Raw genomic sequence first — 57,671 nt, 5'->3', positions numbered from 1 at the left:
CGCCGGCGCCACGCTCGGCTCCCTGCGGTCCCTGCGCTCCCGGCTGGCCTCTGTCGGGGGGACGCTGGTGGTGCGGTCCCAACCCGGCCGCGGCACCGCCGTCACCGGCACGGTGCCGATCTGATGCCCGGCCACCGCCGGGGCGTCCGATGCGGGGACGAGCTTCTCCGGCAGCCAGATCTCGACGATGCCGGCCCCCTCGGCACTGGTCTCGTGGCGCAGCCCGCCGCCCAGCGCCACCAGCCGTCGCGCGTCCTCGGCCAGCCCCGCCCACACCCGGTCCGGCGGGCCCGGGGTGGGATCACTCAGCCGGACGACGAGCCGGCCCTCGGCGCGCGCGAACGACAGCACGAGATCATCTGGCCGGCCCGACGTGCTGTCGGGTGCTGCCACCACGGTGAGCGCCGCCGCGGCCGCATGGTAGATCCCGGCCTCGACCTCCCATCCGACGCGGCGGCCGAGGTCACCGACGATCCGCACCCGCCTCGGCAGCTGGCCGGCGAGGTCGGCCAGCGCCGCCACCGGCCCCTGGGCGCGCAGGGTCCGCGGCGCCACCGCCCGCACGACCAGCCGGAAGTCGTCGACGAGCTGGTCGAGCGCGGATCTCATCCGGCGCAACGCCGTGAGCGCGCCAGCGGGCGATGGGCCCGCGGGCGATGGGCCGGCCGAGACGTCCTGCGGCGGTACCGGGACGAGGTCGCCGCCGTGGGTGGCCGCCACGAGCTCCTGCCAGCGCAGCCGTACCTCGGTGAGCTCGTCGGCCGGCCCGGCGAGGATCGCCGCCGCGAGCCGGCGGCGCTCCGCATCCACCACCCGGGCGAGCTCACCGCCCAGGAACGCGAGCCTGGCCTCGAGCCGCTCGGCCCTGGCGACCTCGGACCGCACCGCCTGTTCCAGCCTCAGCTCGCGCAGCACCAGGACGAGGCAGTCCCCGGTGGCGGACAGCAGCGCGTGGCCGACGGCGGCAGGGTCGCCGCCGCTGCGGGGGTCGCCGCCATGCAGAGTGACGGCCGCGAGCGTCTCGGTACCGTCGGCGAGCTGGAGGAGCAGCCGGCTGCCCGGCACCGCGGCAGGGTCGGGCGCCACCGTCCCCTCCCGCGGGCCGGTGACGTTCCACCCGGTCGGCCCGCCCTGGCAGTGCAGGAGGCAGAACCAGCCGCCGCCGTCGACTCCATCACCTCCATCACCTCCATCGCCTCCGGCCTGTGTGGCGGCAGGCGGCGAGCAGGCGGCGAACGGCGAGCGGCGCGGCACCCACAGCGCCAGCTCGCCGGTGCCCGCCGCACAGCCCAGGTTCGCGAGCAGGGGCCGCAGTCTCCGGGCCGGTGGGGTGCCGGGCGGCAGCGGCGAGACCTCCTCGGCGAGCACGCGCCACGGTTCTCGGGTGCGCCGCACGCCGGGGCGCTGCCCGGTCACGGGGCGCCGCCCGTCTCGTCAACAGTCATGGTGTGCCGACACCGAGATAGGTCAGTACGGCGAGGACGCGTCGATGATGCGCGGTGGAATCCTGCGGCAGGCCCAGTTTCAGGAAGATGTTCGCGATGTGCTTTTCCACTGCTTTACCGGACAGAACGAGCGCGGCAGCGATTCCGGTGTTGGAACGGCCTTCTGCCATGAGGCGCAGAACGTCCAGTTCCCGTTCGGTCAGGGCGGCGAGCGGGCGGGCGCGCGGGGTCTGCCGGTCAACCAGCTGCCGGGCCAGGACGGGCTCAAGCACCAGCTCACCGGCGGCGATCCTGGTGATCGTGTCGGTCAGCACCTGCACGCCGGCGATGCGGTCCTTCAGCCGGTACCCGACGCGCTCGGTGCCCACCGTCAGCAGGCGGGTCAAATAGTGGCTCTCGGCGTAGTGGGAAAGCAGGAGCAGCCCGACCTCGGGGTACGACTGCCTGATCCGGCGGGCGGTGGTCAGCCCGCCCTCGCTTCCCGGCGGCATCCGGATGTCGAGGATCGCCACGTCGACCGGCTCCACCGCGAGCAGCGCCAGCAGGCCGTCACCGTCCACGGCGCAGCCGACCACCTCGTGGCCAGCGGTGGTCAGCAGCAGCACGAGGCCCTCGCGGAAGAGGGCGGCGTCCTCCGCGACAGCTACCCGCACGGACCGTGGGGGGCCGGGCCGACGAGACGCATCCGGCCGGCGGCCGTCACCGCGAGCGCCGTACCCGGCGCGGCGGGAGGACCGGCCGCGGCGGCCGTAGCCGCCGCATCGCCGTTCGCGGCATCGTTCGCGGCGTCGTCCGCACCGCGGGGGACGTCCAGCACCGGGAGACGGATGTGCTGAGGTGCCGGCACCGCCCACCGGACGCGCTGCGCCTCGGCCGACCCGGTGCCCGGCGGCAGGACCACCCGCAGCCGGCGGCGGGCCGGGCCGGGGAGCGCGTCGGCAAGACGGCCGAGGGCGGCGAGCACCCCGTCCGGCAACCCGCCGGGCGCGTGATCGACGGCGAGATCGAGACGGGCGGGATGGAAGGGCGCGGCGTCCAGCCCGGTGTCCGGCGGCTCCCCTTCGCGGCGGAGCACGAACCCGGCGGGCACCAGGTGGACGAACCAGCCGTCCGCCACCCGGTAGTCGCCGGCACCGAGCGCGGCGAAACCCGGCGCAGGCTCGGACCACCGGGTCACGGTGGGGCCGGTACCCGGCACATGCAGGCAGTGCCGGACGAGCGGGCGCCACGTCGACTCGGCCGTCCCGTCGAACGCGACCACGTGAGCGGCACCCGGACCGGGCAGCAGCAGCCCGTGCTGGGCGAGCACCGGCCGGCCGATCAGGTCCGCGACCTGGCCGGGCAGGCCCGCCGTGCCGGCCGGCGCGTCCGTCGGCTCACAGCCGTAGAGCGCGACGACCACGTCGTCCTGGTGGGCGACGGGCAGCGCGAGCAGCAGCGCGGCGACGGCGGAGGCGGACGGCAGCGGGCCGCCGGACGCTCCGGCGATCACCGTCACCGCGCCGTCCGGGTCGGGCAGCGCGGCGAAGGCGGGGTCCGCCGGGTCAGCGGGACCGCTTCCCGCCGGCCTCATCCACCAGCCGGCCGGGACCGCCGTGATGTCGGGCTGCGCCGCGGCTGTGGGCCTGGTCACGGTTGGCTCGCCGTCAATGCGACACCCGGCCGGCGACCCGGCGAGGACGGGACGTGTCTGGTGTGAGAACACGCGGACCTCGTTGCGTTTTCATCCGGAAACCGCACGAGAACGCACCCGTCTTTGCACTCTGTTTGCCACACGTTAACCCGTCTCCAAAGAGCCGCCGAATAGCATCAGACCGTGTCAATCGGAACAATATAAGATTTTCGGGACCGACTGGCGACGGACAAGGAGACGCGTGATGCCCGCCCTGGGACACGGCAGAGGTCTTCGACGCCGAGGCCTTCAGGGGCAAGGCCTTCAGGGGCGCGGTCTTCGGCGCTGGCAGCTGGCGGCGCTGTTCGCGTGCACGCTCGTCGGCGCGTCGGTTCTGGTCGGCACGATCGCGGCCCACAGCGCACAGTCCTACTACTCCTGGGACGGCCCGCCGCGGCTTGTCTCCCAGACCTCACAGACCTCGCCGAACGGGCCCGGGCGCGGCTCGACACCGCCGGACTCCTGGCCGGACGGCATCGTCATCGCGCCGCTGACTCCGGGACCCGCCGGCTCCGCGGCCGAGGGACAGCTCCCGCCAGCCCCGGGCGACTCGATCGCCGGCGGCGCCTTCGGCAATGAGTCGACCGAGCGGACAGACACCGCCGCAGCGCCCGTGATACCCGGCGCACCCGGCGGATCCTCGGGGTCCGGCGGGTCGGGCGCCCTGCCCCGAGGCACCACCGGTGCTCCGGCTGGCGGCGGGGCACGGCCGGCCAGCGCCGCGCCGCGCGCCGCGAACACACCCGCGCCGGCACCGGCCACGGTTTCCGCGCCCCGGGCCGCGCCGGCTCCCGCCCCCACACCGGCCCCCGCGCAGACACGGGCCCCGGCAGCCGCGCCCGCGCCGAGCCGCTTCACCTTCGTCAACCAGTCCGACGGCCGGTGCCTGGGCAGCGACGCGCAGTACAACGCGTTCTCGCACAGCTGCAGCAACGGCCCCGACCAGCAGTGGACCCTGTACCTGGGCACCACCACCTGGGTGATCAACAGGGCCACCGGGATGTGCCTGGACAGCAACAACGCCGGCCATGTGTACGTCATGCCCTGTTCGAGCAGCCGGGCCTACCAGAACTGGCGCCTCGTCGATCTCGGCGGTGGCCTGTTCAGCTTCGTGAACCAGCCGACCGGCCGGTGCCTGGGAGCCGACGCGGGCTACCCCTACACCCGCGCCTACGTGTCCGTCACCCAGATGAAGTGGAAGCGGATCGGCTGACGCCGTCAGGCAGCGCCTCCCGAGCCCACGCCAGGAGCCCGGGCGCGAGCAGCGGCCACCGCGCGAACAGGCCCTCCTTCGCCGCCTCGGGGGTGTGCCGGTCCGCCCATTCCGTGTCCGGCCACGGCGGCTCGCGCAGCACCGCGTTCGGCAGCAGCGCGGCGAGCGTCTCGGACGTCTCGCGCCGGTGGTGGATGTCGCTCACCCCGCTGCGCAGCACCAGCGCGGGCACGGTCAGCCCACGTGCCACGGCATCCGGCAGCCCTGGGACGAGCTCGCCCTCCCGCGGGCAGTACACGGCCATCCAGCGCTCCATGGTGGCCAGGAACTCGTCCCGGTCCTGCGCGAGGATGCGCTCGCGGTTGGCCGGGTTGCGTTCGATCGGCTCCCGCCACTCGGGCAGCTCCGCCACCGCGGCCATGCCGTGCTTCCAGGCCGCCTGGAACGACCCGCTGGCGTAGTGGACGCCGATGCTCATCATCCCGTAGACCCCGCCGCTGACCCACCAGACGGCCAGGCCGGCCGCGACCTGCGGGTGCCGGGCGGCGGTGAGCAGCGAGACCCGGGAGCCGCCCGACCCGCCGGCGATGACCGCGGGGGCCATGCCCAGGTGTTCGAGCAGGCCGGCGAGGGCGTCGGCCTGCAGCTCCGACTCCGACTCGCCGTCGAAGGACACATCCGACGCGCCGGTGTTCGGTCGGTCCCAGATGAGTACCTGCTCACCCTCCTCCGCCAGCGCCAGCGCGAGTTCACGTATGCCGGCCGCGTCCTTGCTGTACCTGCCACCTGGTGTGATCACCCAGGGCCGGCCCCGCGCGCCAATGACCTCATAGGAGATCGACAGCCCGTTCACCGTTGCAGTCGCCATACATCGCACGCTAGCATCAAAATCCTCGCCAAAGAACGACTGACCACCACGCACCGACACCGCGGGAGCGGCCCGCAAATCCGTCCGCTCCAGGCCGTTCGACCGGTCCGCTGGCACCCCGACCGACGGGCCAGCAGGGGATCAACCGGCTCAGTCGGATTCGCCGAGTTCCCGGATCCGGCGCCGTAGAATGGCCAGGGAAACGCCGGTGGATGTTCTTTCCTTTACCAGAAAAGATCCGAAGATCTCCGCTGAAGCGAAGCGTCACACCCCGGTCCGAGTCGCATAGAATGCACTGTCTCCGCTTTCCGGAAACCACCGACAAAGGCGTGGGCGAAGGATGAGGTGCGGAACTCCGCAGCTCGGGCTGCCCGGCGCCACCCTGGGCCAGAGCTGCCGCACGTCTGGACACAAAGTATGTGCTCACTTATATACTGGTGTTCAGTTCGGACCGAAGACCTCCAGGCGGGAGCACGACGGCGTGAGGACGATCGGACACTGGATCGACGGCAGGGCCGTCAACGAGCCCGGCCGCACGGGGCCCGTCCACGACCCGGCACGCGGCGAGCAGACAGCACAGGTCTCGCTCGCCTCCGCGGCCGTGGTCGACAGCGCGGTCAAGGCCGCGGTGACGGCGGCCGGCACCTGGTCGCAGTCATCGCTGAGCCGGCGCGCCACGCTGCTGTTCGGCCTGCGCGAGCTGCTGCACACCCATCGCGACGACCTCGCCGCCGCCGTCAGCCGTGAGCACGGCAAGGTCCACGAGGACGCCCTCGGCGAGGTCGCGCGGGGCCTGGAGTGCGTCGAGTTCGCCTGCGGCATCCCACAGCTGCTGAAGGGGTCGCACAGCGCCGAGGTCTCCCGGGGGGTGGATGTCCACACCGTGCTGCGCCCGGTGGGGGTCGTCGCCGGCATCACCCCGTTCAACTTCCCGGTGATGGTGCCGCTGTGGATGATGGCGAACGCCATCGCCTGCGGCAACACGTTCGTGCTCAAGCCGTCGGAGAAGGACCCGTCCGCCTCGCTGCTGCTGGCCGAGCTGGTGCACCGGGCCGGCTTCCCCGACGGCGTGGTCAACGTGGTCCAGGGCGATGCCGAGGCGGTCAACACGCTGCTGACGCACCCGGACATCTCCGCCGTCTCCTTCGTCGGCAGCACTCCGGTGGCCCGGCACGTGTACGAGACCGGTACCGCCGCGGGCAAGCGGGTCCAGGCGCTCGGCGGCGCGAAGAACCACATGGTCGTCCTCCCCGACGCCGACGTCGAGGCGGCTGCCGACGCCGCGATCTCGGCCGGGTACGGGTCGGCCGGCGAGCGCTGCATGGCGATCTCGGTCGTGGTGGCCGTCGGCCCCGTCGCGGATCCGCTGGTCGACGCCATCGCCGCCCGCATCCCGGGCATCGTCGTCGGCCCCGCCGCCGAGGCGTCCTCGATGATGGGACCGCTGATCAGCGGCGCGCACCGCGACCGGGTCCGTTCCTATGTCGAGCGGGCCACCGAGGACGGGGCCCGGGTCGTCGTCGACGGCTCCGCCGCACCCGCCGGCGTGGACCCGGCCGGGTTCTTCCTCGGCTGTTCGCTGGTCGACGGCGTCCGGCCGGGCATGGCAGTCTACGACGACGAGATCTTCGGGCCGGTACTGTCGGTGGTGCGGGTCGACACCTACGCCGAGGCGGTCGCGTTGATCAACGCCAATCCGTACGGCAACGGAGTCGCCCTGTTCACCCGGGACGGTGGCGCCGCCCGGCGGTTCGGCGGCGACGTCGAGGTCGGCATGGTCGGCATCAACGTGCCGATCCCGGTGCCGGTCGCCTGGCATTCCTTCGGCGGCTGGAAGGCCTCGCTGTTCGGGGATGCGCCGATCTACGGCCCGGAGGGGATCCGCTTCTACACCCGGCCGCAGGTCGTCACGACCCGCTGGCCCGATGCGACGCCGAGCGCCATCAACCTCGGTTTCCCCACCAACGGCTGACCTTTCCGCTCCGCGCACCGCCTGCGAAGGCGGTGCGCGGGCGTCGGGCGTCGGGCGTCGGGCGTCGGGCGATCTGACACTGCTGGCTGCCTTTCGGCGCGGACCCAGGTGTCGCGTTCGCGCGACTAAAGGGCTTCTTGTGTCCCCCTCCGGAAACCTCTTGCCGTAGCCGTGAACGGTGCTTCGCAAGCCGTCTTCGACAGGAGACACAAGAAGCTCTTTAGTCGTCGCAGTCGACACTCACCGCCTCAGGCGGATTCGAGGAAATCGCTGGTCAGCGAGCTTTCGACGTCCTGAGACCTGGGTGTGCGACGGTGAGCCCTCGCGTGGCGAACCACCACCCCGGCCGGCGTCCGGCGGATGGTCCGCCCGGACCGAGGGCGTTCCCGGGCCGACGGTCGTGCCGGTCACCCGCCCACCGACGCGCAGCAGGGACCCGCAATCTGACAGGATCGTCAGTCACTCGATGGACCTGAAGGTGCACCAGGGCACTGGCGGACTGCCCGGTCCGCGGGCACGTCACCGGCCGTTCGCGGATGGCCGGCGGAGGTCCGCCGGCCGGCCCGCGCCGTGCGGGCCGGCGACGTCCTGGGTCATCACGCGCCGCGGCGATGCCAGAGCGGCTCAGAGCAGCTCAGAGCAGCTCGATGATGGTCGCGTTGGCCTGGCCGCCACCCTCGCACATGGTCTGCAGGCCGTACCGGATCCCGTTGTCACGCATGTGGTGCACCAGGGTGGTCATCAGCCGGGCGCCGGAGCCGCCGAGCGGGTGGCCGAGCGCGATCGCGCCGCCGTTCGGGTTCATCGCCTTCGGGTCCGCGCCGATGTCGGCGAGCCAGGCCAGCGGTACCGAGGCGAACGCCTCGTTGACCTCGAACACACCGATGTCGTCGATCCGCAGGCCGGCCTTCGCCAGCGCCTTCTGCGTGGCCGGGATCGGCGCGGTCAGCATGATCACCGGGTCGGTGCCGGCGAGCACCGCGGTGTGTACCCGCGCGATCGGGGTGAGGCCCAGCTCGGCGGCCTTCTCGCTGGTTGTCATCAGCAGCGCGGCGGAGCCGTCGGAGATCTGCGAGGAGTTCGCCGCGGTGATCACGCCGCCCTCGTCGACCGGCTTGAACACCGTCCTGAGCCCGCCGAGACCCTCCACGGTGCCGCCGCGGCGCACGCCCTCGTCCCGGGTGACCGCCGTGCCGTCGGGCAGGGTGACCGGCTCGATCTGCGCGTCGAAGCGGCCCTCGTCCTGCGCGATCGCGGCCTTCTCGTGCGAGGTCAGCGCGAACTCGTCGAGCTGCGCGCGGGACAGGCCCCACCGCTGCGCAATCATCTCCGCGCCGACGCCCTGGTTTGGGAACACGCCGTTGTAGCGGGCGAGGTAACGCTCCCCGAACGGGACCTTGTCCAGCAGGGAGGAGCCCATCGGCACCCGGGACATCGACTCGACGCCACCGGCGATCACGACGTCGTAGTGCCCGGCGATCAGCCCGGCGGCGGCGAAGTGCACCGCCTGCTGGGAGGACCCGCACTGCCGGTCGACGGTCACGCCGGCGACGGTCTCCGGGAAGCCGGCGCCGAGCGCGGCGTTGCGCGCGATGTCGAACGTCTGCTCACCGACCTGCCCGACGCACCCCCACACCACGTCGTCGACCAGGGCCGGATCAACCCCGGCGCGCTGGACGACGGTGCTCAGCACATGGGCCGACAGGTCGGTCGGATGCACTCCCGACAGGCCGCCGTTACGCTTGCCGACCGGTGTCCGGACGGCCTCCACGATCACTGCATCACGCATGCCAGGTACTCCTCCGCCGCTACGGGCCTCGCTCCTTCGCGGCGGCGGCACGCCCTGGCCGCCGTCACGTCACCACGCAGTGTGGTCATCACGCGCTGGTGGTCATCACGCGCTGTGGGGGACAGAGCATCCGGCCGCATCCATACAAAGTAAACGTACACTTTCTTGCGGTGCGGGACCACCGGTTCACCGGCGCCGCGCGTGGCGGCTACCCGGGCGGTGCGGCGAGCAGGAGCTCCTCCCGGACGGCGAGGAACTCCGACGGGCCGAACAGATCCCCGCCAGCGTCCGGCGGGTTCTCCCGGAACCAGGCGACCCGCTCGGCGAGGCCGTCCTGGTCGGTGAAGTAGACCTCGTTGACGGCGTCGTACGGCCACTCCTCGCCCGCCGGGCGCGGGAACGGGTGGTTCTGCACATAGGCGCTGCCACGCACCCGCTCCGGGATGACGACCGGCGCCGTCGCCGCGGCGACGGGCACCTGGCCGGCATGCGCCGCCCACAGGTGGGAGAACGCGGCGGGAGTGAGCCCCGCGGCCCGCCGGGCGAGCGCCAGGTGCTTGAACCTGGTGCCGCCGCCGCGCCAGCGCGCGGCGAGCCAGTCCGCGCCGCGCGGGACCCGCTCGCGGGCGACCAGGGTCAGGGTTGCCCCGGGGGCGGTCACCTCGTCGACCAGGGACCTCGCCGCCAGGCCCGCGGGGCTGTCCAGCCAGGCCTGATGGGCCGCGAACCTGGCGGCGTCCGCGAACCACTCGATGCCGACGAGGTCGTGCCGCGGGGAGCCGAACCGGGGATCGTCCAGCGCGGTGCACACCACGGCCCGCAGCGGGCGCGCCGCGGCCGGCGCCCGAGTGACAGCGGCAGCGGCCTGCCGCCAGGCGCTCGCCACCGCTTCGGCGGGCGCGACGCCCTCGCGGCGGGTGGCGAACCGGATCCTCTTGATCACCGCCGCCGGTCCCCCGCCGCCGCCTCGGGCGACGCGGGCCGGGTGAGGTCTGTGACCTGCTCCCGCCAGCGGGCCACGGCGGCCTCCTTGATCGGCCCGTAGCCCTTGATGGACGTCGCCGACGCCGCGAGGCGCACCAGGTCCTCATACGGCCGGCCGTCCCAGCCGTCGGCGCCACCGTCGCCGCGGCCGACAGCCCCGGTGACCAGGTGTTCGTACTCCGTGATGACGGCACGTTCGGTGCGCCGGTCCGGGTCCCAGCCGAACAGGTCGAACGGGGTTCCCCGCAGGCCCCGCATCGCCCGCAGCACGTGGAACGCCGCGGCGTACGGACGGCCCATCGGCAGCTTCTTCGACAGGCCGAGACGCCGCAGGGCGGGCGGGTGCAGGTGGTAGGTCAGGGTGTACGGCCCGTCGATGCCCAGGCCGCGCGCGATCTGGTCGTTGTCGGCCAGCAGGTGCAGCCGGGCGACCTCGTACTCGTCCTTGTAGGTGAGGAGCCGGAACCAGGACTCGGCGACCGCCCGGGTGAAGGCCCACCCGCGAGCCGCCGCGTCGTGACCCGCCGCCGCGTCGTGACCGGCGGCCGTCGCCACCAGGCCCAGGTAGCGCTCGGCGCGCGCGGCGTTCTGGTAGTCGACCGCCTGGGCGGCGCGGCGCACGATCAGGGCGCGGAGCTCGTCCGGCAGTTCGCTGGGCAGGGTGCGGGCGGCGACGAGACTGCTGGCCAGGGTGAGCGCCGCCGGCGACGGGTCTGTGAGGCCGGTCGACGTGCCGGCCGCGCTGCCGGCCGCACCGGCAGAGCCAGCCGAACCGGTCCCGCCCGTCTCGCCGGTCGTGCTGGGCTGGTCAGCGGGGGCCAGCGCGGCCTCGACCGCGGCCGGGTCGTGGGCGGCCCAGCGGCCCCAGTCGAACGCCGCCCGGTTGTCGGCGGCGGCCCGGCCCTGGCGGCGCATGGCCACCTCGACATCGGTGAGGGAGACCGGCAGCCCGCCCAGCTGGAAGGCCGCGCCGAGCAGGACGATGTTGGCGAGCAGGTGGTTGGCGAAGACGACCTCGGCGATCCGCTTCGTGTCGAGGAAGGCGGCCCGGTCCTCGCCGACCCGCTCGGCGATCACCTGCCGCAGCAGCGCCGGGTCGGGTGCGGTGAGGTCGCTCTGCAGCATCGCCGCGGTCGGAGTGACGTCGACGTCCACGACGGCGAGGGTGCGCCCGGGGCTCGTCCGGTCGAGATGTCTGGGTGCCGCGGCCTGCAGGATGTCACCGGAGAGGTACAGGTCGGCGCCGCCGGAGCCGACCGTCGACGAGCCCAGCGCGGTACGGTCCGCCGCGAGCTGGAGGTGGGAGACGACCGCGCCCGCCTTCTGGGAGAGGCCGGTCTGGTCCACCCCACTGACGACGAAGCCGGCCGACTCGGCCGCGGCGGCGATGATCCGGTTCGCCGTGATCACACCGGTGCCGCCGACGCCGGTGAAGTAGATGCCGAACCGGCCCTCGACCGTCACCGCGGGCGGCGCGGGCAGGGTGCCCGCCGGGATGACCGGCCGGCCCGCAGTGGCTCCCCCGCCCTTCGCCCGTGCGCCGTCCTTCGCCCGTGCCGCGGCGCGTCGCCGCGCCCGGCGGCTCGGCGTGCGCGGCGTGACGGTCACGAACGACGGGCAGTCGCCCTCCAGGCAGGTGTAGTCCCGGTTGCAGGAGAGGTCGTCGATCTGGCGCTTCTCGCCGAACTCGGTCTGCCGCGGCAGCACGGACAGGCAGTTGCTCCTGGTGCCGCAGTCGCCGCACCCCTCGCAGACCGCCTCGTTGATGACCACCCGCCGCGGCGGTTCCGGGAGCAGGCCCTTCCGCCGCAGGCGGCGTGCCTCGGCGGCACACCGCTGGTCGTAGATGACCACGGTCACGCCGGGCACCGCCCGCAGTTCCTCCTGCACTCGCGGCAGCTCGTCGCGCCCGAGGACCCGGGTGCCCGGCGCCCAGCGCGCCCGGCGGCCGTAGTGCTTCGGGTCCTCGGCACAGACCACGACCCGTCGGACGCCCTCGGCCTCCAGCGCCCTGGTCATCGCCGGGACGTCCATCAGGCCGACGACGTCCTGGCCGCCCGTCATGGCGACCGCGGCGTTGTAGAGGATCTTGAAGGTGACGTTGACACCGGCGGCGACGCTGGCCCGGATCGCGAGGATGCCCGAGTGGCTCAGGGTCCCGTCACCCAGGTTCTGGATGAGGTGCGGCTCGTCGACGAACGGTGACAGCCCGATCCACGGCACGCCCTCGGCGCCCATCGGGGTCGGGGGCATGGTCTTCAGGTCCGCGTGGCGGGCCTCGAAGTACATGATCCCGTGGCAGCCGACGCCGCCGCCGACCAGTGCGCCGTCCGGGGCGACGGTGGAGCGGTTGTGCGGGCAGCCGCTGCAGAAGCCCGGCGGCCGGGCCGGGATGTCCAGCAGCGGCAGGAGCCGCAGCGCCGGCCGCGGTGCCGGCCGCGGTGCCACCGGGCCGCCGACCGGCCCCGCCCGGTCGGCGAGGTCGGGCAGGACCCGGGTGAGGATCGTGGCGACGGCGGCCGCGTCCAGCTCGCCGGAGGAGGACGACAGCCTGCGCCCGTCCCGGTCCCGCTTGCCGGCGACGCGGACGTCCACCCCTGCCTCGTGCAGGATGGCGCGCAGCTGCGTCTCGACGAACGGCCGCTTCTCCTCGACCACCACGATCGTGTCGACGGACCGGGCGAACTCGAGGGCCGTCTCGGCCACCAGCGGGTAGGTCATCCCGAGCCGGAGCACCCGCACACCGGCGCGGGCGAGCCCGTCCACCGTGAGGCCGAGGTCGGCGAAGGCCTGGACGACGTCGAAGTACGTCCTGCCGGCGCACACGACGCCGAGGCGCGCGCCGGGGCCGGCGCCGACGACGCGGTCGAGCCCGTTGTGGCGGGCGTAGGCCTGCGCGGCGAGCAGGCGGTGGTCGGCGACGAGTTCCTCCTGGCCGGGGACGGCATGCGCACCGACCCGGGCGAGCGGCACGTGCCGCCAGGGCGCTCCGGCGACGACCGCGTCGGCGGCGGCGGGGTCGCTCGGGGTATGCCGGTCGACGTCCGCGTCGACGGTGCCGATACCGTCGGCGACAGCGGTGACGATCTTCAGCCCGACCCAGGAGCCGCTGTACCGCGACATCCGGAAGGCGTGTACCCCCAGGTCGAGAATGTCCTGCTGGTCGCCGGGGTAGAGCACGGGCACACAGGCGTCCTCGAACGTGTACTGGCTGTCGCAGGCGAGCGTCGACGACTTGGCGGACGGGTCGTCCCCGCAGAACAGGACGGCCCCGCCGTGCGGGCCGGTGCCCATCGCGTTCGCGTGCCGCAGGACGTCGCCGCAGCGGTCCAGGCCCGGCGTCTTGCCGTACCAGGCGCCGACGACGCCGTCGACCTCGGCGAGGCTCTCGGCGGAGCCCATCTGGCTGCCCCAGACGGTGGCGGCGGCGAGCTCCTCGTTGAGGCCGGGGCGGTGCAGGACCCGGTGGCTGGTGAGCAGGTCGGTGAACCGCTCCAGGGTCAGGTCGAAGGTGCCCAGGGGCGAGCCCGGGTAGCCGGAGACCATGGTCGCCGTGGTCAGGCCCTCCCGGGCGTCGAGCTGTGCCCGTACGACGAGCAGGCGGGCCAGCGCCTCGACCCCGGACAGCAGGCTTCCGGCCGACGCCCCCCTTCCCTCGCCACTGCCCTCACCGCTGCCGTCACCGGCGGGTCGTTGTTCCGCCGGCGCGATCAGCTCCGCGCCTGCGGGTACACCCGCGCTCACGGATACACCTCGGCGTTGACGTAGGCGAACGCCCCGTCCTTGAGGACCGCGCGGCGGCGGGCCGGATCCTGGAGCACCGTGATGTCCTCGGTCGGGTCGCCGTCGACGACCAGCAGGTCGGCGAGGTAGCCCGCCTGGATCTGGCCGACATCCAGGCCGACGAGCGGGCCCATCGACCGGCTCGCGGCGAGGATCGCCTCGGTCGGCGTCATGCCCACCAGCTCGACGTAGCGCGCGAGCTCGGCGGCGTAGGTGCCGTGACGGGTCCACTGGTGGCCGAAGTCGCCGCCGGCAACGATGCGGATCCCGGCCTCGCGGAGCCGCCGCAGGCCCTCGACCTGCGAGGCGAACTCCTGCCGGTACCCGGAGGCGTCGATCTTCTCGGGGGTCACGCCCCACGGCTCGGCGTGGCCGCTGACCATCGCGTACAGGTAGTGCAGGCCCGGGCACACCCACACGTCGTCGCGGCGTGCCTCCAGCGCGCGGACCGCCTCCTCGTCGAGGAAGCAGGCGTGGTGGATGAGCCGGACGCCGGTGCGGGCCGCCATCGCCACAGCCGCCGACCCGCGGGCGTGCACCGTGATGAAGGCGCCGTGGCGGTCCGCCTCGTCGACGGCGGCGGTGAGCATCTCGTCGTTCATGTACACGTCGTCGGACGGGAACTCGGGCACGATGCCGTCGCCGGAGATGAACAGCTTCAGCGCGCGCACCCCGGAGTCGCACTGCCGCGCGACGATCTCGCGTAACTCGCGGGCGTCGGCGGCGACGTCCGACATCCCGCTGCCGTCGCTGATCGCGCCCGGTGAGGTGACCAGCAGGCCGCTGGCCACGATCCGCGGGCCGGGGATCAGGCCGGCGTCGATCGCGTCGCGGGCCAGCACGTCGTCGAGGGGCTGCAGGACGCCGGCCCCGACGACGAGGGTGTAGCCGCTCTCGACGAAGGTCCGGGCGACCGCGGCGACGTCCAGCGCGTGCCTGGCGGGTGCCTCGGCGGCCACACCGGAGTGGTCGAAGACGAAGTCCAGCGGCCAGCTGATGTGCGTGTGCGCGTCACCGAGCCCCGGCAGGACGGTGGCACCGTGGACGTCGACGACCCGCGTCGAGGACGTGTCGAGGTCGAGCCGCCCCCGGCTGACCCGGGCGATCCGGTTCCCGTCGACGAGGATGTCGCCGTCGACGGGCCGCTCGCCGGGATCACCGTTACAGGCGAGCACACGCGCGTTTCTGATCAGTGTGCGCTGGGACATCTCTTCGCACTCCTCCCCGAGGGAACCGGTCAGCCCGCCAGAGCCGCGACGGCGTTAGACGATCACGGTGCGGATGCCGTCGGCGCTGCCGAGCAGCGAGATGCCCTCGTTGACCTCGTCGAGGCTGATCCGCCGGGACACCATCGAGCTCAGGTCCAGCTGACCGGTCTCGGCCAGCCGGATGAAGCGGGGGAAGTCGCGCAGCACCTGGGCGCCGCCGACCGGCGAGCCGACCAGCTTCCGGCCGGAGAACACGGCCGCGATCGCCGGCAGGGTCACGGTGGCGCCGGTCGCCGGCATGCCGACCAGGGTCACCGTCCCCTCCGCCCGGGTCATGTCGAACGCCTGGCGCATCAGCGCGGGCTGGCCGACGACCTCGAAGGCGAAGTCGGCGCCGCGGCCCGCGGTGAGGGCCCGGACCTGTTCCACCGGGTCGCCCGCGGCCGGGTCGACGGTGTGCGTCGCGCCGATCTTCAGCGTCGACCCGCGCCGTGCCTCGGACAGGTCGATGGCGATGATCGTGGCGGCACCGGCGATCCGCGCCCCCTGGACGGCGGCCTGGCCGACACCCCCGCAGCCGATCACCACGACGGAGGACCCGGGGGTCACGCCCGCCGTGTTCAGCGCCGCCCCGACCCCGGTGGTCACCCCGCAGCCGATCAGGGCCAGCTGCTCGTCCGGCAGGTCGGTCTCCACCGCCACCACGGTGGACTCGTCCACGACCATGGCCTCGGCGAACGACCCGCAGCCGCAGACGGCCCGCGCGGTCCGGCCGTCCGCGAGGTGGTAGCGCACCGCCGCCTGCACCGCGGGCCCGCGCTCGCAGTGGTTGGACATCCCGTTCAGGCACCACCAGCAGCCGCCGCACGCCGGCGACACGGACGCGAGCACCCGCTGGCCGACCCGCACCCGCCGGACCTCGGCACCGACCTCCTCGACGACGCCGCACGCCTCATGGCCCGGCACGATCGGCAGCGTCAGCGCGGACAGCCCGTTGATGACGTTCAGGTCGGAGTGGCAGATCCCGCTCGCCGCGACCCGCACCAGGACGTCCCGCGGCCCCACCGCCGGAACGGGCAGATCCTCCAGGACCAGCGGCTCGGAGGCCTCGTACGCCACGGCGACCTTCATCGGTGCTCTCCCCCGCCTGTCATGTCCCCGCCTGCCGTGCCCTGGCCTGCCGTGCTCTGGCCTGCCGTGCTCTGGCTCCCGGCCGCCGCGTCCGCGAGGGTCGCGAGCAGCAGCCGGGTGTCCTGCTGGAACACCCTGATCTCGACGATCGCGCCGTCGGCGACGGCGAACAGCTCGACCACGTCGACGGTGGCCGAGCGGCCGGTCGCCTTCGCGGTCCAGGTCTGGGTCGTCACCTGCACGGCGTTCCCGCCGTCGCCGAAGACGCGCGGGTCGGTGATCGTGCGGTCCCAGTGCCGCGCGAAGGCGACGCCCATCGCCGCCATGCCGTCATGGCCCTCGTACCAGCCGCCGTGCGGCAGCGAGGCCGGCTGCTGGACCCGGATCGCCGGGTGCATCAGGGCGCGCGCCCCGTCCTCGTCGCCCGCCTGGAAGCGGCGGGCCATCTCCTCGACCAGCCGCGGCGCCTCCGCGGTCACCGGGCGCCCTGAGCGGCCTGCCCGGCCTGCGGGGCCTGCCCGGCCCGGGCCGCGCGGGCGGCCTCGAGAACCTCGGTGAAACCGTGGTGCAGGTGCTGGGGTGCCGGTTCGTTGCGGCCGAACATGACCGTGTCGAGCATTCCCAGCCGAACCCCGGGCTCGGAACGAGCGGCGACCCAGAAGTCCTCCCCGTCGACGACCGTCTCGCAGATCCACGGTGCCATGTCGACGGCTTTGGACCGCTCCTCGTCACTCAGCCCCGGCCGCAGATAGGCCGTGTGCACGACCTCCGAGGTCGCCGCGTCGATCGGCACGATCTGCCACAGCTCGATGTGCCGGGTGTCGAAGGTGAGACTGGTGTTGGGGAACAGCGCGTACTGGTAGCTGAAGTGCTGCGCGACGTCAGCCCACTCGGATTCCGGGCGGTCCTTCAGTTCCACGATGGAGCGCAGGGCCGAGGCGTTGCGCAGGTGCCGGCCGAAGGCGTCGAAGGTGAGAACCCCGCCGACGGCGTAGGTGGACAGCGTCTTCTTGTGCAGGTAGTTGAAGTGGTAGTTCTCGCGGAAGGTGTCAAGCGTGACCTTCCAGTTCGCGGCGACCCGGTGAACGTGCGGCTCGCCGTGGGGTAACCAGCCGGCGAAGTCCAGCAGGGAGAGCTCGCCGGCCAGCTCCGGGCCGAGATACTCGTCGATGTCGATCGGCGGCCCCGGCCGCAGCCGGCCGACCACCAGCCCGTAGCCCTCGGTGACCTCGAGCTGGATCAGGCCCTTGTCGTTCTTGTCCATTCCCTCGAAGCCGGCGGGGAACGGGTAGCGCACCAGGCCGCCGCACAGGTCGTAGGTCCAGGCGTGGAACGGGCAGGTGAAGCGGATGGCCTCTCCGGCGCCGTCCGCGAGCCGGACACCGCGGTGCCGGCAGGCGTTGACCATCGCGTGCACCCGGCCGTCGTCGTCCCGGGTCAGCAGCAGCGGCGTGCCGCAGATCTCGATGGTGCGGTAGGTGCCCGGCTCGGGCAGGGCGCCGGAAAGACAGAGCACCATCGGCTGGTCGTAGAAGAGCGCCTGCATCTCCTCGTCGTGGTGCGCCGCGGAGTAGATGTCGGTCGGCAGTTCGAGAACGCCGTCCGCCAGATCCGTCGTGCGGTGCTCGATGTGGTCGAGCAGTCGGCGCGCCAGGCTGTGTTCCAACGCTTCCCGGTCCATGTGTCGCTTTCCTCCCGCCGTTGTCGCCTGCTCACCGTCGTCACGTTCGCCACCGTCGCCACGCCCGCGGCCGCCGGGGCACCGCGGACGGGACGGCAGGTCTTCGCGACACGTCCGAGCCGCTTCGGCCGGAGCTGCCTCGCGCCCGGGGCCGGGGGCTGGGTCAGGGGGAGCTGAGTCAGGAGGAGCTGATGGTGGCCGGGTCCGCGGGCGTGAAGTTGTAGACGCGTGCCGCGTTGCCGACTGTGATCTTGTACTGGACGTCCTCCGGCAGATGGCCCAGCCACTTGTTGGCCATCCGGACGGTGTCCGGCCAGGTCGAGTCCGAGTGCGGGTAGTCGCACTCGAGCATCACGTTGTCCTCACCGATGATGTCCAGGAGCCGGACACCGGCCTGATCCTCGATGAAGGTGCCGTAGACATGGTCACGGAACAGCGCGCGGATGTCGGTGTCGAGGTCGAAGGACGCCGCGCCCTTCTCCTCGCCGCGATCGTGGGCGGCGTTCATGTCGATGTCAAACCGTGACGCCCAGAACCGCTGCTTGTCGACCACCTGCTCGGCGCGCTCCAGGAAGTACGGGATCCAGCCGATCGAGCCCTCGGACAGGGCGATCCTCAGGTTCGGGTACTTCGGGAAGATGCCGCTGAACAGCCAGTCCAGCAGGGTGCCGGCCTGGTTCGCGGCGGCCGAGTACGCCATGAACGCGAGCGTCGGCATGTCCGGCGACGTCCGGATGAGGTTGGACGACGACCCCACGTGCATCGAGATCACGTAGCCGGTGTCGTTGCAGGCCTGGAACACCGGGTCCCAGTAGCCGTTGTGGATCGAGGGCAGCCCCAGCTTCGTCGGGTTCTCCGAGAAGGCGATCGACTTCCCGCCGAGACCCGCAGTCCGCTCGATCTCGGCGGCCGCGGCCACCGGGTCCCACAGCGGAATGATCATCATCGGGATGAACCGGCCCGGGTAGGCCGCGCCGAACTCCTCCAGGATGAAGTCGTTCCAGGCCTGCACGCAGAGCAGGCCCAGTTCCTTGTCCCGGGCCTCGTGGAAGACCTGCCCGCAGTACCGCGGGAACGACGGGAACAGGATCGAGGACAGCACGTTGCCCTGGTTCATGTCCGCCACCCGGGCCGCCGGGTCGTAACAACCGAGCCGCATCTCCTCATAGGTGATCGGCTCCGGGGAGAACTCCTCGCGGGTCTTGCCGGCCACGGCGTTCAGGCCGGTGGTGACGATCTGCCTGTCCTCGTAGACCCAGAACTCCGAGCTCCCGTCGCGGACAATGCGCGGACCGGTGTCCCGCCACTGCGCGGGCAACCGCTCCCACCACAGCCGAGCCGGCTCGATGAGATGGTCGTCGACCGACACGAACCAGTTGAACGACACACCGACCTCCAACAGTGCGTGGGCTTCGGACGGCGCCTCGCGCGCCCCGACCCACACAATAAAGCGAACGCTCACATATTAACGGGCATGTCCGGTGATCGCCAGTGCCGCCGAAGCGCCGCCGGCCGCCATCCGGCCACCGGGTTGTCCGCGCACCCGCGCACGGCGTTACCCGGTCACCACACACCCGGCCCGCTCGTCGGTCAGCTGGTCGTGGTCGATGAGCACCGCGCCGTTGACGAGGGTGTAGTCGTAGCCGCGCGCCCGCTGGACGTACCGGTTCGCACCCAGCGGGAAGTCGGCCAGCATCCGCGGCGTGTCCAGGTCGAGGCGCTCGAGGTCGATGACATTGACGTCGGCGAACATGCCCGGTGCGAGCAGGCCGCGGTCGGCGATCCCGAACAGCTCGGCGCCCTCCCGGGTCAGCTTGCGCACCGCCAGGCCGATGTCGAGCAGGCCCCGCTCCCGGACCCAGTGCCGCAGCAGGTAGGTGGGCTGGCCGGCGTCCATCGTGAGGGCGACGTGCGCTCCGGCGTCGCCGACCCCGACGACCACGTCCGCGTTGGTCAGCATGGCGGCGACCGCGTCGAGGTCCTGGTTGAGCACGGGGTAGTAGAGGAGCCCCTGGCCGGCGGTCTCGACCGTGTAGTCGAGGAAGGCGGCGGCCGGGCTGACACCGCGGCGGGCGGCCTCGGCCGCGAGGCTGTTGTCCGCCCCCACCTCGTAGCCGGCCGAGCCGGGCGGCAGCAGGTACAGCTTGGCCGGGTCCTTCGGCGCGAGCGGGCCGGAGAGGTTGGTGGGCGCGGCGGCCTCCTCCACCAGGCGGTCGCGCAGCGCCGGGTCGGCGAGCGCCGCCAGGCGATCCGGCCACGGCCTCGCCATCAGCTCGGCCCAGGACGGCACGCTGTCGTACGGGGTCCGGCCCATCAGCCCGTAGAGGATGCCGCTGCCGCGGGCAGCTGTCTGCGGGCGCAGATCGGCGCCGCGGGCGCGGGCCCCGGCCACCTGCTCCATGACCCAGGCCCACAGGTCCGGGCGGCGGTCGCTCTGCATGATCGCGAAGGTGAGCGGCCGGCCCGAGGCCCGGCTGACCTCCTCCATCCAGGCGAGCTCGGCGACCGAGTTCTGCCGGGTGGGACCGTCACGCTCCCCGATCCGGGCCACGACCTCGATCGTGCCCCGGCCACGGTCGGCGAGGGCGCCGGCGATCGCGGCGAGCTCGGGAGTGCCGGCGAACGTGCCCGGCACCGGCCGGCCGTCCGGGACGGTGTGCATGAGACTGCGGGACGTGGAGAAGCCGAGCGCGCCCGCGTCGATCGCCTCACCCACGACCTGGGCCATCCGGGCGATGTCGTCGTCGGTCGCGGGGGCCTCGTCCAGGCTGCGCTCCCCCATGACGTAGTACCGCAGCGCGCAGTGCCCGATCATGCCGCCGACGTTCACCCCGAGCCGCAGGCCGGTCAGCGCGCGCAGGTAGTCGCCGTAGGACTCCCAGCCCCAGTCCAGCCCGTCCATGATGGTCGCGGTCGGGATGTCCTCGACCGACTCCATCATCTCGGCGAGATAGAGGTGCGCGTCCGGGCGGACGGGCGCGAAGGTCACCCCGCAGTTGCCGAGCACCACCGTCGTCACACCGTGCCAGCAGGACGGGCTCGCCACCGGGTCCCAGAACAGCTGGGCGTCGAGGTGGGTGTGAATGTCGACGAAGCCGGGAGTGACCAGCCTTCCGGTGGCGTCGAGCTCGCGGCGCCCCCGCTCCGGGACCGCTCCGACGGCGGTGACGCGGTCGCCGTCGATGGCGACGTCCGCGCGGCGTGGCGGTGCGCCGGTCCCGTCGGCGACCTCTCCGCCGCGGATCACGATGTCATGCATGGGGTACCCGCACCTCCGACCGGGAGGCCGCCCACGGCCCGGACGTCGTCAGATCGGCAACTCGCTCCTCGGCGGAGGCGCCGGCCGACGGTGCCGGGCGGGCCCGTCCTCGGGACGGGGCGCACACGTCGGCAGCGAGTTCACCCAGGATCGGGTCCCGCGAGGACCAGCAGGTACGAGGAACTCCGCTGGAAGCTGAAGCGTGGCTGGCAGCTGAAGCACACCAGTAAATGAGCACTCATTTTCAGAAAATCCTAGGATGACCGCTCGAACCCTGTCAAGGTCACGCGCCACGGCCCGCACAGCACGCGGGTCTCCGCGAGCGGCGCCCGGCCGCACCCGCGTTCTGCGCCGCCCGGCCGCGTCCCGCCGCGCAGGCGGACTGGCCAGCGCCGACAACGCCGCTGGCGGACCGGCGCGAGGGCGGTACGAAGGCGCACATCACAGCGCGGGAGGACCCTCAAGATCTGCAACGTAAGATAGCGTACGTTCATTCACCGAGGGGCGGGCTCGGAGACGCAGGGAGGACCGATGGCAGAGAAAACCACCGAATCGTCGGGTACGGACGGTCCCCCGCGGCCACGGCGCCTCACCGCCGAAGCCCGCAAGAGCTCCATCCTCAAGGCAGCTCGCGCCGCGTTTGTCGAGACCGGTGACATGAATGGCACGACAATCAAGCAGATTGCCGAGCGCGGCGGGATCAGCGAAGGGGTGATCTACCGCCACTTCGAGGGCAAGGACCAGCTCTTCTACGAGGCCGTCTTCGAGCCGCTGCGGGAGGCGATCGACGAGCTGGTCGCCGCCTCCCAGGTCGTCGACCTCGAGGAGCCCCTCACCCCCGAGCGCCAGCTGCAGACGATGAACGGCCTCTACCGCCAGCTCATCTCGACCCTGGCGGAGATTCTCCCGTTGCTGGGGCTCGTGCTCTTCGGCGACCCGAAAGTCGCCCGGAAGTTCTACCGAAAGCACTTCACGGTCGCCATGGACCGGCTCGCCGAGGCCTGGCGGGAGGTCGAGGACCGCTATGGATTCGAGTTCGAGTCGCCGGACGTCTCGGCCCGCGCCGTCATGGGAACAGCGCTGATCATGGCCCTCGAAAGCCAGCACAATGACCTTTTCAACCGGGACCGGGCCGTCGCGCTGGTCAGCGAGGGCACCATCAAGGGTTTCTTCCCCACCCTGGAACCGACCCGCCGCCGCCGCTGACACCACCGCCGGCACCGCGGGAGGCGGCGCCGTGGTCAACGCCGGCCCACCCGCGGTAGCCCTCACTCCGGGATGGCGCGGAGGTACCTGGCCATCGCCAGCGGGGTCACGGAGAGGACACCGGAGTCGACCGGGAGGGTGACACCGGTGATCCAGCGGGCGTCGTCGCTGGCGAGGAAGGCGACCGCCGCGCCGACGTCCCAGCCGGTTCCCGGGGTCCCCAGCAGGCCGGCCTCCTCCCGCAGTCGGTTGACGTAGTCGGTGGTCTGCCCGGGAATCGACATGACCATCGGGGTCGTGATGTGGCCCGGGGCGATGGCGTTGACCCGGATGCCCTGCCGGCCGTGGGCGTAGGCCATCTCGACGGTCATCGCGAGCATTCCGCCCTTGGCGGCCGAGTAGGCGATGGTGCCGTCGCCGCGCAGCGCCGAGATCGACGCGATGTTGACGATCGAGCCGGCACCCTGGGCCGCCATCACCGGCACGGTGTACTTGCAGGCCAGGAAGACCGTCCGCAGGTTGATGTCGAGCGCCCTGTCCCAGGCCTCCTCGGAGAGGTCGACGACGGTGCCCACCGAGGCCAGGCCGATGTTGTTGACCAGGACGTCGACGGTTCCGAAGGTGTCGACCGCGGCCTTCACCATCGCCTCGCACCCGGCCGCCTTCGTGCAGTCGGCGGCGAACACCTCCGCCGTCCCACCCTCGACCTCGATCATCTTCCGGGTCTCCTCGGCGCGCTCGGCGTGGAGATCCACCAGCAGCACGCTGGCGCCCTCGCGCGCCAGCACCGCCGCGCTGGCCTTTCCCGTCCCGACCCCCGGGCCGGGGGTCGAGCCGGCGCCCGTGACGATCGCTACCTTCCCGTCGAGGCGCCCGCCCCGCCCGCCGCCACCGCCAGCGCCGCTACCGCTGCCGCTGCCGTTGTCGCCTGTGCTCCCGGTCATGGTGTGGCACTCCCTCTGGCGTCGCTTCGTGATCCCGGCCCCGGCCCCGGCCCCTGACCTGGTCATGCCCCTGCCGGCCGCCGGCCGCCGGCCGGCGCCGTCATCCGGGCCAGGTGGTCAGCAGCGCCGCGCCGGCCTCGTAACCGCCGACGTTCGTGACGGCCGCGACCCGCGCGCCCGGCACCTGGCGAGCCCCTGCCTCCCCGCGCACCTGCCGGACCGCCTCGGCCACGTGCCCGAACGCCGCGTGCAGCCGCCCGCCGGAGAGCTGACCGCCCCAGGTGTTGAGAGGCAGCTCCCCGCCAAGCGCGATACGGCTGCCGCCCTCGACGAACGCACCCGCCTCGCCGGGCTTGCAGAACCCCATCGCCTCCAGCCACCAGACGCATTCGATGGTGAAGCCGTCGTAGAGCTGGGCGACGTCGACGTCCGCCGGCCGCAGGTCGGTGCGCTCCCACAGCGCCGCCGCGGTCGCGTAGCCGACCCGGCCCATGTCCTCCCACTGCTCCCACGACGGCCGGCCGTCGACCACACCGGCCATCGCCTCGATCGCCACCGGCGCGCGCAGGTCGGGGGCGGTCTCCGCGGCCGACACCACGATCGCGGTGGCCCCGTCGGCCGGCACGTCGCAGTCGTACAGGCAGATCGGGGTCGAGATCATCCGGGCGCTCAGGTAGTCGTCGACGGACAGCGGGGTCCGGTACACCGCGTCCGGGTTCAGGGCGGCGTGGGCCCGCTGGGTGACCGGGATCCAGGCGAGCTGCTCCCGGGTGACCCCGTACTCGTGCATGTACCGGGCGGCGTACGGGGCGACCTGGCACACCGGCGAGAGTGCCCCGACCGGCAGCAGCCAGGCGAGCGGCCCCTCCGCCACCGGGTTCGTCGACCCGTAGGCCGGGCGGCCACCGGCGTTGCGGGCGGCGCTGCCCTCCTTGACGGTCCGCCAGATGACGGCATGGCGGGCCTGGCCGGTCGCCACCGCCATGGCCGGCCCGTGGAACGGCAGGCACATCCCCTCGACGACGCCCTGGCGCCACCGGGTCGTGATGCGCAGCGCGTCCTGGACCTCGTACAGGTTGCCGTTCGCGTATCCGGGAAGGTTGGCCTTCCCGCCGCCGGGAAACATCGCCAGGCCGTCGATGTCGTCGACGGTCAGGCCGGCGTCGGCGATGGCCGCGAGCACGGCGTCAAGCGTCAGCTGGAAGCCGGACCGGTCGACCTGACGGCCGATCGCGGACTGGCCGACGCCGGAGATCACCGCCCGCCGCTCGAACAGATCGGTGCCCATCACGCCGCTCCGGGCACGGCCGCGCCACTGCCCGCGTCACTGTCCGGTTCGCGGTCCGCTCCGCCGCCCGGGCTGACGGCGACCGCCACGAAGCTCGGAATCGCGCAGCCCCCCGGACCGGGTTCGAAACCGACGTCCACCGCCATGCCGATGGCGGCCTCCTCGGGCTCGCAGCCCCGCAGCCGGCCAAACACCCGCACACCAGGATGGTCCGGGAACTCGACGAGGACGAGCGCGTACGGCACCTCGAGGCCGGGCATCCAGCGCTGGTGGTTGACCGTGAGGCTGTAGACGACACCCCGGCCGGTCACCTCGACGGGCGCGGTGGCCCTGCCCCGGCAGGAGCGGCAGATCCCGTAGGGGGGAAACGACTCGGCCCCGCAGGCTCCGCAGTGTTCGACCAGCAGGCGGCCCTCGCCCGCAGCGGCCCAGTACGCCGCGGACTCCTCGGTCACGGCAGGCGGTATGCCCACGTTTGCGGCCATGTGTCCCCTTCACGCCGGTAGCCAGGATGACTCACGGAGTGTACGTTCACTTATCAGGTCGGCGCTAGACAGACAGCAGGTCAGACGACTGCGGGTCCGATGACTTCGGGTCCGATGACTTCGGGCCAGAGACTGGACGTCGCGCCGGCCGGGCCGGCCGCGCAGCGCTGGCCCGGGCCGCGGCGGATCCGGCGGCCCGGCACGTCGCTGTCCGCGGGTTGTACGCCTCACCCGTTCACGAAGGAGCCACCGGTTGCCTGGCGATCGCGTCATCTTCGGAGCGGCGGCACTCCCGGAACCGGATCGGGAGTGGCTCGCCGCCGTGGAACGCCTCCCGATCGACTCCGTCTGGCAGGGCGGCCACATCCTGCCCCGCCACCCGACGGGCGAGGCGATCACCCGGCTGGCGCTGATGACCGCGTGGACCGAGCGGGTCCGGGTGGGCAGCGCCATCCTGGTGCTGCCGCTCTACCATCCCGTGATCATCGCCAAGCAGATCGCCGACCTGGACTCCCGCTCCGGCGGCCGGATCTCGCTCGGAGTCGGGGTCGGCGGTGAGTTCCCGCACGAGTTCGAGGCGGTCGGGGTGCCCGTCACCCAGCGCGGCGCCCGGACGAACGAGGCGATGACGGTGCTGCGTGCCCTCTGGCGCGGCGGCCCGGTCACCCACCATGGCACCCACTTCACCCTCGACGACGTGGAGCTGCTGCCCGCCGCGGAGCCGGGCCTCGGGGCGTCCCGGATGCGCGCCGGCGGGCCGCCGCTGCTGGTCTCCGGGCGCAAGGAGGCCGCGATGCGCCGTGCCGCCCGTCTCGGTGACGGCTGGCTGCCGTACCTGGTCTCCCCGGACGCGTACGCCCGTTCCCTGCGGACCGTGCGGGCCGAGGCCGCCGCCGCCGGCCGGGATCTCGACGGCTTCGAGTGGATGTTGTACCTCTACTGTTCCGTCCGGGCCGACGGCGACCGCGCCCGCGCCGACGTGCGGAACTTCCTCGGCCGCGCCTACGGTGACAAACCCGACGCCATGCTCGACCGGATAGCACCCGCCGGCACCCCGGCGGAGGTGGCCGCCCGCATCCAGCACTATGTGGACGCCGGGGCCCGCCACATCGTCATCTCCCCCGCGGCGCACCAGGACACCCTCGAGGTGGTCAGGCTCGCCGCCGAGGAGGTCCTGCCCCGGCTGACCATCCCGGCACCCGCCCGGGAGGCGGAGCGCGCCTCCGTGGCGACATCATGAGCGCCCGCTCAGGTGTCGGTCCCTGCGCGGGGCTGCGGGTCGTCGAGGTCGTGGTCGGGACGAGCGAACTCGGCCTCGACCTCGCCGGCGCGGTCCCCGGCATGATCTTCGCCGATCTGGGCGCCGAGGTGGTCCGGGTGGTCGGCACGTCCCCCACCGCGATCGACGCGGACGTGACCTGGGGCCGCGCCTGGCACCGGGACAAGCGGACCGTCGCGACCGACGACGCGGGCGAGGTGCGCGCCCTGCTCGACGACGCCGACGCGGTGCTCGTCTACGGCCCGGAGGAGCTGGTCGAACAGCGGGGGCTGGGCTTCCACGACCTCAGCCGGCGCAACCCCCGGCTGGTGTACGCGCGCTGCCGGCCAAGCCGGACGTCGGCTGGCGACACGGCGGACTTCGGCCTGCTGGTGGAGGCCCGTGCCGGGTTCTGCAGCCAGCTCGCCGGCCACCGGCCGGGGCCGATCTTCGTCGACGCGCGGGCCTCCGGCAGCGGCGCGTCCTTCCTGCTGACCACCTCCGTTCTCGCGCTGCTGCGCCGCCGCGCCACCAGCGGGACCGGCGGCTGGGCGGAGACCTCGCTCTACGACGGCATGCTCGCCACGCTCGGCTGCATGATCGGCCGGTCGGAGCGCGCGGCACCGGAGATCGAGGGCTACTGGCAGTCGGGGTCGACGTTCCCGAACTTCCTCTACCGCTGCGCCGACGACCAGCTGATCCAGGTCTGGTTCGGCGGCAAGGGGATGTACGCGAAGCTCATCGACGTGCTCGGCGACGAGCCGAGCACCGAGGGCTACTACCACGACCAGATGACCGGCCAGCTCAACGCTCGTGCCCTCCGGTGGCGCGCGCCGTTCGCGCTGCAGCCCCGGGACATGTGGATCCAGCGGCTCCGCGCCGCCGGCGTGGCCTGCGAACCGGTACTCAGCCCCGGCGAAGCTCTCTCCGACCCGCACCTGGCCGAGACCGGCCTGGCGCTCACCCGGACGGAGGGCGGCCACCGCGACGTCCTGCTCGCCGCCCCGATCGCGGTCGAACCGCTCCCGGCGCCGGCCGGCACGAGCCCTTCGGCAGCGGGCGTCAGCCCTCCGCCGGACGGCCCGGCGGCCGGCGGGCCGGTCGCCGGGCCGTCGGGTGGGCTGCTCGCCGGCGTCCGGGTGGTCGACTTCTCCGCGTTCGTGGCCGGGCCCCTGGCCGCCCAGGTCCTCGCCGACCTCGGCGCCGACGTGATCAAGGTCGAGCCGCCGGAGGGTGAGGCCATGCGCGCCGCCGCCTACGCGGTGGCGGCCTGCCAGCGCGGCAAGCGCAGCATCGCGATCGACATCGGCGCGCCCGAGGCCCGCCCGGTCGTCGAGGCGCTCCTCGGCTGGGCGGACGTCGTCGTCCACAACTTCCGGGTCGGCGTGGCCGAGCGGCTCCGCATCGACGCGGCGACCGTCGCGCACCTGAACCCGGACGTCGTCCACTGCCACGCCAGCGCCTTCGGCCCGACCGGTCCCCGGGCGAAGCAGCCCGGCAACGACGCGCTGATGCAGGCCCTCACCGGGCTGGAACGGGCCGTCGGCGGCGAGGGCAACAACCCGGTCGCGCTGACCTGGATCCCGCTCGACATGTCCGGCGGCTGGGTCGCCGCCATCGGGATCCTGGCCGGCCTGTACGCCCGCGCGACCACGGGCCGGGGCCAGCGGGTGGACACCAGCCTGCTCGGCGCGGGGCTGCTCCTGCAGAGCGGGGCGTTCCTCCGCGACGGCGCCCTGGTCCGCGGACCGGCGCTGGACGGCCGCCAGACCGGGTACGGCCCCGGCTACCGCCTCTACGAGGCCGCCGACGGCGCCTGGTTCGCTCTCGTCGTCCCCGACGAAGCCGGCTGGTCACGGCTGCGCGCCCTGCCCGGGGCGGGCGAGCTGCCCGCGGCCTACGCACCCCTGCGGGGCGGAGCCGACGGCCGTGACGCGCTGGCCAGGCAGGCGGAGGCCGTCCTCGAGCAGGCCTTCGCGACCGCACCGGGCGCCGAGTGGGTCAGCCGGCTGCGGGCCGCCGGACTGCTGGCCGAGCCGGTCGAGCCGATGGACCGCGACGTCTTCCGCCGCCGGATCCTCGACGACCCGGTCAACCGCCAGCTCGGCCGGGTGGCGTCCTACCAGGTCACGAACTGGGGCCACTTCGAGCAGATCGGCCCGCTCCCCCGCTGCGGTCCCGCGGGCGCCGGGAGCGGTCCGGCACTGATGCTGCCCGGCATCGGCGAGCACAGCGTCGGCGTCCTCACCGAGCTGGGGATGAGCCCGTCCGAGATCGACGCCCTGCTGGCAGGCAAGGTCGTCCGGCAGCTCTAGTGGGAGGACCCGCGCCGGGTGGCGGCCGTGTTCGGCAGGTACTCGGCGTTCGGCAGGTACTCGGCGCCGGTGTCGTCGCGTGCGGTGTCCTCGCAGAGACGGGAGTCGGCGTCGAACCTCATCGTTTTTCCGGCGTCCTCGAAGGTGGGCCAGCCGGGATCTCCGTGGGTGGCGAAGTCGAGCCAGGTTCTGTGCATCGCCTCGGTGAGGGCGGCGGGTGCGGCGTCGCCGATGAGGCCGCGGCAGGCCTGTGTGGTGTCGAAGACGAAGGGGACGTCCAGGGCGTGTGCGGCGCCGTACAGGGGTGATGGCCAGGCAAATTCGTAGACGTGGGCGGGGCCCGGGTGGCGGAGCGCGGTACGGCGGCTCGGCGACCGGAACATCAGGTCCGTGTAGGCGGCTGTGAGGGCCAGCGCGGGGATAACGGCCGGGTCGTGGAGCCCGTGCCGCTCGAGGAGCGCTTCGGCATCGGGGTAGGTGGCGGCCAGCTCGGCCACGGCGTCCTGCGCGTCGAAGGCGGCGAACGCCTCGGCGCCCAGACCGAGGTTGGCTTCCTCGGTGGTCGTGCCGATCAGCAGGTCGACGCCGTGCGCGTGCGTGCTCGGGACTCCGACCGGGTCGGGGAGGACGTCGTCACCCGTGGTGGGGAGGAACAGCGCACGACGGTGGCCCGGGTCGACACCGTTGTCGTCGCGCAGGTCCGGGCGGGGTTCGTTCCTGAGTAGAGCTCCCTGCGCGCGCAGCAGGTCGGAGGCGGAGAACGCGCGGAACGCGTCTGCTGTCGGGGAGGTTCCGAGCCGGGCGGCGAGTGCCCTCGTGAGTGCTTCGGTGAGCTCGAGCCGGCGGGCCATCTCGTCGTGCCCGCTCTGGACGATCGCCCGCTGGAACAGTCCGGCGGCCAGCGGGGAGTGCAGCAGGAACGCGACCGAGGTACCGCCGGCCGACTCACCGAAGACGGTGACGTTGTCCGGGTTCCCGCCGAACCCGGCGATGTTGTCGCGAACCCAGCGCAGTGCCGCGATCTGATCGCGCAGACCGATGTTCGTGACCGCACCGGGCAGTGCGAGGAAGCCCTCCGCCCCGAGTCGGTAGTTCACGGTGACCAGGACGACGCCGTCGCGTGCGAACGAGGTGCCGTCGAAGGCGGAGGCGGCGCCCGTGCCGATCACGAATCCGCCGCCGTGCAGGTAGACCATGACCGGAAGCCCGCTCGTGCCGGGGTCGGGTGTCCAGACGTTGAGATTGAGGTATTCGCCGTCTCCGGTGACCCATCCGGGCCCGACCAGCGGCACCAGACAGGCGTGAGCGGGGTGCAGTGCCGGCTGGGGCGCGGTGGCGCCGTAACCGGTGGCTTTCCTGGTGCCTGACCATCGTTCGGCAGGGCCTGGCGGGGCGAATCGGCGTTCGCCCGCCGGAGCTGCCGCGAAGGGAATTCCCAGGAACCGGGCGACCCCGCCCGCGTGGTCGCCGGAAAGTCGCCCTGCCTCTGTGTTCACGGTACGGACGGTCATCGGCGACGTCCCCCTTCGTACGTGCGCATCACGCTGGATGGCCGGACCGAGGGTGGTTCGTCTGACTCGGTGCCCCACCCCGCGGCCAAGCCTGCCACGGGGCTTCGATGCCCTGTCCGGAGCCAGCCGATAAGCACGCGGGCGGCGCCGACGTTGCCACGCCGACAGGTTCGTCTACGCGGGCCGGGCCGCGGGCCGCCGGTCGGGGATGCCGAGGAGCTCGGCGATGTTTCCCCGCAGCACCCGGCGGGTGGTGACCTCGTCGCAGCCCTCGAGCAGGCCGACGAAGTCAGCCGGATGGCGCAGGCCCTCGGGGTGCGGATAGTCCGAGCCGAACAGCACCCGCTCCGGGCCGAGAACCGTGATGAGATCGCGGACGTCGTCCTCCGGGAACGGGCACACCCACAGGTGTTCGGCGAGGGCCTCGCTGGGCCGGGCCGGCAGACTGCCACCGAGCGCGGGGCCACGGCGGCCGAGCGCCGCGGCCTTGTCCACGTTCTTCAGCAGGGGCCTGACCCAGTTACTCCCGTTCTCGATGGAGACAACCCTGACGTTCGGGTGCCGGCCGAACAGATTGTGCAGGGTGAGCGCGGTCAGCGTGTCCACGATCGGCCGCTCGGTGTTGCACAGCGCCCACTGCAGCGGCGACTGCAGATGGGACGGGTTGGCCGGATCCTCCGACCACAGCGTCCCGTAGGCCAGGTTGTAGCCGCTGTTCGACACATGGAACACGACCGGCACACCGGCCTCGGCCACTGCCGCCCAGAACGGATCCAGGTCGGGGTGCGCCGGTGAGCGGCCACCCACGGGGCCGGGCCGCAGGTGGACGAGCCGGGCGCCGGCGTCGAGCACCCGGCGCAGCTCGGCCATGGCCTGGCCGAGGTCGAGCAGGGACAACATGGGCACGGCGAAGATGCGGTTCTGGGCCGAGTAGCCCCAGTCCTCCTCCAGCCAGCGGTTGAACGCGCGCAGGCTGGCGTAGGTCAGCTCGACGTCACCGACCATGTCCTGCTCCACCGCCACCGCCAGCGTCGGCAGCATGAGGGTCGCCTCGACACCCTGGGTGTCCATCAGCGCCAGCCGGGCGGCACGGTGCGTGAACTCCGGGTGGTCCTTGGCGTTGATCACCTCCCGGTGGGTGAAGCCGTCCGCCACCTCGCCCATGAACAGCCCCTGCAGGGCGCCCGGAGCAGACGCGTAGTCACCGGGCATGACGCTCATGAAGGTGCGCCGGCCGCCGAGGAACACCCGGCCCAGGCCGTCCGCCCCCCGCCGCACCTGCACCGTCGCGTCCCGATACCGGGCCTCGATGTGGCGCGAGAAGCAGTCGTCCGGCTCGTAGTAGTGCCCGTCGGCGTCGATCAGGCTGTAGTCCACCGCGCGCCACCTCCGATCAGCCCTGAATAGTGAACACCTATTTATCAAGGACGGCGTTCTCGACGGCCCAGCCGACGCACCGCCCAGCGACACGCCTCACTCGACCGACGACGCGACGTGGAGCAATCCCGACAGCGGCGCGACCGTGATCGACACGCTTTCACCCACGGACCGACGGGGCGAGCGAGCCGCCACGGGCCAGCACTGACACAACCTCTGCCCGATTGTAAGTGAGCATACACTTTTCAAGCCCGGTCCAGGAAGACCCTGCGGCAGGACCACTTCCGGTCGCCCCCCGGGGCTCCCACCGCGGAGAGGGGCCCTCGGTGGCTACCGAGGGCCCCTCTCCTTCCTTCTGTTCTGCCGGCCTCGCGCTGTTTTCTGCCGGCCTCGCGTCAGGCGCGCAGAAGCCGGCCCGGGGCGACGCCCGCGACCTCCGCACCGGCACGGCGGGTCGCCACGCCGTTCACCCACATGTGCTCGACCCCGATGCTGCGCACCACGAGCCGGTCCGCGTCGCCCGGCTGGTCGTGTACCCGCTCGACCGGGGCGGCGCCGACGGTCTCCGGGTCGAAGGCCACCAGGTCGGCGTGGAACCCGGGCCGCACGAGCCCGCGGTCGGCGACCCGGAACGCCTGGTGCGGGTGCCCGGTCAACCGCCAGACAGCGTCCTCGAGCGTCAGCGCCTTACGCTCGCGCACCCAGTGGCCGAGCAGGTGGGTCGAATAGCAGGCGTCGCAGAGCTGGCTGGCGTGCGCGCCCGCGTCCGAGAGCCCCAGCAGGGTGCGCCGGTCGGCGAGCAGCTCACCGATCTCCGCGTCGCCGTCGTTCTCCAGCACCACCCGGAAGCGGGTCGTGGCGGTGTCGGAGAGCGCCAGGTCGAGCATCAGGTCGAACGGGGTGGTCCCCCGCCGGCGGGCCAGCTCGTCGAGCGGAACGCCGACGGCGTCCTGGTGGGCGCCCGTCTCCTCGACATCGATCTTGTGCCACCGGTGCTCCCAGGCCGTCAGGGTGGCCGGCCGGGCCCGGTCGCGCCAGGACGTGTCCTGGTAGAGGGCCGGGCGCTCCTCCCGCGGGATCGCGAGCACTTCCTTCCACTCGTCGATCTGGGCGAGCGGGACGGGATCGGCCATGGTGATCTGCATGACGATCGGCCGGCACGCGATCTGCGGGTACACCTCGCCCGGCAGCGCCGCCCCGCGGGCGACCGTCCGCAGCGCGGCGCCCGGCTTCTCCGACCGGGTGACCAGCGCCGTCCACGTCACCGGTATGCCGTGGCGCACCGCCAGATCGGAGAACTGGTCGACGAACAGCCCGGGCCCGATGGAGACCTGCAGGACCCCGCGGCCCGCCTCGCCGAGGACCGAGGCGAGCGAGTCGATCTCGGCGATCTCGGCGAACCGGCTCGGCACGGGACGCCCATAGGCCCCCTGGTGGGCAGGCTGCCGCGAGGTCGAGAAGCCAATCGCACCCGCGTCCAGCGCCTCGCGCAGCAGCCCGCGCATCGTGTCGAGCTCGTCGGCCGTCGCCGGGCGCTCCTCGCCGCCGACCGCGAACAGCCGCAGCGGGGAATGGCCGATGAAGGCGCCGACATTGAGCCGCTTGGGGCGGGCGTCCAGGGCCGCGAGGTACTCGGGGAACGAATGGAAGCACCAGTCGATGCCGGCGTCGAGCGCATCCCTGGACATCCCCTCGACGTTCTCGAGGAGGCGCACGATGAGGTCGCGGTGCTCCGGCCGGGTCGGGGCTACACCGAAGCCGCAGTTGCCCATGATCACGCTGGTCACACCGTGCCAGCTGGACGGGGTGAGGTCGCCGTCCCAGAGAATCTGGGCATCGTAGTGCGTGTGGACGTCGATGAAACCCGGGGCGAGCACCAGGCCGTCGAGATCGACAATCTCGGTGCCCGGGGCCGGAACGAGCTCACCCGGCCCGGCGACGGCGGCCACCCGACCCTCGGCCACGGCGACCTCCGCCGGCCGGGCGGGCGCGCCGGTCCCGTCGATCAGCGTGGCGTGACGCAACAGCAGATCCATCAGGACTCCGATCAGTGACCCACACCGTAGGGCCACAATTTTAGCAAGCGTTCACTTACTTACGACGGGATCCGCCCGTCTCCCCGCTCTGGCCGACTCACCGGCGGCGACTCCCGCCCAGCCTCGCCCCGTGGGCCACAACGACGGCGACCCTCCGCCCGCGACCACCCTCCGCCGACAGCTGACGCCCGGCCTGACAGGCGCGCGAACTCCGCCCAGCAGGGACGGTAGCTCAGCGACTGCTCACCTCACAAGATTCGGCGCCTGGAGCGGACACACGAGAAGATGACGCTCCCACAGGCACTCCGTGGCCGCCCTGCGAGCGGTCCGCGGGTGGCCCGAGAAGTGCAGAGTGTTTGCTCACTCTGTTAGCATGGCCAGCGCCCGTCCCGGCCACGCCGGCTCGGAGCATTCAAGCCTCGGAGGACTCGTGGGATCACTGGATGGCCGCGTAGCAATCATCACCGGCGCGAGCCGGGGGATCGGAGCAAACATCGCGCGCAGGCTCGCGGCCGAGGGCGCGGCGGTCGCGCTGGTCGCCAGAACCCTGGAGCCGGGCACCTCCCCGCTGCCCGGCTCGATCTCCGAGCTGGTGCGGCGCATCCAGGCTGACGGCGGGCGGGCTGCCGCCGTCCAGGCGGACATCACCGTGCCCGCGGACGTCGAGACCATCATCGAACGCGCCGAGGCGTTGTTCGGGCCGGTCGACACCCTGGTCAACAACGCGGGCGTCAACTTCTACGGGCCGGCGCTGGAGATCACCCCGAAACGCTACGGGCTGATGTTCCAGATGATGGTCCACGCCCCGTTCCGACTGTGCCAGCTGGCCGTTCCCGGGATGGTCGAGCACAGCCGCGGCTGGATCGTGAACATCACATCCAAACAGGCCCGGCACCCCCTCGGCCCGCCGTACCCGGACTGGGCCAGCGACGGCTGCACCCCGTACGGCATGTGCAAGAGCGCCCTGGACCGCCTCACCACCGGCCTCGCGGCCGAACTCGAGGGCACCGGCGTCGGTGTCAACTCCCTCGGCACCTCCGGCCTGGTGATGACCCCGGGCGTCGCCGTGGTCTCCCCGCACACCCCGGACAACGCACCGGTCGAGCCGGACAGCGCCATGGCCGACGCCACGCTGGCGCTCTGCGCCACCCCCCCGGGATCCGTCACCGGCCGCATCACCTACAGCATGGATCTGCTCGGCCAGCCGTTCCCCGACGGCCCCTGGGCACTCTCCGCCACCTTCTGACCCGGCCTCCGGTCCGACCTGACATCTGGTCCGGCCCGACGTCCGGTCCGACCTGGCCTTCGGTCTCCCGGTCGACAGCCGCGCGCGGCCGTGATTACGTTGATCCGACAGCGAAGTAAGCACTCACCTATTCTTGATCACCCCGGACCAACACCCGGAGCTGGGAAGATCTTGCTCTGCTAGCGAGCGCTCGCTCCCGATGCTAATGTCCGCCGGAGAACGACCCAGGGAGACGACGATGAGCGATCAGCTGATGTACCGGCGGACGTTCTACATCGACGGCACGTGGGCCAGGCCGAGCGCCAGCGAGCCCTCCACGGTCATCTCGCCCTCGACGGAGGAACCCGTCGGCGAGGTCCCGCTCGCCACCGCCGAGGACATGGACCGTGCGGTGGCCGCGGCCCGCGCCGCCTTCGACCACGGACCGTGGCCGCGGCTGAGCCCCGCCGAACGAGCCGACGCGCTCGACCGGCTCGCCGCCGCCCTGCGCAAGCACGAGGACGACATCGCCCGGGTCACGGTCGACGAGATGGGCTGCGCCGTCAGCCAGTCGAAACAGGCCCAGACAGGTCTCGTCGCCCCCGTCTTCGAGTACTACGCCGAGCTGATCCGCACCTACGAGTTCGAGCGGCTCGTCCGAACCGGCGCCCGCGGCGGTCTGGTGACCTCCGAGCCGGTCGGGGTCGTGGCCGCGATCGTGCCGTGGAACGCCCCGGTGACCCTGTCCGCGTGGAAGGTCGCACCGGCGCTGGCCGCCGGGTGCACCGTCGTGGTCAAGCCGCCGGTCGAGGCCCCGCTGAGCAACTACCTCCTCGCCGAGGCGGCCATCGAGGCCGGCATCCCGGCGGGCGTGGTGAACGTCCTGCCCGGCGGCCGCGAGGCCGGGGAGCATCTCGTGACGCATCCGGGCGTCGACAAGATCGCCTTCACCGGCTCGACCGCCGCCGGAAAGCGGATCATGTCCCTGTGCGGCGAGCAGGTGAAGCGCGTCTCCCTCGAGCTCGGCGGGAAGTCGGCCGCGGTCATCCTCGACGACGCCGACCTCGCGGTCGCCGTCGCGGCGGTGGTGAAGGGCGGCATGCACCTGTCCGGCCAGGTGTGCGGCGCGCACACCCGGGTGCTGGTGGCGCGCTCGCGCTACCAGGAGGCGCTGGAGATCGCCGGCCCCACGGCGGCCGCGGTGCCGGTCGGTGACCCGCACGACCCGTCGATCGTGGTGGGGCCGCTGGTCGCCGAGCGGCAGCGAACCCGGGTCGAGGGCTACATCCAGGGTGCCGTCTCGGACGGCGCGCGGGTGGTCGCCGGCGGTGGGCGGCCGGCGCACCTGCCGAAGGGCTGGTACGTGGCACCCACCATCCTCGGCGACGTCGACAACGGCATGCGGGTCGCGCGGGAGGAGATCTTCGGCCCGGTCCTGAGCTTCATCCCCTACGACGACACCACCGACGCCGACGACGCCGTCCGGATCGCCAACGACTCCCAGTACGGCCTGTCCGGCGGCGTGTGGACCACGGACCCGTCCCGCGGGCTCGCCGTCGCGAAGCGGCTCCGCACCGGGTCCGTCGCGATCAACGGCGCCTACCCGCCCTTCCCCCTGGTGCCGTTCGGCGGTTTCGGGCAGTCCGGGCTCGGCCGTGAGCTCGGCCCCGAAGGGCTGCGGAGCTTCCTGGAGACCCGCAGCATCGGCCTGCCCCCCGCGCTGCTGCCCGACGCCTGACCAGCCGACGCCTGACCAGAACAACCGAGCCGACCGCGCTCCCGCGGCCGGGAGCCCCCGCAGCCGCGTCGATCGGGATCCCCGCGGGCCAGGCCCCCGCAGGACGGGGCCTCCCGGCCCGCCACACCGCCCATCCGGAGGTGGCCATGCCCCGCGGTGTCCTCATCGCACAGTCGAGCCCCGTCAGCGCGGAGCTCGAGGAGGAGTACAACCGGTGGTACGACGAGGACCACATCCCGGGCATTCTCCAGGTGCCCGGATTCCTCGCCGCCCGTCGCTATTCCGTCCGCGAGGCGGGCCATCTCCAGGTGCCCCCGGGGTCGTTTCGGTATCTCACCATCTACGAGATCGAGACCGACGACGTCGACGCGATGCTCCGCGAGCTGAGGGCGCGCTCCGCCGACGGCCGGGTCCCACGCAGCAGGACGGTGGCGATGCAGCCACCGCCGACTCTCACCTTCTACGAGCTGCGCGGGTAGCCGCGCGGGCAGGAGTTCCGATGACGACAGGCGCCGTCCTGCCTGAATCGCCGGTGCTTCCCTTTCTGGAGGCGGGCCCGAAGAAGCTGCTGATCGGCGGCGCCTGGGTCGACGCGGTCAGCGGGAGGACGTTCCCCAGCATCAACCCGTCCACCGGCCGGGTGATCGCCGAGCTGGCCGAGGGCGGAGCCGAGGACGCCGACCTCGCCGTGGCCGCCGCCCGCGCCGCGTTCGAGACCGGCCCGTGGCGGGCGATGAAGCCGGCGCAGCGCCAGGACCTGCTGTGGGCGTGCGCCGAGAAGCTCCAGGAACACTACGAGGAGCTCCGCCTCCTCGAGGCGCTGGACATGGGCCTGCCGATCGGCAGGCAGCGGCCGGGTCGCACGCGCCCGTCGTGGGAGGCCAGCGTGCTGCGCTACTTCGCCGGCTGGGCCACGAAGATCCACGGCGAGACCATCCCGAACTCGATCCCCGGCTCCTTCTTCACCTACACGCTGCGGGAACCGGTCGGCGTGGTGGCGGCGATCGTGCCGTGGAACCGGCCGGTCAGCAACGCCGTCTGGAAGATCGCACCGGTGCTGGCCACCGGCTGCACCATGGTGCTCAAGCCCGCCGAGGAGGCCGGCCTCGCCGCCGTCCGGATCGGCGAGCTGTTGCTGGAGGCCGGGGTGCCGGCCGGCGTCGTGAACATCGTGACCGGGTTCGGCGAGACCGTCGGCGCTGCGCTCACCGAACACACCGACGTCGACAAGGTCGCCTTCACCGGGTCGACCGCCGTCGGTCAGCACATCGTCCGGGCGTCCGCCGGCAACCTCAAGCGGCTCACGCTGGAACTCGGCGGCAAGTCGCCGGACGTCGTCTTCGCCGACGCCGACCTGGCGAAGGCGATCCCCGGCGCGGCCATGGCCGTGTTCTCGAACTCGGGCCAGATCTGCTGCGCCGGCACCCGCATCTACGTGGAGCGCCCGATCTACGACGAGTTCGCCGACGGAGTGGCGGCGTTCGCGCGGAACCTGCGGGTCGGGCGGAGCCTGGAACCGGGAACGAAGATCGGCCCGGTCGTGTCGGCCGAGCAGCTCGACCGCGTCACGGGCTACCTCGACCTGGGCCGCGACGAGGGCGCCCGGGTCATCGCCGGCGGCAGCCGGCTGACGGACGACGGCCTCGCCGACGGCTACTTCGTCGCGCCCACCGTCTTCACCGACGTCGAGGACGGGATGCGGATCGCCCGCGAGGAGATCTTCGGCCCGGTGGCGTGCCTGCTGCCGTTCGACTCCGACGACGAGGTGGCCGCCCGCGCGAACGACACCCCGTTCGGCCTCTCCGGCGGAATGTGGACCCGCGACGTCGGCCGGGCGCACCGGCTGGCCGCCGAGATGCGGGTCGGCACCGTGTGGGTGAACACCTTCCTGCAGCTGGACCCGGCGGTGCCGTTCGGCGGCCACAAGGCGAGCGGCTGGGGCAGCGAGATGGGCCAGCAGTCACTCCAGGGCTATCTCAACGTCAAGTCCGTCTGGATCAACACGGACTGAGCGACTGACTGACGGTCTTGCTCTCCCCTCCCCGGCCGATTCGGGCGCTGCCCCTCCCTTTCAGGAGCGACCATGGACACGAACTTATCCACGTCAACCACGTCAACCACGTCGAACGGGTCGAGCGCGTCGAGCGCACCGCCGGCCGCGATGCCCGACGCCTGGCTTCTCCGCGAGTTCGACCATGTCTCGCCGCGGCTGGCTCCCGTGCTGCACGAATCCCTGGCCCGGATGCGTTCGCTGTGCCCGGTGGCCCACAGCGACCTGCACGGCGGATTCTGGGTCATCACGAAGTACGAGGACGTGCTGAAGGTCGCCCAGGACTGGGCGACCTTCACCTCGACCGACGGTCTGAACATCCCACCGAGCCGCACGCATGTCCGCAACATTCCGGTCGAGGTCGACCCGCCCGAGCAGCGCGCCTACAAGAAGCTGATCAACGCCCACTTCACGCCGCAGATGATCGCCCCGTGGGAGGAGGCCACCCGGGCGCTGGTCTCCCGCCTCATCGACGGTTTCGTCGAGAGCGGGCACTGCGAGTTCATGGACGACTTCGCCCGGCCGTTGCCGAGCCTGACGTTCTTCGAGTTCGGTCTCGGGGCCCCACCCGAGGACCTCGACGAGGTGTCACGGCTGGCGTCGACGTCGTCGATTCCCAACGATCCCGAGGCCGCGGCCTCCTGGGCGGGCCTCGCCGCCTGGATCACCGCCCTCGTCGAGCGCCGGCGCGGCGAGCCACCGCGCGGCGACGTCGTCGACGCCGTCCTGAAGGCCGAGTTCGACGGCCGGCCGCTGGCCCAGCAGGAGATCATCGGCATCGTCCAGCTCCTCGTTCTCGGTGGCCTGGAGACCACCGCGGGGGCGCTGGGCCTGATGATGCACCGGTTCTGCCTCTCCCCCGAGATCCCGGCGCAGCTGCGCGCCCAGCCGGAGCTGATCCCGAAGGCGGTCGAGGAGCTGCTGCGGCTCGACGGGCCGTTCGTCGCCATCGCCCGCACGGCCACCCGGGACGTCGAGCTCGGCGGCCAGCAGATCAGGAAGGGCGACAAGGTTCTCCTCTACTGGGCCTCAGCCGGCTACGACGAGGACGAGTTCCCCTCCCCCGAGGTCTTCGACCTCGACCGGGCCACGAACCGTCATCTGGCCTTCGGCGCCGGCCCGCACCGCTGCATCGGCTCCAACCTCGCCCGGCAGAACCTACGGATCGCCCTGGAGGAACTGCTCCGCCGACTCCACGACATCCGTGTCGCCGACGGCGCCGAGATCCACTTCCACAACACCCTCACCCGCGCCCCGAACTCCCTCCCCATCGCCTTCACCCCCGGCCCCCGGGAGGCGGGCGCCGGCCCGCTGGCGGTCCAGCCGTAGGCGCGGCGCTCCAGGGGTCGGAACGCCTAGCCGGAGCCTGACGCGCGCGGGTCGGGCACGCCGATCGGATTCGGCCACCGCAGGAGGGCCGCGGCGCGCCTGGCGACGGGGGCCAGCAGCGCGACGCACCGGTCGACCTCGTCAGGGCCGAGCGGCGCCCAGACCGAGGCGGCGGCACGGTCCGTCGTCTCCTCGACCGCGCGCAGGGCGGACCGGGATGCCTCCGTCGGCCGGCCGGTGCCGTCGAGCCAGCCGCGGGCACGCAGCCGGCCGGCGGCGTCGACCCACGCGGCGTCGGACCATCCGCGCGCGCGTTGCAGATCCTCCCGGCTGACATCGCCGACACCACCGAGGCTGGCTCGCCAGACCGCGGTCTCGGCGCCGTCGAGGCCGGCGGTCACCAGCGCCGCCACGTGGCCGTCACCGCGGTGCTCCCGCAGGATCGTCGTGGCCTGCCAGAGAATCCCGATCGGGTCCTGCGGCCAGGGCAGGGCCGCGTTCGCGGCGGCAAGCACGCGACCGGCGACCGGTGCCCGCTCCGCGGCCGCCCGCAGCACCCCGGCGAGCTCGGCGAGCTCGCCCGGCCGCGTCTGCGCCAACACCGGGATCAGGGCCTCGCGAACACCGTCGAGCCGGGCGGTCAGTGCCTCCGCGGGAGTGATCCGCGTCCAGATGTCCGGCAGCGCCCGTGCCACCATCGCCGGCGCGAACCCGAAGAAGCAGCCGACGACCGGCTCCGCACCGACCGGACCGAGTGGCGCCGCGCGCCCGGCGAAGTAGCCCCGCCAGAACCCGCGCACACCGGCGCCCTCGAACGCCGCGGCGCAGGCCGGCGCGAAGTAGGTGACGGCGTGCACCGGTTCGAACAGCTGCCACATCCGCCGGGCGACACCGTCGCCACCGCCACCAGGCAGGTCGTCATCCGGCATCTCCCGAGCCAAACACCGGGGTCCGACCCGGGTCAACCAGCCGCCTGCGCGCCGCCGCCACCACCGGTCACCCACCGTTCGACCGCCGCCAGGCACGCGCCGGCCCTGCCGCCGGCGTTCTTCCCGGCTGCGAAAAACGTACGACAGGAAGGCCCCCAGGCAGTTTCCTGCCGCGACAACGGTCAGGTAGCCCGAACTGGAGGTCCCAGCGAAAGGGGAGTGATGATTTTTGTTCCTCCACTCGATTCCCTCACCTGGTCCACTCCACCTTCGGGCCGAATGACCACTCCAGGGACATGTCCTGTATTGACTCCGGGCGTTCGTCAACCTAGCTTCGACCGCAAAATCGGCGACACTCGCCGATGCATCGGAGGAAACACGTGAGACCTTTTGTCCGACGCGCCTGCGTTGTGGTGACCAGCCTGGCACTCGCATTCGCAGGACTGTTCACCCTCGTTCCCGCGGTGAACGCCCAGGTACCGGCCGGAAGTGGGACCGGACCGTATCCCGCGATGTACGAGACCGATCTCCGGTTATCCAACCACACCGTCTACCGACCGCGTACCCTGCCGACTGACACGACCCTGCCGATCGTCGTCTGGGGAAACGGTGCCTGCCGGGCGGACGGGACCTGGTTCGACGACTTCCTGCTGGAAATCGCGTCGCATGGATTCCTGGTCATCGCCAACGGCCGCCCCGGCGGCACCGGCCAGACCCAGGCATCCTGGCTGACCGACAGCATCGACTGGGCCATCCGGGAGAACAGCCGGCTTTTCGGCAAGTACCGCGGGAAGCTCGACACCACGAAGATCGCGGCGATGGGGCAGTCCTGTGGCGGGCTCGAGGCCATCGAGGTGAGCGCCGACCCGCGGATCACCACCAGCGTGATCTGGAACAGCGGCCTGTTCGGCACGGGATCCAAGCCCGAGCTGCGTGAGCTGCACGCACCCGTCGCCTACATCACCGGCGGCGAGAGCGACATCGCCCACGCCAACGCGCTCGACGACTGGAGCAAGCTGCCGCCGACCCTGCCCGCCTTCCTGGGCAGCCTCGACGTCGGCCACTTCGGCACCTACGGCCAGACCAACGGCGGCGAGTTCGCCCAGGTCGGCAAGGACTGGCTGACGTGGCAGCTCAAGGGCGACCAGACGGCACGCCAGCGCTTCGTCGGCCCGTCCTGCGGCCTGTGCACCGATCCCGACTGGGAGGTCCAGCGGCGCAACCTGACCTGACTCTGACCATCGTCCTCCGTCCTCGTCGACGGTGGTGGTGGCGGCGGTGACCGTCACGGAACAGCGGCCTCGAGGGTCTGGACTCGGGTGTGGGCAGTGGGAGGCTGCCCCACCTGATAGTCGGCGTGCACGGTCACCGCGGCGAAACCGGCCTCGTGAAGCAGTGCGGTGAACTCGTCGAGGCCGTACATCTGGAGGTTGAACGGCTCCAGCTCACTGTGGACGAGGCGGCGTCCCGTCACAGCTCGTACCGGCCCCGGCCGACCACAACCCTGCCGGGCAGCTGCGGGCACCTGTTTGCTCCGGAGACATCCGGCAGTGGTGGAGGCGCAAGGCCGAGGCCATGCGGAGACCGCATGCTCGGTAGCCGTCCAAACTTCTACAGCCGAATAGAGGTTCGTCCGTGCCTACGTCCCCCCCAGCTGCCCCGCCCCGGCCCAGACCGAGATGGTCCTGGCGGCGCAGGGCAACGTCGGCCGCCGTGGTGGCCGGAGCACTCTGCGGGGTACTGGGCACGGCGGTGCTGCCCACGTCCGCGGCGCCCCCGCGGGTCTCACCCCCGGCTGAGAGCGCCTTCTCCACCGATCCGGTCGGATCGTTGCCACTGTTGACAGACCCGTTCCTGCAGGCGCCCTCGGATCGCGGCGTCCACGTCGTGTGGTTCACCGAGTTCGCCGGCAGCAGGCATGTCGCGCTGGTCGGCAGGGACGTCGACCGGCTCGACACCAGGACGCTCAGCGCGGTCGCCACGGGCCGGACCCGCATCCCGGGCATCACCCAGGTGACCGCGTCGACGACGAAACTGTCGAGATCCGCCGAGGACTCCGCCTCGAACGTGCCGGCGGACCGCAGGCCGGCAGCCGATGCCGGCATCGTCGCGCGTGACGTGTGGCGGCACGAGGCGTCCGTCAACGGGCTGAGGGCCGGGGAACGCGTGCCCTATCGCGTCGTGAGCCTGGACGGCTCCCGTCCGGACAGCTCCCGCCTGGCCGGTTCGGGTACCTTCCAGCTGCAGCCCCTCCCGCGCGCCGGCCAGCCGACGAAGATCCTGCTGACCAGTGACCACCAGGCGATGGTGAACACGCCGGCGAACCTGCAGATGGCGCTGGCGACCATCGGCCGGATGGACGCGGTGTTCGTCGCCGGCGACCTGGTCAACGTCCCGGACCGGGCCTCGGAGTGGTTCGACGACACCCGCGGCAGCGCGTTCTTCCCCGTCCTGCAGGGCAACGGCGGCCGCAACGGCACCAACGGCGTGCCCTACGTCGGCGGGGAGATCATCCAGAACACGCCGCTCTTCCCGGCGATCGGCAACCACGAGGTCCAGGGTCGGCGGGCCGGTGCCACCACGCTGGGCGGATCGTTCAACGCGCCGGTCCCCCGCGAGGTCGCCGAGAGGGCGTACGAGGCCGTGGCCGCGCAGGTCAACCCGACCCGCAACCGGGCGGTCCGCGAGCAGTGGATCCGCGACAACTCCTTCTCGACCACCACCTACGAGGAGATCTTCACGCTGCCGAAGGGCTCCCCGGGCGGCGAGACCTACTACGCGACCACCATCGGCGACGTCCGGATGATCTCGCTGTACTCGACCCGGATCTGGCGGGGTACCACCGCCAACGCGGACCCGGCGGCGCGCACGTCGGCCAGCCGCTACCAGGAGGCCGGCGCCACCCTCGGCAACCCGCTCGCGCAGGGCTACGGCGAGCACATCTTCGAGGCCGTCGACGCCTCCAGCGAGCAGTTCAGATGGCTGAAGAAGGAGCTGGCCAGCAAGGAGTTCGACCGGGCGCGGTATCGGGTGGTCATCCTGCACGAAGGCCCGCAGGGTCTCGGCGACAACATCATGCCGGTTTTCGCCGACCCGGAGCGGATCGAGGAGCGCAACGACGCCGGCGAACTCGTCGGGGTCCGGTACGAGTACCCGCTGGCCGACAATCGCCTGCTCTACGACCTGCAGCCGCTGCTGGAGAACGCCGGGGTCGATCTGGTGCAGAACGGCCACAGCCACCTGTGGAACCGGTTCGTCAGCAGGAACGGGCGGACGAACTTCCTGGAGACCTCCAACACCGGAAACACCTACGGCGCCTTCCACGAGCTCAGCGGCCGGACCCGCCCGGTTCCGCCGGCGCCGTGGGACCCGCGGAACTACTGGGCCATCGGCAACCCGGGCGGGCTCGCGCCGATCGTCCCGACGGTCAACCCGCACCGGGCCGCAGACGGCACACCGCTGCCGTTCGTCCAGAGCAACGACCATGCCGTGTTCTCGGTCTTCGACACCGCGGCGGCGCAGGTCGTCAGCTACTCCTTTGACCTGAGGACGCCGGACGTCGCCCCGGTTGTCCTCGACCGCTTCCGCCTCGGACGCTCCCACCGCTGATCCGGCATGCCGACGGCCCGGGTCCTCACCCGCGGGACCCGGGCCGGACCGCATCCACCTTCGTGACGACCGGAGGCGTCAGGCGTCAGGCGTCAGTGGCCGGGTCGCTGCTGTTCGACGGTGCGGGCGAGGATGCCGAGGGTCGCTCGCAGGCCGGCCTCAGGAATGACCGGGAAAACGCCCCGGCGGAAGTCCTCGGTGATCTCGCTCCAGTCGTAGTAGGACGTCACCAGAGTGCCGACCTCGCTCGGCTCGAGGCGGTAGCCGTAGCGGTGGCCGATGCGCGGCCAGTCCTTGACGGTGATCGTCCACTCGATCTCGGTGTTCGCAACGAACCTGGTGATGACGACGGTGACGTCGTACTTCCCCAGTGGGTAGTCGTTCAGAGATTCCCGGTCCATGTGGACGACGAACTCGTCGCCGGCCCCGGTGACCGGTTTCCCCTCCGCGGACTGGAGCATCCCGGAGCTGTCGATCGTGACGTGCCCCTGCGGGTCGCACAGCACCGCGAAGACGCCCTCGCTCGGCGCAGCGATCTGCCGCCGGACCTCGAACCGTTCCGTCGCCATCCGCGAAGCCTCGCACCCGCGGGGGGCCAGAACCATCGATGCGTCGGATCCGCGGGGACGACATGGCCCGACCGGGCCTGCCAGCCCGGCCAGACCTGGCCGGATGCTCGCGACGCGCGGGCCAGCCGACTCGGTAGCCGCCACGCAGACGTAGCCAAAGGAGCCAAAGTGGCGACACAGCGCCACCGGCGCCACCGGCGTCACCGCGTGAGCGCCATGGTGGCCGTTGCCAGCCGCAGGTACCGGCGGTGGCAGGCGAACTCACCGAGCGGCATCGACCGGGCGCACACGAGTAGTCGATGACGGCGCCGATCCAGTATGTCCTTCTCGTGCCTGGTCCTGCCCGCGGGCGGTGACGGCGGCACGGCGGGCGGCGACGTCGGCGGTGCCGCGCCGCCACGTCTCCGCCAGGATGCCCTCGACGAGATGCGCCTCGTCGAGGGTGGCGGTGTTCGCCAGCTGCCGGTAGTGCCGCAGCAGCCGGCGGACGCTGCGCTGGTCGTTGCTGACGATGTCGGCGGCGAGCCCGCGTGCGGTGGGCAGCAGCTCGGCGTGCGGGACGACCCGGTTCACCAGGCCCAGGCGCAGCGCTTCTCCGGCGGTCAGGAAGTTTCCCGTCAGGGACATCTCGACGGCCGCCCGCCACCCGATGGACTGCGCGAGCAGAACGGTGACCCCGCCGCCCGGCATGACCCCCAGCCGGGCGTGGGTGTCGGCGAACCGCGCCCGTTCCGAGGCCACCAGGAACGTGCACTGCAACGCCACCTCCAGGCCGCCGGTGACCGCGACACCATTGATCGCGCCGATGACGGGCTTGGCGATGACGGGCAGGAACCGGTACAGGCCGTTGGTGTCACGTTCGGGGCCGGCGCCGGGCGGTCTCTCGACGTCGGTCGGCGGCACCTCGCCCGACACCTCCCGCAGATCGACCCCCGCGCAGAACGCCGGGTCGGCGCCGGTGAGGACGACAGCGTCGACGTCGGGATTGTCACCGGCAGCGGACATCTCGTCCCACAATGCATGGGTGAGCTGCCGGCTCAGCGCATTGCGGGCCGCGGGCCGGTTGAGGGTGATGACGGCGACGCGGTCGCGGACGTCGGACAGGATGACAGGTACGGACTCGGATTCGGTCATGTGCGCGCCTCGGATGGTGAGAAGGGTGTCACGGACGGCGTGAGGAAGTATTCTTTGCGGGGTGAAAGTCGACGGTACGCTCAGTGGACTGTCCGGTGCAGCGGATCGTGCCCGCGCGTTGGAATCCCGCGGGTATGACGCGGTGTGGGCGGGCGAAGTCAACCAGGATCCGTTCCTGCCACTGGCCATCGCCGCCGAGGTGACCGAACGCCTCGCGGTGGGCACCTCCATCGCGGTGGCGTTCGCCCGTTCACCGATGAGCCTGGCCTACACTGCCGACGACCTGCAGCGCCACTCCCGCGGCCGGTTTCTGCTCGGCCTCGGCTCCCAGGTGAAACCGCACGTCACCCGCCGGTTCGGCATGCCCTGGGGGCGGCCCGCCGCGCAGCTGCGCGAGTTCGTCAGCGCGCTGCGGGCAATCTGGTCCTCGTGGCATGACGGCACCCCCCTGGATTTCCGGGGCACCTACTATCAGCACACACTCATGCCTCGGGACTTCGTGCCACCCCACCACGACTTCGGCCCGCCCGGGATACTTCTCGCCGGGGTCGGCGAGTCGATGACGCGCCTTGCGGGCGAGGTGGCCGACGGTTTCATCTGCCACGGCTACACCACCGCCCGGTGGATTCGTGAACGTACCCTTCCCGCTCTGCTCGCCGGCCGCGAGAAAACGGGCGCGACAATGGACGGGTTCGAGGTGGCCAACACCCCGTTCATCGTCACCGGAACCGACGAGGAGATCGAGCGGAAGCTCCCGCAGGTCCGCGGCCAGATCGCCTTCTACGCCTCCACCCCCGCCTATCGCGGTGTTTTCGACCTGCACGGCTGGGGGGCTGCGAACGAGGAACTGACCGCCCTGTCGAAGGCCGGGCGCTGGTCCGACATGGCCTTCCTGGTCACCGACGAGATGGTCGAGGCGTTCGCGATCGTCGCCGCCCCCGCGGAGCTGCCCGACCGTGTCGCCGAGCGGTACTCCGGGCTGCTGACCCGCCTCTCGTTCACCCCGCCGGCCAGCCTCGACCCCGATTCCGCCGCCGATCTGGTGGCCCGGCTCCGGACCTGCTGCTGAAAAGGTTGATCGGGCTGGGGGCTGGTGGGCGGAGCAGGCGGGCGAGGAACATGAGCTTCGAAAAGCTAGCTTCCGACGACCTGCGTCGGGTTACACGCCGTGCCCTTGGCGAGGGCAAGGATCGTCCTCGACGTGGTCCAGTCCGGAGTGATCCCGTTCCGCGCGAACCTGCTCGGTATGCGCCGCAGGGCGACAGGCTCCCTGTCGGTCGCAGGCTGACCAGTCGAGGGGTCCCGCAGGTCATCCAGGCAGACATGAGTCACGTCCGACGCGATGGCCCTGTCTGACCGGCCATCGGCCAGAGCGGGGAATGTCGTACGGAACGCGACCACGAACGCGGCCACCCCACTCCGCTGCTGGAAGGTCTCAGACGGGCCTGCTGCGGCCGGCGAGCCCACGGGAGACCCCGCGTCCCCGTCCTTGGTTGAGATACATCCGGCCAGGGACACCAGCGCTGTTCCGCACACGAGAGTGCTACGAATCCTCACGGCTCCTCCCCGGTCGCGGATTCGCCCTCGGGAAATCGGCATGCGCGCTCACCGCGCAGCATTCGTCGGGCGCGCCAGAGCCGTCGATGACGGCGCAGGACCGGGATGTGCTCGTCCTGCTGATCGCAGCATGTGTCGAAGCCGCTGTGCCGCGGACACTCCATCGCGTCGCTCGCCGGACAGTAGTACGTGTCCGGGCAACCGCAGTCGGCGACAACGCGGGTCCACGCACGCTTCACAGCCCGCTGCTGCCGACGCGGCAGGCCCTTAACCATGTGGCGCCCTCTCACGGCGGCATCGCCAGCGGTTCAGGTTCCATGGTCTTCTACTCCTCGCCGGGCGGACCGGTCGGATGCGGGAACAGCGGGAACAGCGGGAACAGCCGCGATCAATCTCGGATGATCAAGTTTGGTGCCCGAGTCGGCCGCGGTTGTCGGCCACCCACTGACAGGCAGCACGGACGTCCTCCACGGCGCCGGCGTCACGCAGCCGCACCGCCCCCGGGTCTCCCGTCAAGGCTCCTGCCTGAATGCCGCGCCAGCAGCGGTCCTGCCACCACAGGATCGTCTCGATCAGTGGCGCATGCCGGTGCAGTCCGTAGGCGTCACGGATCAGCCTGATCCTCCGCGCCGCCTCGTCCGTATCGGTCACCGTGGGGCCAAGGCCGAGGAACTGCCAGCAGACATGGGCGACGTCGTGGATCCGCTCCCCAGGGAAGGCCAGATCCCAGTCGAGGAAGGCGACAGGGCGTAGCCCATCGCCGCGGTCGCGGTAGACGGTGTTCTTCGGCGCCAGGTCGTTGTGACACACGACCTCGCTGCCGCCGGCCAGCGACGTGCCCACAGTCAGATCGTGAAATCGACGAACCAGCTCGACGACCCCGACGAGGCTCTCATCGGACGCGATGGACACAGGCTGTTCGCGCTCCCAGGCAACATGTCCGGGCAGGAAGCTGAGGATCTCCCGGCCGCGCTCGTCGACACCGAGAAACCGCGGCGCACCGTCCCAGCCCCGCCGCGCCAGCAACCCGAGGAGCTCGTGCACGAAGCCGCCGCGGGGCGGGACGGGCCTGCGCACCGTGTCGCCGCTGCGGACGACGGTGTTCACCGACCCGCCCAACAGGGGTACATCCATCACATCGACCTCGGCTTGGCTGCGTCCGCCGTCGAAGCTTGCCACCGCGCAGGCGCCGGCAGGTCGCGTGGGGTAACTCAAAGAATCATGGGGGTAAAGTTGGGACGATCTTCGTTTCAAGATCTTTAGGATTTTGCTGAGATGGCCCCTGACCTGGGCAAACGTGCTCCCGCGAGAGGACTCGAACCTCTAACCTGCCGGTTAACAGCCGGCTGCTCTGCCAATTGAGCTACGCGGGACCGTTCTGTGCTGCCAGGCCCGGATCCGACCCCGCCCAGCACCGCAGGCGCTAGGCAGAACCCAGGGGGCCCACCCAGGCCTCAATGGCCGGCAGCCCGGATCGGTCTGACGTCGTCAGCCTACCTGAGGTTCAGCGGAGGTTGCCGGTGGGGTAGTAAACAAACCAGTAAGACGCCGGAGCGCCAGCGGTGGAGGCCGCGCCCGCCCGGTCCTGCCCCCGGGAGGAACCATGCGCATCAGGCCCAGTGTGGTCATTGCCCTCGGCATCGGATACGTCCTCGGTGCCCGCGCGGGCCGCGAGCACTATGACGCGATCATGCGACAGGCGCGGGAGGTACGCGAGCGCCCCGAGGTCCAGACGGTCGCCGGCGTGGTGTCGGCGCAGGCCGGTGCGCTCGTGCAGCGGGCCCGGGCGGTGCTGGGCGGCTCGTCGGACGTCGGCCACGGCACGGTGTCGAACTCGCCGCTGCACGGTGCGCACACCTCCAACGGGGTGGGGGTGCGGGCGCACTGACCACGGCGAAGCGTCGCGGCTCCGCGGGTGGCGGGGCAGCCGGCAGGCAGGCGACCGCCCGCTCGGGCGGTGGGGCGGGTAGCCCGTCTGGCCTGGGCTGGGCGGGTCCGTCCGTTGTGCCGGAGCCACTCGCCGCCCTCGTCGACCTGCTTGCCCGCCGGCACACGTTGGCGGTCTTCTGGTGCCTTCGCGGCGGGTCGTCGTCATTCCGGGCGCTGGCCGCGAAAGTCGGCGCCGCGGAGTCGCAGCTCTCGCAGCGAACGCGTGAGCTGCGCGAGGCCGGGCTGGTAGAGGTGGATGAGGCCGGTGAGTACCGGCTGACCAGTCATGGCCGGCGGCTGCTGGGTGTGGTGGAGCCGCTGGCTGGCTGGGCCGAGAACTGGGCCACGTTGAGCCCACGTCAGCGCGTGCCGCGTGGCGCGGCCAGTCACGCCGCGGACGAGGCGGGCTGACGATCCCCCCGACCGTCGCCCCGGATGACCGGCCCGGTTCACAGCGAGACGTATCCAGTCCGCGAGCGCTGAGATACCGGGGGCACTGCGCATCGACATCGGGGGCACTGCGACATCGCGGGCAGGGCGGGCCGATCCGCGCCATCGTCATCACACACATCCGTGTGCGTGACGTGCATGATTGCTCACTATGAACGTCGGCGGGGGGCGTCGCGGGGCTCCGAGCCCGGTCTGGTTGGGAGCCGGTATCGCTGCCGTGGCCGCCGGGGCGGTCGCCTGGGCGGGTGGTCAGGGAACGGCCGTGGCGGTTCTGGCTGCCGCCGGAATCCTGCCTGCCGTCGCCGCCTTCCTGGCGGACAGAGCGGCCACCCGTTCGACGGATCTCGATGTGGAGAAGGTCGCCGATCGGCTTGCCGATCTGGTCCGCGACCAGTGGGACAGGGAGGCAACCCGCCGTGGGGTCGGCCGGCCGCCGCTGGACGTCCTCTGGCAACCCGCCGACGTCGATCTGGTCCACTCCTGGCAGGAACTGACAGCTCAGGCCACGGTCGGCCGGAGCGGGCCGGCCCCCGCGATCCCGGCCGGGGAGCCGGGCGACCTCGCGGGTCACGGTGCGCTGATCGCGTCCTACGACCGCAGCCCCTGCGGGCGGCTGGTCGTACTCGGTGAGCCCGGGGCCGGGAAGACCGTCCTGCTGGTGCGGCTCGTCCTTGATCTTCTCGCCCGGCGGACGACCGGTGAGCCGGTACCGCTGCTGGTCCCGATGGCCTCCTGGGACCCTGATGGCCGTAGCCTCTACGCCTGGCTGGAGGCCCAGATCCTGCGGGAGTATCCGCATCTGTCCGCCACTGACGCCGCCACCGGCCGCAGGCGCGCCGGCGCGCTCCTCGACGCCGGTCTGATCCTGCCGGTTCTGGACGGTCTGGACGAGATCCGGGCGGGCTGCCGGGATCAGGCCCTCGCCGCGATCAACGACGGCCTGCGCAGCACCACCGGGCTGGTCCTGAGCTGCCGCACCGACGAGTTCAGGGCAGCCGTGCATCCCTCTCCCGGCCGGCGGCCGGTCCACGTCGAGGGCGCCGCCGCGGTCGCGCTCACGCGCCTCACACCGGCGGCGGTCGGAGCCTACCTGCTGGCCGGGGCCGGGTCCGGCCCCGGTGGTCCCGCGAGGTGGGCGCCGGTCCTGGCCGCCCTGGCAGACCCGGGTTCCGCTGTCTCCCGAGCGCTCGTCACCCCGCTGGCCGCCAGTCTCGCCACCACGATCTACAACCCGCGCCCGCGTGAATCCGCCTTCGACCTCCCCCATCCTGTGGACCTGTGCTCACTGCCCACCCCGGAGGCCGTCGAGCAGCATCTGCTCGCCGGATTCGTCGCCGGCGCCTACCGTCCGCACCCCGACCGGCCCACTCGCTGGAACGCCGACCAGGCCACCCGCTACCTGACCTTCCTCGCCCGGCACCTTGAGCATCGACTGCACACCACCGGGCTCGCCTGGTGGGAGCTGCCCGCCGCCACCCCACGCCCCTACCTGTCCCTCGCGCTCGGCCTGGTGAACGGGCTCGTGGTCGGGATGGTGGCCGGGATCGCGGCCGGGATCGCGATCTCGCCTGTCGTCGGACTGGCGAGCGGAGGTGTGGCCGGGGCCGCCGCCGCGATCGCCGCGGGGCTTGTGGGCTGGCGGGGGAACGCCCGGCCGAGCCGGATCACCCTACGGCCGCTCCGACGCGAGGACCTCGTGATCGTGGCCGTGGCCGGGCTCTTCGGCGGACTGGTGCACGGAACCATGTTCGGGATCATCAAGGGACCGGTGGTAGGCCTCCTGGGAGGCGTCGCGGTCGGGCTGGTGGGAGGGCTGGGGATCGTGCTGACCGCCAGGCCCTTCTTCGACAGTGACCCGGACGTCCACGCCGCCCCCGGTCCCTACCAGCTGCTGGTCGATGACCGGAACAGCGGGCTCGTGGGCGGGGTGGTGCTCGGCTGCGTGAGCGCCGTCGCGAATGGCCTCGTGAGCGCGGTACTGGGCGGCCTCGGGCCGGTCAGCACACTCGTGTTCGTGGGCGGGTTCGCGACCGGGCTCGGTGCCTGTCTCGTCGGCGGTGCGGGGGAATCGTGGGGGTGGGCCTGGTCGCGCCTGGCCGTGGCACGGTTCTGGCTGGCCGCGCGCCGCGAGCAGCCGCTGTGTCTCGTCACCTTCCTCGCGCAGGCCCACGACCGCGGTGTCCTGCGCCAGGCCGGCGGGGTCTGGGAGTTCCGCCACGCCAGCCTCCAGCGCCACCTCGCCAACAGGTCCTGATCGTCTAGAAGGTGCAGTTGGGGACGGGTGGCGGGGCTGAGGGCGGAGCGGACCCTGGTCCGGTCGCGGCAGGTGGTGCGCCGGCGGCGGGGTCGTCGCCGGTCGCGGCGGGGGCCGCCTCGGTGGGGGCGCTGACGGCGACGTCGGCGAGGCCGTCGAAGGACGTCCCGAGGATGAGCTGGAGCCCGTCGATGCCGGGGTCGCTTTCGAGCCGGGCATCGGGCACGAGGGCCTGCAGGCTGGTGGCGGCGGCCTCCAGGCCGGTGCCGTAGCGGACCCGGGATGTCACGTAGTTGCTGGTGGAGGCGTTACCCGCGTTGGTGGCGCGGAAGCCCTTGGCGGTGAGCTCGTCGACCGCGTCGGCGGCCAGCCCGGAGATGCCGCTGCCGTTGAAGACCTGCACCGCGACCTCGGTGGCGTCCGCGCCTCCGCCGGCTCGGGCGGGCTCCCCGGTGGAGCCGCCGAGCGGGGCGATGATGCGTTCCAGGTCGGCGGGGTTGTAGAGCTGCACGGACACCCGCTGGCCGCCGATCAGGATCTCGCCGCGGTCGTTGCCGCCTTCGGTGCGGTCCGGTGAGTGGGTCGGCAGGGCCTGCATGGTGACGCCGCCGGAGGCGATGCCCCGCAGCCGGCTCGCGAGCTTGCGCAGGTCGAAGATGTCGGTGTTGTCGTCAAGGGTGAGCGCGGACGTCGCCGTGCTCAGCAGGCCTTCGAGCTGGGACGGGTTGGTCAGCACGCCGCCGCCGACGACCTTGCGGAAGACCGCGCCCATGAACTGCTGCTGGCGGTGGATGCGGTCGATGTCGCCGCCGGGCAGGCCATGGCGCTGGCGGACGAAGGCCAGGGCCTGCTCGCCGTTGACGTGCACCTGCCCGGGGCCGCCGACGAAGCCGCTCATGGGGTCGTTGGTGTTGCGGCTGTTCCGCCCGTTCTCGGCGACGTACTCCTTGAAGTCGGACGGGAGGACACAGACGTCCACGCCGCCGATGGCGTCGGTGATCTCTTTGAACCCCGCGAGGTCCATCGACACGTAGTGATCGATACGCATGTTGGTGAGCGACTCGATCGTCCGGACCAGCAGGGACGGGCCGCCGTCGGAGATCGCGGAGTTGAACTTCGCCTTGTGCGCCTTGTGTTCGCGGCCGTCGGCGTCGGTGTAGGACGGGATCGTGACGTAGGTGTCGCGCGGAATCGACACCATGGTCACCGTCTTGTCCTCGCCGAAGTGGGCGAGGATCGTGGTGTCGGAGCGTTGCCCTTCGAGGCCCGCGCGGCTGTCGGTGCCGACGAGCAGGAAGTTCGTGGCGCCCTCGGTCTCCTCGGGGCGGTCGTCGCCGAGGTCGAGGGTGACCTGCCCGAACCGTCCGTCGGCGTACTTGAGGACCGCCCAGCCGCCCGCGGTGACGACGAAGACCAGAACCGACAGAAATGCCAGAGCGACTCTGTAGAGCTGGGATGACGCGCTGCGTTGCGGCCGGCCTCCGGTGCGGAGATCAAACGGGAGCGTTCTGGAACGCCGCTCCGGATCTCGTGGCCCCCCCGATCGCCCGCTCAATCCCGAGCCTCCTCCCGGCGCATCGCACCGAAAAATGCGCTTGGGGCGGAAAGCATAGGCTATGGGTGTCCGCACGAGACCACCCGGTGGTCCGCGTGGCCCTGGCCATTGGTCCCCCCGGTGTTCCCCTTGGCCGGTTGACGGAGGCCACCCCCGGCGGACCGCTGACCTGGGGTCCGGACCGGACCGTCCCGGAACGTTCACCGTGGCGTCGGCCAGGTGTCGACGGGCGGCTCGCCCTGGTGGTCAGGCTTGCTCCCGCTGGGGGCAACGACGCTGACGCCGTGCCGGGGCCACCGCGACCGCGCGTCATCGCGACCGCGCCGCACTGTGACCATTCACCTGTCACTGCCAGCGCACCGCCGCCACCGCGATCGCCACCGGAGGCCCTCCCGGGTGCGGACGCGTGTCGGGGCGGGTCGCCGGCACCGGGTGCGGTGGCGCCGGTGGGGCGGGCGGGACGCCGGTCCGCGGTGCTGGTGCGGCTCCGAGAAGGGGACTCTCCATGACCGCACCTGATCACCAGACCGACGCGGGCACCGACCCGGGAGCAGCTGGCGGAGCCGCCTCGGTCGGGCGGCGCACGCTGCTTCGCGGCGGCGCCGTTCTCGCGGCCGCGGGGACGGTCGGCCTGGGCAGCGGAATCGGCGTGGCGGCCGCCGCCGGGGGTGGGACCGCCGCTGCGGCCCGGCCCGGGCAGGTGCTGGGTGGGCGGCCGACGTTCACCTCGGGGGTGCAGGCCGGTGACGTCACCACTCGCGGTGGCGTGATCTGGGCCCGCTCGGACCGGCCGGCGCTGATGACCGTCGAGGTGTCGGGCACCGAGTCGTTCCGCTCGGCGCGCACGGTCGGCGTCGCGCGGCTCACCGACGCGTCCGACCGCACGGGTGTCGTCGCCGTGAACGGGCTGCCCGCGGGCAGCGAGGTCTTCTACCGAGTGCGGCTGAGCGGGGCGGACGACCCGCGCCGCGGCGGCGAGACGCTGGTCGGCCGGTTCCGGACCGCTCCGTCACGGGCCCGCGACGTGTCTCTGGTGTGGTCCGGCGACGTCTGCGGCCAGGGCTGGGGCATTAACCCGGACATCGGCGGCATGAAGATCTTCGAGACGATGCGCCGCCTGTCGCCGGACTTCGCGATCTGCTCGGGTGACTTCGTGTACTCCGACGGCCCGCTGACCGAGACGGTCACCCTGCCGGATGGCACGGTGTGGCGCAACCTCGTGATCGACGAGAAGCGCAAGGTCGCCGAGACGCTCGCCGAGTTCCGTGGGAACTTCCGCTACAACCTGATGGACACGAACCTGCGCGCGTTCAACCGCGAGGTGCCCTGGGTCTTCCAGTGGGACGACCACGAGACCACGAACAACTGGTACCCGGGCGAGGTCCTCACGTCCGACACCCGCTACACCGAGAAGCGTGTCGACGTGCTCTCCGCCCGCGCCCGGCAGGCGCTGTTCGAGTACACCCCGACGCTGCCGGGCCGCCCCGACCCGGCCGGCCGGCTCTACCGGAAGATCTCCTACGGCCCGCTGCTGGACGTCTTCGTCCTGGACATGCGCTCCTACAAGAACGACAACGCGGTGGGCCAGAACGACCCGGCCGGCGCCGCGATCCTCGGCACCCGCCAGCGGGACTGGCTGATCGACGGGCTGCGCAACAGCCGGGCCACCTGGAAGGTGATCGCGAACGACCTGCCGATCGGCATCGTCGTCCCGGACGGGACCGCTGTCGAGGGTGTCGCGCAGGGCGCGCCGGGCGCACCGCTGGGCCGCGAGGTGGAGATCGCGCAGGTGCTGTCGGCGATCCGCCGGCACCGGGTCCGCAACACCGTCTGGGTGACGGCGGACGTCCACTACACGGCGGCGCTGAGCTATCACCCGGACCGGGCCGCGATCCGCGACTTCGACCCGTTCTGGGAGTTCGTCGCCGGGCCGCTGAACGCCGGGACCTTCGGCCCGAACGCGCTCGACCCGACCTTCGGACCCGAGCAGGTCTACGCCCGGACGCCTCCGGCCGGCCAGTCGAACCTGCCGCCGTCGGCCGGGCTGCAGTTCTTCGGCCGGCTGGCGATCGACGGCGGGTCTCGGGCTCTCACGGTGGAGCTGCGTGACGCGACCGGCGGGATCCTCTGGTCGAAGGCACTGCCCGCCCGCTGACCACCGCGGTCCGGGGGCTGACCGGCGCTCAGGCGCCGGTCAGCCCTCGGTTCACGGGGTGCTGGCTGACCGCGGTGACCTGCTTCCGCCGGTCGCCGCGGTCAGCCAGCACCGACCAGGGTGGCGTCCGGGCCGGGCTGGCCGGTCCCCGGCTGTTCGGGCAGCCGGTGGGCTGCCGGGTCCCGCTGCTCGAACTGGGTGCGGTAGAGCTCGGCGTACCGCCCGCCGGCGGCCAGCAGCTCGGTGTGGCTGCCCCGCTCGACGATCCGGCCGCCCTCGATCACGAGGATCACGTCGGCGGACCGCACGGTGGAGAGCCGGTGCGCGATCACGACCGAGGTGCGGCCGGCCAGCGCCGCGCCGAGCGCCTCCTGCACCACGGCCTCGGAGGTCGAGTCCAGATGGGCGGTGGCCTCGTCGAGGATCACCACCCGCGGCCGGGCGAGCAACAGCCGGGCGATCGTCAGACGCTGTCGCTCCCCACCGGAGAGGCGGTAGCCGCGCTCCCCGACCACCGTGTCCAGACCGTCCGGGAGCTGCTCGACGAGGTCCGCCAGCCGCGCGCCGCGCAGGGCCTCCCACAGCTCGTCGTCGGCGGCGTCGGGCCGGGCGAGCGCGAGGTTCGCCCGCACGGTGTCGTGGAAGAGATGGTCGTCCTGGGTGACCATGCCGACGGTGCCGCGCAGCGAGTCGGCGGTGAGGTCGCGCACGTCGACGCCGGCCAGCCGCACCGCGCCCGATCCGACGTCGTACAGCCGTGGGATGAGCTGCGCGATCGTCGACTTCCCGGCACCGGACGAACCGACGAGCGCGACCATCTGGCCGGGCTCGGCGCGCAGCGACACCTCGTGGAGCACCTCGTCGCCGCCGCGCTCGTCGAGGACCGCGACCTCCTCCAGCGAGGCGAGGGAGACGGCGTCGGCCGCCGGGTAGGCGAAGGTGACCTGGTCGAACTCCACCGAGACGGGGCCGTCGGGCACCGGCCGGGCGCCCGGCCGCTCGACGATGAGTGGTTTCAGGTCGAGGATCTCGAAGACCCGCTCGAAGCTGACGAGGGCGCTCATGACCTCGACCCGGGCGTTGGCGAGCGCGGTGAGCGGTGCGTAGAGCCGGGTGAGCAGCAGGGCGAGGGCGACGACCGCGCCCGGCTCCAGGTCGCCGCGCAGCGCGCGGTAGCCGCCGAGCCCGTAGACGAGCGCCAGCGCCAGGGACGAGACGAGCGTCAGCGCCGTCACGAAGATCCACTGCAGCATGGCGGTACGCACGCCGATGTCGCGCACCCGGCGCGCCCGGCGGGCGAACTGGGCGGACTCCTCCGCTGGCCGGCCGAACAGCTTGACCAGCGTGGCGCCCGGGGCGGAGAAGCGCTCCGTCATCCGCGAGCCCATCGCCGCGTTGTGGTTGGCGGCCTCCAGCTCGAGCTGCGCGAGCCGGGAGCCCATCCGCCGCGCGGGCAGGACGAAGACCGGCAGCAGGAGCAGCGCGAGCAGCGTGATCTGCCACGACAGGCTGACCATCACCACGACGGTGAGCAGGAGCGACACCAGGTTGCCGACGACCCCGGACAGGGTGTCGCTGAAGGCGCGCTGCGCCCCGATGACGTCGTTGTTCAGCCGGCTCACCAGCGCCCCGGTGCGCGTGCGGGTGAAGAAGGCGACCGGCATGCGCTGGACGTGGTCGAAGACCGATCGGCGCAGATCGAGGATGAGGCCCTCGCCAATGGAGGCGGACAGCCACCGGTTCAGGATGCCCAGCGCGCCCTC

General features: G+C 72.1%; 43 protein-coding genes and 1 tRNA gene (2 of these 44 cut by a window edge). 18 read left to right on the top strand and 26 right to left on the bottom strand.

Features of this window, described 5'->3' with window-relative positions; all coding sequences use genetic code 11:
- A protein-coding gene (locus AB1460_RS04250; protein ID WP_368959246.1) for a sensor histidine kinase crosses the window boundary here: on the top strand, nucleotides 1-124 show its 3' end. 950 nt of this gene lie to the left of the window's left edge; only the last 124 of its 1,074 coding nucleotides appear in the window; its start codon lies beyond the left edge, outside the window; its stop codon occupies nucleotides 122-124.
- Between the two features lie 1,317 nt (nucleotides 125-1,441).
- On the opposite strand, the gene AB1460_RS04245 is transcribed toward AB1460_RS04250, so the two are convergent.
- Together AB1460_RS04245 and AB1460_RS04240 are read right to left on the bottom strand one after the other, a co-directional pair.
- Nucleotides 1,442-2,098: a response regulator transcription factor gene (locus tag AB1460_RS04245; RefSeq protein WP_368959245.1), complete on the bottom strand. Its 657-nt coding sequence runs from the start codon at nucleotides 2,096-2,098 to the stop codon at nucleotides 1,442-1,444.
- A complete protein-coding gene (locus AB1460_RS04240) occupies nucleotides 2,089-3,078 on the bottom strand; it encodes a hypothetical protein (protein WP_368959244.1) in 990 nt (329 codons plus the stop codon). The genes AB1460_RS04245 and AB1460_RS04240 overlap by 10 nt, the downstream gene beginning before the upstream one ends.
- Before the next feature lie 244 nt (nucleotides 3,079-3,322).
- Between AB1460_RS04240 and AB1460_RS04235 the strand changes: the two genes are divergently transcribed.
- Nucleotides 3,323-4,330: an RICIN domain-containing protein gene (locus AB1460_RS04235; RefSeq protein WP_368959243.1), complete on the top strand. Its 1,008-nt coding sequence runs from the start codon at nucleotides 3,323-3,325 to the stop codon at nucleotides 4,328-4,330.
- Here the strand turns inward: AB1460_RS04235 and AB1460_RS04230 are convergent.
- Nucleotides 4,299-5,198 (bottom strand): alpha/beta fold hydrolase, encoded by a 900-nt coding sequence (locus tag AB1460_RS04230; protein WP_368959242.1) that lies wholly within the window; start codon nucleotides 5,196-5,198, stop codon nucleotides 4,299-4,301. The two genes, AB1460_RS04235 and AB1460_RS04230, sit on opposite strands and share 32 nt — an antisense overlap.
- Nucleotides 5,199-5,679: 481 nt before the next feature.
- Between AB1460_RS04230 and AB1460_RS04225 the strand changes: the two genes are divergently transcribed.
- Complete coding sequence (locus AB1460_RS04225) at nucleotides 5,680-7,170, top strand: CoA-acylating methylmalonate-semialdehyde dehydrogenase (protein WP_368959241.1); 1,491 nt, start codon at nucleotides 5,680-5,682, stop codon at nucleotides 7,168-7,170.
- Nucleotides 7,171-7,804: 634 nt separating this feature from the next.
- Here AB1460_RS04225 and AB1460_RS04220 read toward each other — a convergent pair.
- The 9 genes from AB1460_RS04220 to AB1460_RS04180 form a co-directional block, all read right to left on the bottom strand.
- Nucleotides 7,805-8,959, bottom strand: a complete 1,155-nt coding sequence (locus tag AB1460_RS04220; RefSeq protein ID WP_368959240.1) for a thiolase family protein — start codon at nucleotides 8,957-8,959, stop codon at nucleotides 7,805-7,807.
- Between the two features lie 208 nt (nucleotides 8,960-9,167).
- Nucleotides 9,168-9,902, bottom strand: coding sequence for a serine kinase (locus AB1460_RS04215; RefSeq protein ID WP_368959239.1), 735 nt, complete (start codon nucleotides 9,900-9,902; stop codon nucleotides 9,168-9,170).
- The gene (locus AB1460_RS04210) at nucleotides 9,899-13,573 is read right to left on the bottom strand and encodes an indolepyruvate ferredoxin oxidoreductase family protein (protein ID WP_368959260.1); all 3,675 of its coding nucleotides are present in this window, start codon (nucleotides 13,571-13,573) and stop codon (nucleotides 9,899-9,901) included. Before AB1460_RS04210 ends, AB1460_RS04215 begins: the two co-directional genes overlap by 4 nt.
- 110 nt (nucleotides 13,574-13,683) lie before the next feature.
- Complete coding sequence (locus AB1460_RS04205; RefSeq protein WP_368959238.1) at nucleotides 13,684-14,934, bottom strand: amidohydrolase family protein; 1,251 nt, start codon at nucleotides 14,932-14,934, stop codon at nucleotides 13,684-13,686.
- A 54-nt stretch (nucleotides 14,935-14,988) separates the two neighbouring features.
- Nucleotides 14,989-16,065 carry a zinc-binding dehydrogenase gene (locus AB1460_RS04200; protein WP_368959237.1) on the bottom strand — a complete coding sequence of 359 codons (1,077 nt, stop codon included), beginning with the start codon at nucleotides 16,063-16,065 and terminating at the stop codon, nucleotides 14,989-14,991.
- The gene (locus tag AB1460_RS04195; protein ID WP_368959236.1) at nucleotides 16,062-16,544 is read right to left on the bottom strand and encodes a nuclear transport factor 2 family protein; all 483 of its coding nucleotides are present in this window, start codon (nucleotides 16,542-16,544) and stop codon (nucleotides 16,062-16,064) included. The genes AB1460_RS04200 and AB1460_RS04195 overlap by 4 nt, the downstream gene beginning before the upstream one ends.
- Nucleotides 16,541-17,746 carry an aromatic ring-hydroxylating oxygenase subunit alpha gene (locus AB1460_RS04190; protein ID WP_368959235.1) on the bottom strand — a complete coding sequence of 402 codons (1,206 nt, stop codon included), beginning with the start codon at nucleotides 17,744-17,746 and terminating at the stop codon, nucleotides 16,541-16,543. Before AB1460_RS04190 ends, AB1460_RS04195 begins: the two co-directional genes overlap by 4 nt.
- 178 nt (nucleotides 17,747-17,924) lie before the next feature.
- Nucleotides 17,925-19,133, bottom strand: a complete 1,209-nt coding sequence (locus tag AB1460_RS04185) for an amidohydrolase family protein (protein WP_368959259.1) — start codon at nucleotides 19,131-19,133, stop codon at nucleotides 17,925-17,927.
- Between the two features lie 168 nt (nucleotides 19,134-19,301).
- Nucleotides 19,302-21,005, bottom strand: a complete 1,704-nt coding sequence (locus AB1460_RS04180; RefSeq protein ID WP_368959234.1) for an N-acyl-D-amino-acid deacylase family protein — start codon at nucleotides 21,003-21,005, stop codon at nucleotides 19,302-19,304.
- 531 nt (nucleotides 21,006-21,536) lie between these two features.
- On the opposite strand from AB1460_RS04180, the gene AB1460_RS04175 reads away from it, so the two are divergent.
- Nucleotides 21,537-22,211 (top strand): TetR/AcrR family transcriptional regulator, encoded by a 675-nt coding sequence (locus AB1460_RS04175; RefSeq protein WP_071086394.1) that lies wholly within the window; start codon nucleotides 21,537-21,539, stop codon nucleotides 22,209-22,211.
- A 62-nt stretch (nucleotides 22,212-22,273) separates the two neighbouring features.
- On the opposite strand, the gene AB1460_RS04170 is transcribed toward AB1460_RS04175, so the two are convergent.
- The 3 genes from AB1460_RS04170 to AB1460_RS04160 all read right to left on the bottom strand — a co-directional run bounded on the left by AB1460_RS04170 (nucleotide 22,274) and on the right by AB1460_RS04160 (nucleotide 24,928).
- Nucleotides 22,274-23,155, bottom strand: coding sequence for an SDR family NAD(P)-dependent oxidoreductase (locus AB1460_RS04170; RefSeq protein WP_368959233.1), 882 nt, complete (start codon nucleotides 23,153-23,155; stop codon nucleotides 22,274-22,276).
- Nucleotides 23,156-23,255: 100 nt separating this feature from the next.
- A complete protein-coding gene (locus tag AB1460_RS04165; protein WP_368959232.1) occupies nucleotides 23,256-24,443 on the bottom strand; it encodes a thiolase family protein in 1,188 nt (395 codons plus the stop codon).
- Complete coding sequence (locus AB1460_RS04160) at nucleotides 24,443-24,928, bottom strand: Zn-ribbon domain-containing OB-fold protein (RefSeq protein WP_368959231.1); 486 nt, start codon at nucleotides 24,926-24,928, stop codon at nucleotides 24,443-24,445. The genes AB1460_RS04165 and AB1460_RS04160 overlap by 1 nt, the downstream gene beginning before the upstream one ends.
- Nucleotides 24,929-25,181: 253 nt before the next feature.
- Between AB1460_RS04160 and AB1460_RS04155 the strand changes: the two genes are divergently transcribed.
- Both AB1460_RS04155 and AB1460_RS04150 read left to right on the top strand, forming a co-directional pair.
- Complete coding sequence (locus tag AB1460_RS04155; RefSeq protein WP_368959230.1) at nucleotides 25,182-26,168, top strand: LLM class flavin-dependent oxidoreductase; 987 nt, start codon at nucleotides 25,182-25,184, stop codon at nucleotides 26,166-26,168.
- On the top strand, nucleotides 26,165-28,501 hold the full coding sequence (locus tag AB1460_RS04150) for a CaiB/BaiF CoA-transferase family protein (protein WP_368959229.1): 2,337 nt from the start codon (nucleotides 26,165-26,167) through the stop codon (nucleotides 28,499-28,501). Before AB1460_RS04155 ends, AB1460_RS04150 begins: the two co-directional genes overlap by 4 nt.
- Here the strand turns inward: AB1460_RS04150 and AB1460_RS04145 are convergent.
- The 3 genes from AB1460_RS04145 to AB1460_RS04135 form a co-directional block, all read right to left on the bottom strand.
- Nucleotides 28,498-30,012 (bottom strand): carboxylesterase/lipase family protein, encoded by a 1,515-nt coding sequence (locus AB1460_RS04145; protein WP_368959228.1) that lies wholly within the window; start codon nucleotides 30,010-30,012, stop codon nucleotides 28,498-28,500. The two genes, AB1460_RS04150 and AB1460_RS04145, sit on opposite strands and share 4 nt — an antisense overlap.
- 174 nt (nucleotides 30,013-30,186) lie before the next feature.
- A complete protein-coding gene (locus AB1460_RS04140; RefSeq protein ID WP_368959227.1) occupies nucleotides 30,187-31,389 on the bottom strand; it encodes an amidohydrolase family protein in 1,203 nt (400 codons plus the stop codon).
- A 395-nt stretch (nucleotides 31,390-31,784) separates the two neighbouring features.
- Nucleotides 31,785-33,425 (bottom strand): N-acyl-D-amino-acid deacylase family protein, encoded by a 1,641-nt coding sequence (locus tag AB1460_RS04135; RefSeq protein WP_368959226.1) that lies wholly within the window; start codon nucleotides 33,423-33,425, stop codon nucleotides 31,785-31,787.
- Between the two features lie 430 nt (nucleotides 33,426-33,855).
- On the opposite strand from AB1460_RS04135, the gene AB1460_RS04130 reads away from it, so the two are divergent.
- From AB1460_RS04130 to AB1460_RS04110, 5 genes are all read left to right on the top strand, one after another.
- Entirely contained in the window at nucleotides 33,856-34,671 is an 816-nt protein-coding gene (locus AB1460_RS04130) for an SDR family NAD(P)-dependent oxidoreductase (RefSeq protein ID WP_368959225.1), read from the top strand.
- Between the two features lie 238 nt (nucleotides 34,672-34,909).
- Entirely contained in the window at nucleotides 34,910-36,388 is a 1,479-nt protein-coding gene (locus tag AB1460_RS04125; protein ID WP_368959224.1) for an aldehyde dehydrogenase, read from the top strand.
- Between the two features lie 146 nt (nucleotides 36,389-36,534).
- Nucleotides 36,535-36,867, top strand: coding sequence for a hypothetical protein (locus tag AB1460_RS04120; protein ID WP_368959223.1), 333 nt, complete (start codon nucleotides 36,535-36,537; stop codon nucleotides 36,865-36,867).
- 20 nt (nucleotides 36,868-36,887) lie between these two features.
- Nucleotides 36,888-38,399, top strand: a complete 1,512-nt coding sequence (locus tag AB1460_RS04115; protein ID WP_368959222.1) for an aldehyde dehydrogenase family protein — start codon at nucleotides 36,888-36,890, stop codon at nucleotides 38,397-38,399.
- A 150-nt stretch (nucleotides 38,400-38,549) separates the two neighbouring features.
- On the top strand, nucleotides 38,550-39,767 hold the full coding sequence (locus AB1460_RS04110; protein ID WP_368959258.1) for a cytochrome P450: 1,218 nt from the start codon (nucleotides 38,550-38,552) through the stop codon (nucleotides 39,765-39,767).
- 26 nt (nucleotides 39,768-39,793) lie between these two features.
- On the opposite strand, the gene AB1460_RS04105 is transcribed toward AB1460_RS04110, so the two are convergent.
- On the bottom strand, nucleotides 39,794-40,696 hold the full coding sequence (locus AB1460_RS04105; RefSeq protein WP_368959221.1) for an SCO6745 family protein: 903 nt from the start codon (nucleotides 40,694-40,696) through the stop codon (nucleotides 39,794-39,796).
- A gap of 380 nt (nucleotides 40,697-41,076) precedes the next feature.
- On the opposite strand from AB1460_RS04105, the gene AB1460_RS04100 reads away from it, so the two are divergent.
- Nucleotides 41,077-41,928, top strand: a complete 852-nt coding sequence (locus AB1460_RS04100) for an alpha/beta hydrolase (protein WP_420497186.1) — start codon at nucleotides 41,077-41,079, stop codon at nucleotides 41,926-41,928.
- 53 nt (nucleotides 41,929-41,981) lie between these two features.
- Here the strand turns inward: AB1460_RS04100 and AB1460_RS04095 are convergent, their stop codons facing one another.
- Entirely contained in the window at nucleotides 41,982-42,170 is a 189-nt protein-coding gene (locus tag AB1460_RS04095) for a hypothetical protein (protein ID WP_368959220.1), read from the bottom strand.
- Nucleotides 42,171-42,409: 239 nt separating this feature from the next.
- On the opposite strand from AB1460_RS04095, the gene AB1460_RS04090 reads away from it, so the two are divergent.
- Nucleotides 42,410-44,305: a metallophosphoesterase family protein gene (locus AB1460_RS04090; protein ID WP_368959219.1), complete on the top strand. Its 1,896-nt coding sequence runs from the start codon at nucleotides 42,410-42,412 to the stop codon at nucleotides 44,303-44,305.
- Between the two features lie 92 nt (nucleotides 44,306-44,397).
- On the opposite strand, the gene AB1460_RS04085 is transcribed toward AB1460_RS04090, so the two are convergent.
- Both AB1460_RS04085 and AB1460_RS04080 read right to left on the bottom strand, forming a co-directional pair.
- Nucleotides 44,398-44,874: an SRPBCC family protein gene (locus tag AB1460_RS04085; protein ID WP_368959218.1), complete on the bottom strand. Its 477-nt coding sequence runs from the start codon at nucleotides 44,872-44,874 to the stop codon at nucleotides 44,398-44,400.
- A 261-nt stretch (nucleotides 44,875-45,135) separates the two neighbouring features.
- On the bottom strand, nucleotides 45,136-46,008 hold the full coding sequence (locus tag AB1460_RS04080) for an enoyl-CoA hydratase (protein WP_368959216.1): 873 nt from the start codon (nucleotides 46,006-46,008) through the stop codon (nucleotides 45,136-45,138).
- A gap of 61 nt (nucleotides 46,009-46,069) precedes the next feature.
- On the opposite strand from AB1460_RS04080, the gene AB1460_RS04075 reads away from it, so the two are divergent.
- Complete coding sequence (locus tag AB1460_RS04075; RefSeq protein ID WP_368959215.1) at nucleotides 46,070-47,077, top strand: TIGR03617 family F420-dependent LLM class oxidoreductase; 1,008 nt, start codon at nucleotides 46,070-46,072, stop codon at nucleotides 47,075-47,077.
- 890 nt (nucleotides 47,078-47,967) lie between these two features.
- Here AB1460_RS04075 and AB1460_RS04070 read toward each other — a convergent pair.
- Together AB1460_RS04070 and AB1460_RS04065 are read right to left on the bottom strand one after the other, a co-directional pair.
- Nucleotides 47,968-48,699 carry a phosphotransferase gene (locus AB1460_RS04070; protein WP_368959214.1) on the bottom strand — a complete coding sequence of 244 codons (732 nt, stop codon included), beginning with the start codon at nucleotides 48,697-48,699 and terminating at the stop codon, nucleotides 47,968-47,970.
- A gap of 166 nt (nucleotides 48,700-48,865) precedes the next feature.
- Nucleotides 48,866-48,938, bottom strand: a tRNA-Asn gene (locus AB1460_RS04065).
- A 230-nt stretch (nucleotides 48,939-49,168) separates the two neighbouring features.
- On the opposite strand from AB1460_RS04065, the gene AB1460_RS04060 reads away from it, so the two are divergent.
- The 3 genes from AB1460_RS04060 to AB1460_RS04050 all read left to right on the top strand — a co-directional run bounded on the left by AB1460_RS04060 (nucleotide 49,169) and on the right by AB1460_RS04050 (nucleotide 52,198).
- Nucleotides 49,169-49,453, top strand: a complete 285-nt coding sequence (locus AB1460_RS04060; RefSeq protein WP_368959213.1) for a hypothetical protein — start codon at nucleotides 49,169-49,171, stop codon at nucleotides 49,451-49,453.
- A 116-nt stretch (nucleotides 49,454-49,569) separates the two neighbouring features.
- Nucleotides 49,570-49,905 (top strand): winged helix-turn-helix transcriptional regulator, encoded by a 336-nt coding sequence (locus tag AB1460_RS04055; RefSeq protein WP_368959212.1) that lies wholly within the window; start codon nucleotides 49,570-49,572, stop codon nucleotides 49,903-49,905.
- A gap of 301 nt (nucleotides 49,906-50,206) precedes the next feature.
- Nucleotides 50,207-52,198: an NACHT domain-containing protein gene (locus AB1460_RS04050; protein WP_368959211.1), complete on the top strand. Its 1,992-nt coding sequence runs from the start codon at nucleotides 50,207-50,209 to the stop codon at nucleotides 52,196-52,198.
- Between the two features lie 4 nt (nucleotides 52,199-52,202).
- On the opposite strand, the gene AB1460_RS04045 is transcribed toward AB1460_RS04050, so the two are convergent.
- A complete protein-coding gene (locus tag AB1460_RS04045) occupies nucleotides 52,203-53,753 on the bottom strand; it encodes an LCP family protein (RefSeq protein WP_368959210.1) in 1,551 nt (516 codons plus the stop codon).
- A gap of 505 nt (nucleotides 53,754-54,258) precedes the next feature.
- Here AB1460_RS04045 and AB1460_RS04040 point away from each other — a divergent pair.
- On the top strand, nucleotides 54,259-55,908 hold the full coding sequence (locus AB1460_RS04040; RefSeq protein WP_368959209.1) for an alkaline phosphatase D family protein: 1,650 nt from the start codon (nucleotides 54,259-54,261) through the stop codon (nucleotides 55,906-55,908).
- A gap of 101 nt (nucleotides 55,909-56,009) precedes the next feature.
- Here AB1460_RS04040 and AB1460_RS04035 read toward each other — a convergent pair whose 3' ends face one another.
- On the bottom strand, nucleotides 56,010-57,671 hold the 3' portion of the coding sequence (locus tag AB1460_RS04035) for an ABC transporter ATP-binding protein (RefSeq protein WP_368959207.1). 279 nt of this gene lie beyond the right edge of the window; 1,662 of the gene's 1,941 nt are visible here — the last part of the coding sequence; its start codon lies off the right edge, out of view — the gene reads right to left on this strand; the stop codon is at nucleotides 56,010-56,012.

Source organism: Parafrankia sp. FMc2 (assembly GCF_041008525.1).
Lineage (GTDB): Bacteria > Actinomycetota > Actinomycetes > Frankiales > Frankiaceae > Parafrankia.
This window is presented reverse-complemented; position numbering and strand designations above follow the sequence as displayed.

Coding starts and splice junctions, on each gene's coding strand:
- AB1460_RS04085 (WP_368959218.1), bottom strand. CDS start 44,874: ATGGCGACGGAACGGTTCGAGGTCCGGCGGCAGATCGCTGCGCCGAGC.
- AB1460_RS04180 (WP_368959234.1), bottom strand. CDS start 21,005: ATGCATGACATCGTGATCCGCGGCGGAGAGGTCGCCGACGGGACCGGC.
- AB1460_RS04160 (WP_368959231.1), bottom strand. CDS start 24,928: ATGGCCGCAAACGTGGGCATACCGCCTGCCGTGACCGAGGAGTCCGCG.
- AB1460_RS04070 (WP_368959214.1), bottom strand. CDS start 48,699: ATGGATGTACCCCTGTTGGGCGGGTCGGTGAACACCGTCGTCCGCAGC.
- AB1460_RS04110 (WP_368959258.1), top strand. CDS start 38,550: ATGCCCGACGCCTGGCTTCTCCGCGAGTTCGACCATGTCTCGCCGCGG.
- AB1460_RS04205 (WP_368959238.1), bottom strand. CDS start 14,934: ATGTCCCAGCGCACACTGATCAGAAACGCGCGTGTGCTCGCCTGTAAC.
- AB1460_RS04125 (WP_368959224.1), top strand. CDS start 34,910: ATGAGCGATCAGCTGATGTACCGGCGGACGTTCTACATCGACGGCACG.
- AB1460_RS04145 (WP_368959228.1), bottom strand. CDS start 30,012: ATGACCGTCCGTACCGTGAACACAGAGGCAGGGCGACTTTCCGGCGAC.
- AB1460_RS04165 (WP_368959232.1), bottom strand. CDS start 24,443: ATGGGCACCGATCTGTTCGAGCGGCGGGCGGTGATCTCCGGCGTCGGC.
- AB1460_RS04120 (WP_368959223.1), top strand. CDS start 36,535: ATGCCCCGCGGTGTCCTCATCGCACAGTCGAGCCCCGTCAGCGCGGAG.
- AB1460_RS04115 (WP_368959222.1), top strand. CDS start 36,888: ATGACGACAGGCGCCGTCCTGCCTGAATCGCCGGTGCTTCCCTTTCTG.
- AB1460_RS04220 (WP_368959240.1), bottom strand. CDS start 8,959: ATGCGTGATGCAGTGATCGTGGAGGCCGTCCGGACACCGGTCGGCAAG.
- AB1460_RS04150 (WP_368959229.1), top strand. CDS start 26,165: ATGAGCGCCCGCTCAGGTGTCGGTCCCTGCGCGGGGCTGCGGGTCGTC.
- AB1460_RS04080 (WP_368959216.1), bottom strand. CDS start 46,008: ATGACCGAATCCGAGTCCGTACCTGTCATCCTGTCCGACGTCCGCGAC.
- AB1460_RS04040 (WP_368959209.1), top strand. CDS start 54,259: ATGACCGCACCTGATCACCAGACCGACGCGGGCACCGACCCGGGAGCA.
- AB1460_RS04190 (WP_368959235.1), bottom strand. CDS start 17,746: ATGGACCGGGAAGCGTTGGAACACAGCCTGGCGCGCCGACTGCTCGAC.
- AB1460_RS04175 (WP_071086394.1), top strand. CDS start 21,537: ATGGCAGAGAAAACCACCGAATCGTCGGGTACGGACGGTCCCCCGCGG.
- AB1460_RS04105 (WP_368959221.1), bottom strand. CDS start 40,696: ATGCCGGATGACGACCTGCCTGGTGGCGGTGGCGACGGTGTCGCCCGG.
- AB1460_RS04060 (WP_368959213.1), top strand. CDS start 49,169: ATGCGCATCAGGCCCAGTGTGGTCATTGCCCTCGGCATCGGATACGTC.
- AB1460_RS04230 (WP_368959242.1), bottom strand. CDS start 5,198: ATGGCGACTGCAACGGTGAACGGGCTGTCGATCTCCTATGAGGTCATT.
- AB1460_RS04200 (WP_368959237.1), bottom strand. CDS start 16,065: ATGAAGGTCGCCGTGGCGTACGAGGCCTCCGAGCCGCTGGTCCTGGAG.
- AB1460_RS04135 (WP_368959226.1), bottom strand. CDS start 33,425: ATGGATCTGCTGTTGCGTCACGCCACGCTGATCGACGGGACCGGCGCG.
- AB1460_RS04235 (WP_368959243.1), top strand. CDS start 3,323: ATGCCCGCCCTGGGACACGGCAGAGGTCTTCGACGCCGAGGCCTTCAG.
- AB1460_RS04170 (WP_368959233.1), bottom strand. CDS start 23,155: ATGACCGGGAGCACAGGCGACAACGGCAGCGGCAGCGGTAGCGGCGCT.